A 56520-nucleotide genomic window follows, 5' to 3' on the forward strand; every position below is an offset into this window, starting at 1 on the left:
GACCCCATATGGGCGACGAGGCCGTCGACGACCACCAGCTTGCGGTGATTGCGCAGGTCCGGCCGCTGGTATTCGCCGGAGAACGGGCGCACCGGCAGCATCCAGCTCCACTTCACGCCGATGCGGTCGAGTTCGGCGAACGTCTTGTCACTGTCGACCGCCCGGCGGGAGGCGACGTAGTCGGCGAGGAGGCGCACCGTCACGCCACGCTGCACCGCTCGTTCCATCGCGGCGAAGAACGGCTTGGTGGTCGCATCCCACGACACGATGAAGAACTCGACGTGCACGAACCGGCTCGCGCTCTCGATGTCGGCGGTCATCGCGTCGATCGACGAGCGGTAGTCGCCGATCAGCGTGGCCGCGTTGCCGCCCACCGCGGGAAGGGCGCCGAGCTCGTGGTTCTGCCGAACGAGCGACGCGAACCAGTCTGGCCACGCCCCGGGCCCATCGACGAGCTCGATGCCCTGTGCGCGGTCCGTGATGATCCGGTTCAGCTCGTCCTGCTTCTCCCGTCGCTTCTTCGGCAGGCGCGGATTGCCGATGAGCAGGAACAGCAGGATGCCGACGAACGGGATGAGGAAGATCGCCAACAGCCACGCCATGGCGGCCGTCGGCTTGCGGTCGCGCGGCACGATGATGAGAGCTGCGATGCGGATGGCGAGGTCGGCGAGGATAAGGATGCCGCCGAGCAACGAGAGCTGATCACCGTTCATGCGGCCGCCTTTCTGATCCGCGTCGGCACAGTGGCCGGACGGATGGTCCTCCGAAGTATCGCAGCGGGGGGAGCGGGGCGGGAAGTCAGTAATCGGACGGGTCGAGGATGACGAGTTCGCCGGTCGTGCGGGTCATGGCAACGTAGCGGTCGACCGCCGACTCGATGTCGGCCGCGCGATCGAGCGGGACGCCGCCACGACGTGCACCGGGCTCTGCGAGGAGCCCGAGGTCGAATTCGAGTCCCTCCGCACTGCGAATCGCGCGAGCTATCATGAGCCTGCGGGGGCAGCCCCGGGCGCCCTGAGGCGATCATGACGGAGGACCAGATGGCCTACTTCGAACGACAGACTCCGCTGCCCGATTTCTCGACCGACGCCGTCCATTCCGACAAGGTGCTCGTGCCGGAAAACGTGGTCTCCACCGGCACCCTTCCTGCTGTCGAGCGAGTCCACGAGCTCATCGAAGCCGCCCACGAACGTTACCGCGGCCTGGATGACGGGAAGGTCGCCGACTACATCCCCTCGCTCGGCGAAGCGGACCCGGCCCTCTTCGGCATCAGCGTGTGCAGTGTCGGCGGGCTGACGACCAGTGTGGGCGACTCCGCCCACGCCTTCTCGATCCAATCGATCTCGAAGGTGTTCGTGTTCGCGCTGGTCTGCCACGAACTGGGCCACTCCGAGGTGTCGCGCCGGGTCGGCGTGAACAATACGGGCCTCCCGTTCAACTCGGTCATGGCCCTCGAGTTGAGCGACGGTGACCCACGAAATCCGCTCGTGAATGCCGGCGCGATCACGACGACGAGCCTCGCGCCCGGCTCGACGGCGGCAGAGAAGTGGGACTTCGTACATCGCGGGCTCTCACGCTTCGCCGGGCGACAGCTCGAGATCGACGACGAGGTCTATGCATCGGAGTCGGCCACCAACCAGCGCAATATGGCGATTGCCCGGCTCCTCCAAAGTTATGGACGGATGCAATTCGACCCGATTCAGGCGACCGACGTCTACACGAGACAGTGCTCGCTCCTGGTGACCGCGGAGGATCTTGCCGTCATGGCGGCGACTCTGGCTGATGGAGGTGTCAACCCGATCACCCGCGAGAAGGTGATCGACGCCTCCGTCTGCCGTGACACGCTCGCCGTGATGGCCACGAGCGGACTGTACGAGTTCTCCGGTGACTGGCTGTTCGAGGTGGGCATTCCAGCCAAGAGCGGCGTCTCGGGCGGAATCGTCACGGTCGCACCAGGCAAGGGCGGACTCGGAACCTTCTCCCCGCGGCTCGACCCCGCAGGCAACAGCGTCCGCGGGCAGCGCGCCGCGCGATTCCTCTCCCATTCGCTCGGGCTCGACATCTTCGCGTCGACCCCGGGTGTGTTCTGAACCGTTCATCGCAGCCTGAGATACCGGCTGGCGACGAGCGACCGGAGCCGCGGAGACGGTTCGTGATCTTCCTCGTCTACGTGGTGCTCTCGAGCACGACCCACATGCCACCAGGCTCGGGGCCGTCTGAACTCGTCGCATCCGCCTCGCCGGGAGACCGCGATCTGCCAGTGCGGCTCGCGGGGATGCCTCGCTACATCGTCGCCGACGCGCTCTATTCCGCGGACGTGATCAACCACCACTTCGCCGCCTGATCGCTGCACGTTGTCGGGCGCTTCGACCGGTGACGGGGAGCTCCGCGGGATGCTTCCGTGCCTAGTTGCTACGGGCGACAGCGAGCCTCGACCGTACCTTTACGACCGACGACTGCTCCGGTGTCGGCTGCGGGAGCGCGGCCAACGAGAACTGGTCGACGGCTCCCGGCCGGAACACCAGGCATTCGGTCGACCCGCCGAACTGGAAGTACCCCAGTTCGTCCCCCTTCGCGACGTGCGCGCCGGGGACGATGCCGTCGTCGATCACGCAGGAGGACACCTCCACCATCCCGACCGGGACGACGGCCATGAGGCCGATGGCGGGGTTGTCGGCTTCGATGAGGATGATGGCGCGCGCGGCGACGTGGGCCAGGTACCCCTGGGAGACCTGGGCCTCGACCGCCTCCGCTCCCTCGGAGTCCGCCTCGGAGAAGTAGGTGCCTGGCTGGACGAACGCACGGACGATCGTGCCGGCCACCGGGCTGTGCCAGCGGTGGTAGTTGAGAGCGCTGAGGAAGGCCTGGTAAACGGTGCCGCGGACGAACTCGTCGACCGCTTCGTCGTTCGCGAGCATGTCCTGCAGCGAGTATGGCTGGCTCTTCACCCAGAACTCGCTGCGGCGCTGCACATTCCGGCTGATGCGATACGGGGTGGACTCGCACGCGCTGACGATGACCGCGTCGTCGTCGGGGTCCGCGACCGGGCGGGCGTCGGCTGTCAAGCGGCGGGTGAAGAAGTCGTTCCACGAAGTGAAGCCCCAATGCTCGTCCTCGAGGTCGTGCTGGAAGTCCCCGATTCCGACAGCTTTCTGCGCGGAAGCAGACATCCACCCCTGGGGGGAGTCGTTCAGCACATACAGCGAATCGGAGCTGTCGAGGTAGGCGTGCCAGGCGTCGAGGACCTTCTTCAACATGGCGTTCACCGCGGGGTGCCGGTACGCGGCCATCCCGGAGGTCGTGGCCATCGTCCAATCGAGGATCCCCGCCAACGGGGTGGTGACCATGCCGCCCTCGCTGAACTCGGGCGCGGTCGTGAGGACGTCGTCGATGAGACGCAGCAACTGGTCCACGCTCTCGATGTGCCGTTTGCTGTACTGGCGGCTCTTCGGCACCTCCTCGATCATCCGCGTCATGTACATCCGGACGATCGCGTCCGTCTCGATGAGCTCCTTGAAGTCCTGGATCACGGGGTGGAGCGGCTTGTTCGGATCCCCCAGCCGGTCGAGTCGTCCCTCCAGCCACTCCTCCAGCTCGTCCTGGCCGGCGGGAAGCCAGCCGCCGCGTCGTTTCAGGTCGTTGTTCGTCACGGTGGTCACCATGCGGCAGACGGTACGCGCCGAACACCGCCCTGGCGTGTGCGGAACCCTTCGGAAGCGCACAGGAAGCCGGGTCGTTGCGGGCGCCTCCTTAGCCGGTGGTGGCGTCTTGGAGAGCGGGCGGCCTGCGCTCGTTTAGGGGGCAGAGGGCAGCGGCCCAGCCGACTGGGGTTATGAAATCGTTTGAGGAAGGTCACGTATTGAGCGCACCGCACCGTACCCGTGGTTCTATTCAGGCTCGGCTGGTCGGCATGCTCGCCGTGGCGGCGCCGTTGGTCGTATTCGGTGGGGCGATGCCGGCTTCGGCGGCCACCGCCCCTGTGGTGAGCGCCACCGTGCCCGTCGGCAGCAACCCGCTAGCGGTGTCGGTGAATCCGATCACGAACACCGTGTACGTGACCAACAGCGGCGACAACACGGTGTCGGTGATCGATGGGGCCACCCACGCGGTTACCGCCACGGTGCCCGTCGGCGCCGGCCCGTACGGGGTGGCGGTGAATGCGACCACGAACACCGTGTACGTGACCAGTCAGAGCAGCGACACGGTGTCGGTGATCGATGGGCTCACCAATACGGTGACCGCGACCGTGAACCTCTTCGGCAACCCCTCCGACGTGGCGGTGAATGCGACCACGAACACCGTCTACGTATCGACCCTTGGCACCTCCTCACTGTTCGTGATCGACGGGTCCACCAACACGATCACCGCCACGGTGCAGGTCGACGGCCTCTCGAACGGGGTGGCGGTCAATGCGACAACGAACACCGTGTACGTGACCAACTTTGCAGCCGGCACGCTGGCGGTGATCGATGGGGCCACCAACGTCAGGACCGCCACGGTGACCGTCGGCACCAGCCCGTATGGGGTCGCGGTGAACGAGCTGACGAACACGGTGTACGTGGCCGCACAGTCCGACAACACCGTGTCGATCGTCGATGGGGCCACCAATGCGGTGACCGCCACCGTGCCCGTCGGCAGCGTCCCGTTCGGGGTTGCGGAGAACGCGACCACGGACACGGCGTACGTGGCCGACTACGGCGGCAACACCGTGTCGGTGATCACCTCGGCTACGCCCCCGGGTGCACCGACGGGCGTTTCGGCCACCGCCGGTAACGGGCAGGCGTCCGTTGCGTTCTCTCCTCCGGCCAGTGATGGCGGCTCGGCGATCACCGGATACACGGTCACTGCCACCGACACGACCACGCCAGGCAACGGCGGACAGACCGCGACCGGCGCCGGTTCTCCGCTCGTCGTGACCGGCCTCACCAACGGAGACGCGTACACGTTCACGGTGACCGCGACCAACGCCGTCGGGACCGGCCCCGCGTCCACGACATCCAACGCCGTCACCCCGGTACCGACGCCGGCGAACCCCGTACCGACACCGGCGGACCCGCCGGCTCCATCGGCGACGACGTCGTTGGCCGCGACCGGTTCGGACCTGGCACTGCCGGCCGGACTGGCCGGGCTTCTGCTGATCGCCGGATCGGTCGTATTCGGTGTCGCACGGTTTCTTGGGGTGAGGCCTCCGGGGGCGCGATCGCGGCGGGGATCATCGGCCGGGTGCTAGCGTCGCCCGCATGACTGTCACCTCTCTCCTCGACCTGCACTTCGCGGCCGACCACCTCGAGGACGGGCCGCGCGCGCTGCGCGACATCCTCGCGGACACGCGTGCGTTCGACGGCTGCCTCGGCGTGCAGGTCGTCGCGGACGTCACCGACCCCGCCCACGTGATCGCGGTCGAGCGCTGGGAGTCGCTCCAGCATGACGACGCCTACCGCGCCTGGCGGGCTGGGCCTGGCGCTTCGGGCCTCGGCGCCTACTTGGCCGAGCCGGCGGTGCTGACACGGTTCACGGACGTCGTTTCACTCTGACTCCGATGCCCTCACCCGGCTCGCCCGCACCCAACGCTTCGGCCGTCATCGCCCTTCCGCTGTGAGGGAGGGGATCGAGGCTGCGAGGCCGTCGAGGATCATGGCGAGCCCGAACTCGAATTCGTCGCCGAAGTCGTAACCCGGCTGCAGCACGTGCTCGGCGGCCAGCTCGCGGAGATACGGGTAGTCGCCGTCGCCGAACGATCGGGTGATGGTCGTGACGGCGGGGGCGGCCGTGCTCTGGTTGAACGGCAAGGCCGACTCTTGGAGCGCGAATCCGTAGACGTAGCTGTCCAGCAGCGCATAGGCGTGCGCGGTCATGGCCACCGGGAAGCCGGCCGTGCGCAGAACGCCGACGATCCGGTCGTGGTGTCGAAGGGTGGCCGGGCCCGGAGTGGCTCGGGACTCCAGCAGGGCTATCGCCCACGAATTGCGGGCAAGCACGCGCCGTGCGGAATGCGCCCACTCATGGAGCTCCTCACGCCAGGGACCCGTCGTCGATGGAAGCTCGATCTGACTGAAAACCAGGTCGACCATGCCGTCGAGGAGCTCGTCCTTGTTGGCGACATAGTGATACAGCGACATCGGCTTGACCCCGAGTGCTTGCGCGAGCGAGCGGATGGTCAGCGCTCCGATGCCTGATTCGCCGGCGAGTGCGAAGGCCCCGCTCAGCACTCGATCGCGGCTGAGCGGGAGGCGCGCGGTTGCGCTGGCGCGGGCTGGTTCTGACATCTCGCCCTCACTCTATCGCGCTTTCGTACATTGTACGATACGCTCGTACAAAGTACGACAGCACGGAGGTGCGGTCATGGCGACGAGACAACAGCAAGGCGACGTAGCGCGCGGTTCGGAGACTCCGGAGCGAGCAGACACCATGCGCGCGATCGTGCAGCGGCAGTACGGGGCGGCCGATGCCCTCCACTTGGAGCGGATTCCTCGGCCGAAGCCCGCTGACGACGAGATTCTCGTTCGCGTGCGCGCCGCCAGTCTCAGCCGCGGTACCTGGCATCTGATGAGCGGCAAACCGTATGTGATGCGGCTCGGCCTCGGGTTCCGCGGCCCCAAGACGCCGACCGCCGGGCAGGACCTCGCAGGAACGGTGGTGGCCACGGGCGCCGCCGTCACAGGTTTCGAGGTCGGTGATGACGTGTTCGGAGTCGGCTCCGGGTCGTTCGCCGAATACGCGGTGGCACGGGAGGACAAGCTCGCACGCAAGCCGATGAATGTCTCTTTCGAGCAGGCTGCGTCGGTACCGGTGTCGGCCTCTACCGCTTTACAGGGTCTGCGCGACGTCGGGCGCGTTGCTCCCGGTCAGAAGGTGCTGATCATCGGCGCCTCCGGCGGAGTGGGAACATTCGCTGTGCAACTGGCGAAGGCGTTGGGCGCCTCCGTCACCGGCGTGTGCAGCACCTCCAAGCTCGAACTGGTGCGCTCGCTCGGGGCCGACCGCGTCATCGACTACACCGCGACCGACTTCTCCGCCATGCCGGACCGGTACGACCTGATCCTCGACATCGGCGGCAACGCCACCCTGCGACGGCTTCGCCGGGCGCTCACACCGCACGGCACGCTGGTCATCGTCGGCGGCGAGGACGGTGGCGACTGGGTCGGCATGAGCCGGCAGCTTCGCGCGATCGGCGTCTCGCCCTTCAGCCGTCAACGACTCGCCATGTTCGTCGCAACCCTGAACACCCGCGATCTGGAGCAACTCACCGAGTTCATCGAATCGGGCGCCGTCACGCCTGTCCTCGACCGCACTTTCACGCTCGAACAGCTGCCGGACGCCATGCGCCACCTCCAGTCCGGAGCTGCCCGCGGCAAGATCGCCATCAGCATCTGAGGAGCACATCATGGCCGCCGACATCGACATCACCCCTCCGGTGAGAGTCTCCCCACCGCGTCGCCGGATGCGCCCGACGAGGCGGATCTCCCTGACCGTCGGCATCCTGTACGTGCTGACATTCGTCTCCATCCCCACGCTGGCGCTGTACGCGCCCATCAAAGCCGATGTCGGCACCTTCATCCTGGGAGCCGGAAGCACATCGGCGCTTCAGTGGGGGGTTCTGTCCGAAGTCATCGTCGGTCTGGCCGGGATCAGCACCGCCATCGTGCTGTACCCGCTCACCAAGCGGATCAGCCAGACCGCGGCCCTGGGGTTGGTGGCCGCCCGTCTCCTGGAGACCTGCCTCATCTTCGTCAGCGTCGTCAGCCTCCTCACGATCATGACGCTGCGAATCGACCTCGCGGGCACCGCCGGGACGAGCCCAGCGGCGCTGGCCACGATGGGTCACGGCCTGCTCGCGAACTACACCTGGACGTTCCTGCTCTCCCAGAGCCTGATGCCCGTCGCGTGCGACCTGCTCCTGGGCTACCTGCTGTACCGGTCCGCCCTCGTGCCCCGCATCTGGCCGATCGTCGCCTTCGTCGGCGCCCCGCTGCTCCTCGCCTCCGATGTCGCGATCTTCTTCGGCGCCTATTCCCCGGTGTCCCCGATCGCCGTCCTCGCCGCACTGCCCGTCGCCGTGTTCGAACTGTCCCTCGGCATCTGGTTGATCATCAAGGGTTTCAGGCCAATGGCGCTGACCGCCGACTACGACGCGGTCAGCCGGTCCGCAGCACCATGAGGGTCGGCCCGAGAGCCTCGTCCGTGAATCTCCCCGAATCGGTCATTCCCGCGTTCCTCCGTGCGATCCGCGTGAACCGGCCCTTCCTCACCGCCGAAGGGGCAGCACAGGAGGTCCGGAAGCAGGAACTCCGCCCGGGTTCGTACTCTCCGCAGAAGAGGCTCCGCCCGGACGTCGCCGTCTCGGTGCGACGCCACGGCCGGCGGCCGGTCTACACCGTCACCCCGTCCCGATCGATGCCCTCCGGACAGGTCATCTACGTGCACGGTGGCGGCTGGGTGCACGAGATCAATCCCTATCAGTGGGCCCTGATCGCGCAGATCGCCGCCGAAGCGAACACCACGGTGACCGTCCCGATCTACGAGTTGCTTCCGTACGGTGACGCTGCCTCGACGAACGAGTTCATCGTGAGCCTGTTCGAAGACGTGAAGACCGAGACGGACGACGTGCGCCTGGCCGGTGACTCCGCCGGCGGCCAGATCGCCCTCTCCGCGGCGCTCACCCTGCGCGACCGGGGACACGCGGACATCCGCACCGTCCTGATCTCCCCACCGCTCGATCTCACCCTGTCGAACCCGGACATCGGGCGCGTGCTGCCGAAGGACCCGTGGCTCGGTGTCGAAGGCATCCGCGCCGTCGCGAAGCGCTGGGCCGGCGAGCTCCCGATCACCGACCCGAAGATCAGCCCGCTCTTGGGCGACTTCGACGGCCTCGGACCGATACTGCTCCTCACCGGCACCCGCGAGATCCTGAACCCCGACGCCCATCTGCTGGTATCGAAGGCGCGCGCCGCCCGCGTCGACGTGACACTCCTGGAACGCGACGCCGCTGTCCACGCCTTCCCGCTCCTGCCCACCCGCCCGTCTGCCGCCGCACGCGCCCGCATCGTCGCCGCCCTTCGCGTCTGAGGCACTCGGCGACAGCCGCCGATTCGGTCGCCAGGAGATGTAATTCGGTATTTACTTAATTAAGCATTCGCTGTAACATGGTCGCATGACCGCAGCCCCCACGACCGCCTTCGCCGCCCTGGCCGACCCGACGCGTTCGGAGATCGTCGACCTCCTGGCACGGCGCGGCGAGCTCGCGGCCGGCGACATCTCCGCCGGGTTCGTGAGCAGCGCCTCCGCCATCTCGCAGCACCTCAAAGTGCTGCGGGAGGCGGGGCTCGTCACCGTCGAGAAGCGGGCGCAGCACCGCGTCTACCGACTGGACGCCGGTGCGATCCGGGAGGTCGGGAGCTGGCTCTCCGATCGTGCGGGGTTGTGGAACGCGCGCCTCGACAGCATGGCCGCGTACCTCGAGAAGACCAGAGCAGAGGAGAAGAAATGAGCGACGACGCGACGGAGGTCGTGGTGAACCGCATCCTGAACGCACCGGTCGAGACGGTGTGGAGGCTGTGGACCGACCCCGAGCTGGTCACCGAGTGGTGGGGCCCCGAGGACTACACGTCACCCTCGGCGTCGATCGACCTGCGGGAGGGCGGCACGTACGTCTTCAGCATGCGGGCCCCCGACTATCAGGGCGGCATCGAGAGCTTCACCGGTGGCGTGTACACGAAGATCGTCCCGCTCGAGCGACTCGAGTTCACGCAGAGCATCACCGACGCCGACGGCGAGCCGTTGCCGGCCGACCGGCTCCCGGAGGGCTTCACCCAGGGCATCCGCACGTCCGTCGAGTTCGCTGACCTCAAGGGCCTGACCGAGCTGACGATCATCGAGAAGGGCTGGAGCCGGAGCCTGATGTCCGTCTTCGCCTACGCGGGCATGCACCAGTCGCTCGACAAGCTCACGACGGACGTCCTCCGTCGCCTCACCGCGCTCGCCGGCTGAGGAGGTCGCGCATGGACATGAGACTGGAACTCGTACCGATCCCCGTCTCCGACGTGGACCGCGCCAAGGCGTTCTACGCCGACACGATCGGCTTCGCGCTCGACCATGACGTCGCGCCCGGCAACGGGATGCGGATCGTGCAGCTCACGCCGCCCGGATCGTCCTGCTCCATCGCCTTCGGCACGGGAATGGGGACCGGTGGCCCCGAGGAGGGCGTCGTGAAGGGGCTGCACCTGGTTGTCGACGACATCGACGCCGTGCGCGACGAGCTCCTGGCTCGCGGCGCCGAGGTGGGGGAGATCCGCGACATGGGAGGTGTGCGTTTCGCGTTCTTCAGCGACCCGGATGGGAACACGTGGGAGCTGCAGGACCTGAGCGCGATGCGCCCATCGGGGCTCTGACCCAGCGGCGACGATACGATCGGAACCTCCACCGAACCACTCAGCGTCGTCCCCGACGGAAGAGGTAACGCCCATGTCCGCAGCCCCGATCTCCGTGCAGTTGTGGAGCGTCCGCGAAGAACTCGAGCAGCTCGGCTGGGATGCCGTCATCGACACGCTGGCTGAGACCGGGTTCACGGCCGTCGAGCCTTTCGCGATCGCTGACACCCTGCCTCTCCTCGCTCCGACGCTGGCGCGCACGGGGATCCGGACCCCGACCGTTCACGGCGATCTCACCGGGGCCGAGCTCCGGCGCACGCTGGACGCTGCCGCGGCCGCCGAGGCCACGCTCGTCATGCATCCCTCCTTCGAAGCGACGCGCTGGCACGAACCGGACGGGGTCGCCCGCATCGCGGATGACCTCGCCGCGGCGGAGGCAGCCGCGTCGGAGTACGGGATGCGGGTCGCGTTCCACAATCACGACGACGACCTCCGGGTGCGCTCGAACGGCCTCCCTGCCCTCGTCGACCTCATGGACCGCGTGGGGCCAGGGGCGGGAGTGGAGTTCGACCCGTACTGGGCGACGATCGCCGGGGTCGACGTGATCGCGACGATCCGCGACCTGGGGAGCAAGATCTTCGCCGTCCACCTCAAAGACGGCCCGCTCGACGGCACGAACGAAGACCAGGTCGCGGTGGGCGACGGCGAACTCGACTGGCCGGGGCTGCTCCGAGCCGTTCCCGCCGCGGTGCCGCGTGTGATCGGGCTCGACATGTACGCCGGGCCGACCCTCGACGCGGTCATCCGCAGCTACCGGAGGCTGGTCGAGCTGACCGCGGAGAACGACGGCGTGAGCGAGGCCCGCCGATGACCGAACAGCCCTCCTTCCGCAGGCTGGCGCCGGGCCAGCGGGCGCGCGTCCGCGTCTGGCGCCGCGACGAACGCTCCGTGCGTACCGTCCACGAGTCGACCGATCGCCTCTACGAGGCTCCGAACTGGACTCCCGACGGCCGGCTGCTGGTCAACGGCGACGGACAGCTCTGGACGCTCCCGGCCGACGGCTCGGGAGCGCCGACCGTGGTGGAGGCCGCGGGCCTGCCCGACGTGAACAACGACCACGTGCTCTCGCCGGGCGGCGACGAGGTCTACGCCTCTGCGAACGACTGGCACATCTGGCGGGTCCCGCTGGCGGGCGGCGCCGCCGAGCGGATCACGCCCGACGACGGCGCCATGCACTTCCTGCACGGCGTCCGCCCGGACGGCGCGCGGCTCGCCTACGTGCAGCTGAGGCCCGAGGGGGAGAACTGGTGGGCCTCGGCCACCATCCGCACCATCGCCGTCGATGGGACGGACGATCGCGCCGTGACGACGCATCCCGGGCCGGCCGACGGCTCCGAGTGGACGCCGGACGGCCGCTGGATCCTCTTCAACACCGAGCAGTTCTCGCCCGGGCACGCGCAGCTCGCCCGCATCGGGGAGGACGGGTCCGGGCTCGAGCAGCTCACCTTCGACGAGCGGGTCAACTGGTTCCCGCACCCGGCGCCGACCGGCGAGCTCACGGTCTATCTCAGCTATCCGACGCGGACCACCGGCCACCCGGCGGACCTCCCGGTCGAGCTGCGGCTGGTGACGGACGACGACTGGGCGGCACCGGAGACGATCGTGGAGCTGTTCGGCGGCCAGGGCACCATCAACGTCCCGAGCTGGTCGCCGGACGGCTCGGCCTTCGCCTTCGTGGACTACCCGGTGGTCGACTGAGCCTTCAGCGCTTGAGCTTTCAGCGCTCCGCCGCGGCGCCTCCGGCCCGCGCGGCGAAGCCGTCCCGGACGGCGGCGACGAGGTGGCGCACCGCGGAGGACGGGCGGCGGCTCCCGTCCTCCGCGGCCGTCGCCACGAGGATCGAGCGCACGAACGACGGGTCCTGGATCGGCCGCAGGACGATGCCCGGGTGCGCGGCGGTCGTGGCGAGGCTCGGGATGATGCCGACCACCATCCGTGCGGCGGTCATTCCGAGGAGGACCTGGAAGTCGTCGGTCCGGATCGCGACGTCGAGGACGTGCCCGTAGGCCGCGAACGCGTCGGCGACGATGCGGTCCATCGCGTCGTCCGCCGAGGTCGCGAAGACCCAGCGCTCGTCGCGGAGCGAGAGCACGGCCGCGAGATCGATCGACGTGCGCGACGCCAGCGGGTGGCCGACGGGCAGCGCCAGCATCAGGGGATCGCGGTACACCTCCATGGTCTCCACGTTCGGGCGGAACGGCAGCTCGTACCCGGGCACGGTGTAGACGAGGGCGGCGTCGAACGCGCCGCGGTTGATCCCGTCGACGAGCGCGGGGACCTCCTCGAAGGTCGTGTCGATCTCGATCCCGAGGTCGCCGACGCGGGCCGCGACGAAGGGCAGGATGCTGGCGGCGGCCGTCGCGAAGGTCCCGAACCGCAGCCGCACCCGCCCCAGCTGGCTGAACTCGCGCGCGTCGCCGATCGCGCGCTCGCTGAGCGTGAGGATCTCCTGCGCCCGCTCCAGGAGGAGCATCCCGACGGGCGTCAGCCTGCTGCCTCGCGGTGAGCGCACGAGCACGGGGGAGCCCACCAGCCGTTCGAGGTTCTTGAGGTGGTAGTCGACGGTCGGCTGGCCCCACCCCAGGCGCCGTGCGGCCGCCGTGACCGAGCCCTCGGCGTGCACCGCTCTGAGCGCCTCGAACTGTCGCAGATCCGCCATCGGATCCCCTGTCTGGATGCGGGTGGGTCACCCGATCGGGTAACGAGTGACATACAGTCTATGTGGGCTGAGCGAACTTCGGGGGATTCTGGCGGCGGGACGCCACCCCCACGATGGAGGCATGGCCCCCACCCGCCCCTCCGCTATCGACCGGTCGCGTCCGCTGTCGCCCGCCGCCGACCTCCGCCACGGCCCCGACCTTCGCCACGGCCCTGACCTCCGCCATTGGGAGACGCCGTACGCGGACGCGCTGGAACGCCACGCGGCGCGCGGTCCCCTCCCGCTGATGGTTCCGGGGCACGGCGGCGACGAGCTCGGGCTCTCTGCGCGGCTCGCCGACTTCCTCGGGTCGCGGGCGCTCGAACTGGATGTCCCGATGCTGCTCGACGACATCGACCTGGGCCAGGATTCGCCGCTGAGCCGCTCGCTCGACCTCGCAGCGGACGCGTGGGGCGCGCGTCGCACCTGGTTCCTGACGGGAGGCGCGTCGCAGGCCAACCGGATCGCCGCACTGGCCGTGCGGGGGCTCGGCGAGAACATCCTTTCGCAGCGGAGCGCCCACTCGAGCTTCAGCGACGGCGTGCTCTCGGCGGGCCTGGCACCCTCGTTCGTGCTGCCCTCCCTCGACAGCGCGAACGGCGTCGCGCACGGCGTCTCTCCCGCCTCCCTCGATCAGGCGCTGACCGCCGCGGAGCGCGCCGGCCGCCCGGCGGACTCCGTCTACCTCGTCTCGCCCAGCTACTTCGGCTCGGTCTCCGACGTCGCGGGCCTCGCCCGGGTCGCGCACGCGCACGGCGCTCCGCTCATCGTCGACGGCGCCTGGGGGCCGCACTTCGGCTTCCACCCGGACCTCCCGGAGTCGCCCGCCCGCCTCGGCGCTGATCTCGTGGTCTCGAGCACCCACAAGCTGGGCGGCTCCCTCACCCAGTCCGCCATGCTCCACCTCGGCCACGGTCCGTTCGCCGATGCTCTCGAACCGCTCGTCGAGCGGGCCGTCTCGATCACGGCGTCGACCTCCACGTCGGCGCTGCTGCAGGCCTCGCTCGACATCGCGCGGCATTCGCTCGCCACCGGGGCGGAGCTGATCGGCCGGTCGATCGCGATCGCCGACGCGTTCCGCGAAGCGCTGCGGGACGACCCGCGCTTCGGCGTGCTCAGCGACGGCTTCGGGGCGTTCGACGACATCGTCGCCGTCGACCCGCTACGCGTGGCGATCGACGTGTCGGGCACGGGGGTCAGCGGGCACTGGCTGCGTCAGCGCCTCATCGACGCCGACGGGATCTTCTTCGAGATGTCGACCGCGACCACCCTGGTCGCGCTCATCGGCGCAGGCAAGACGCCGGATCTCGACAGGGCGCATCGCGCGCTCGCCGCCGCGGCCGACTCGGCGGAGGCCCGCGCCGAGCGATCGAGCGGCGGCGCGGACGAGTTCCCCGCGCTGCCCGAGTCCGGCCCGCTGCGCACGCTGCCACGCGACGCGTTCTTCGCCGACACCGAGCTCGTCCCCGCGGCGGAGGCCGTCGGGCGCGTCTCGGCCGACACCCTCGCCGCGTATCCGCCCGGTATCCCGAACCTCATCCCGGGCGAGGAGATCACGGCGCAGACGGTGGCCTTCCTCCAGGCGGTCGCCGGCTCCCCGTCCGGGTACGTGCGCGGCGCCGTCGACCCGAAGGTCGAGCGGTTCCGGGTGACCAGCCGCAACTGAACCGCACGAGAACCACGACGGATTTCGCATAACCCCCACCAATCAAAGGAGACTGGTACATGCCCACAATCGCTCAGCAGCTGCTGCGCAGAAAGCCCACGACGCCTCCGGGCGCCGGAGAGGCGCACCTCAAACGCAGCATCGGCCTCTTCTCCCTGACCATGATCGGCGTCGGCGGGACGCTCGGCACCGGAATCTTCTTCATCCTGTCCCAGGCGGTTCCCGTCGCCGGACCCGCGGTGATTTGGTCGTTCGTCATCGGCGGCGTCGTCGCCGGGCTCACCGCGCTCTGCTACGCAGAGATGGCGGGCGCCGTTCCGGCCTCCGGGTCGACCTATTCGTACGCGTACGCGACGCTCGGCGAAGGCACGGCGATGGCGGTCGGGGCCTGTCTGCTGCTGGAGTACGGCGTCTCCACCGCCGCTGTCGCCGTCGGGTGGTCCCAGTACGTCAACCAGCTGCTGCAGAACCTCTTCGGCTGGCAGCTCCCCGTGCAGCTCTCCCAGGCGCCCGAGCAGGGCGGCATCGTCAACATCCCCGCGGTGATCGTCATCGTGCTGTGCTCGCTGCTGCTCCTCCGCGGGGCGCGCGAGTCCACGACGGTCAACAGCATCATGGTGGTCATCAAGATCGCCGTCGTCCTGTTCTTCTGCGCCGTCGCGTTCACGGGGTGGAACGCCGACCACTTCCACAACTTCGCGCCGGCCGGATTCGCGGGCATCGTCGGAGGCGCCGGGATCATCTTCTTCTCGTTCGTCGGTCTCGACGCGGTGTCGACCGCCGGTGAGGAGGCCAAGAACCCGAAGCGGAACCTGCCGCTGGCGATCATCTTCGCGCTGGTGATCATCGTCCTGCTGTACGTCGCCACGTGCATCGCCGCTCTCGGCGCTCAGGCTCCGGACAAGTTCGCGAACCAGGACGCCGGCCTCGCCGCGATCCTGCAGAACATCATCGGCTCCAGCTGGCCGGGGACCATCGTCGCGATCGGCGCGATCATCTCGATCTTCTCGGTGACCCTCGTCGTGCTCTACGGCCAGACGCGCATCCTGTTCGCCATGTCGCGCGACGGGATGATCCCTCCGGTCTTCGCGAAGGTCAACCCGCGGTCGATGACGCCGGTGCGCAACACCGTCATCGTCATGATCGCCACGAGCATCCTCGCCGCGGTCGTCCCGATCGACTTCCTCGCCGAGATGACGAGCATCGGCACCCTCGTCGCCTTCCTGGTGGTGTCGCTCGGCGTCATCATCCTGCGCGTGCGGGAGCCGGAGCTGGAGCGCGGCTTCCGCCTCCCGCTGGGCTGGACGATCCCGATCCTGTCGATCGCGGGCTGCATCGCGATCATCACGCAGCTGCGGCTGATCACAATCATCGTGTTCCTGATCTGGACCGCGGCCTTCCTCGTCTTCTACTGGTTCTACGGCCGTAAGCACTCCACGCTGCAGACCGGAGCCGCGGCCGCCGACCCGGAGATCCCGTACACGAGCAACTTCGCCCAGCCGAGCAAGAGCGAGATCCGCGAGGCCGCCGAGCGCAGGAAGGCGAACCGCAAATGAGCATCGTCGTCGGGGTCGATCCCGCACACCGCTCCGCCTCCGCGCTTCACCTGGCTGCGATGTTCGCACGATCGACCGGCACCGACCTCCTCGTCGCCGCGATCGTCCCTCCCGCCTGGCCGACGACGGCGGGAGGCGCGGACGCGGAATGGCGCGGCTACACCCGCGAGAACGCGGACAGTGCCCTCGATCACGCCGCGGCCGTGCTCGGCGGCTCGGTCTCGGCCGAGTTCCTCCTGCACGAGGCGCCGTCGGCCCGCCGCGGCCTCGTGGAGCTCGCCGAGCAGCGCGAGGCGTCGCTGATCGTCGTCGGGTCGGCCGGGGACGGCCAGCAGGGGAGGATCGCGCTCGGGTCGGCGAGCGACACCCTGCTGCATGCGTCGCCGGTCCCGGTGGCGATCGCGCCCCGCGGCTACCGCGCCGAGGCCGACACGCGCGTCAGCCGGGTGACCGCCGCCTACCGGGGCACCGGCGCGTCCGCCGATCTCGTGTTCGGCGCGGCAGGACTGGCCGCGTCGGTCGACGCGGACCTGCGGGTCGCCTCCTTCGCCGTCGTTCCCCGCGACTCCGGCACGTCGGGCGCCGGGCTCGACGCCGAAGCGGCCATCGCCGACACCTGGGCGGCCGACGTCGAGAAGCACGCGGCCTCGCTCGTCCGCCAGGTGGCCGAGCTGGAGGACGCTCCGGAGGTCTCCGAGGTCGCCGTGGGCAGGGGCGAGACCTGGGAGTCGGCCCTGGCCGACATCGGCTGGGAGCCCGGCGAGGTGCTGGTCGTCGGTTCGAGCACGCTCGGCCCGATCGCCCGCGTCTTCCTCGGCTCCCACGCGGCCAAGATCCTCCGCCACTCGCCCGTGCCGGTCGTCGTCGTCCCGCACGGACTCGTCGGCCGCGAACGGGACTGAGCCCACGCGGCACCATCCATCAGAACCAGACGAAAGACTCAGCGATGCCCCATCCCCTCCTCGACCTCTTCCCGACCGGAGCAGCCGTCGACCCCGACGGCACCCTCGTGGTCGGCGGCTGCCGGGTGGACGACCTCGCGCGCGAGTTCGGGACTCCGGCGATCGTCGTCGACGAGGCCTCGCTGCGTGCAAGGGCACGCGAGTACCGCACCGCCCTCACGTCGCGACGGCCGAATGCGCGTGTCGTGTTCGCGTCGAAGGCCTTCCCGGCGACCGCGGTTCAGCGGGTCATGGTGGAGGAGGGGCTCGGCCTGGATGTCGCGGGCGGCGGTGAGATCCTGAGCGCCCTGCGCGCGGGAGTCGACCCGGCGCTCATCGTGATGCACGGCAACGCGAAGACAACGGAGGAGCTGCGGATCGCGGTGGAGGCCGGCATCGGTCTGGTCGTCGTGGACAACGAGGACGACGTCGACCGCCTCGAGCAGCTGGTGGAGCCCGGGAGCGCGCAGGGCGTCCTCGTCCGGGTCGTCCCCGACGTCGTGTCGTCCACGCACCCCGCCGTGCAGACGGGCCAGGTGGGATCCAAGTTCGGGTTGACCGCCGCGGCAGCGCGCCTCCTCATCGCCCGCATCGAGGCGAGCCCGCTGCTGGAGCTGCGCGGGGTGCACGCCCACGTCGGTTCGCAGATCATGGATGCGGCGGAGCTCGCCGCGGCGGTCGCACCGCTCGCCGCCCTCGGCACCTTCCCGGTCTACGACCTGGGCGGCGGCCTCGGCGCCCGCTACACGACCGACGACCGGCCCGCGTCCGTCGACGAGTACGTCGAAGCGCTGCTCGCGGCGGCCGACGAGCACCTGCCCGCGGACGCCGAGATCATCATCGAGCCCGGCCGCAGCATGGTGAACGCCTCGGCCTTCACCCTCTACACCGTGACCACCGTCAAGCGCGACGCCCGCACGTTCGTCGCCGTCGACGGCGGCATGGGCGACAACCTGGAGGTCGCCCTCTTCCAGCAGCGCTTCGAGGCGGTCCTCGCCGACCGTCTGCACGATGAGGATGCGGAGGAGGTCGTGGTGGTCGGCCGCCATTGCGAGTCGGGTGACGTGCTCATCGACCCGCTGCGGCTGCCCGCGGCACGGGTGGGCGACCTCCTCGCGGTGGCCGCCACGGGCGCGTACACGCACACGATGGCGAACAACTACAACGGCTACCGGCGGCCGCCGGTGGTGTTCGTGCGCGATGGCGAAGCGCGGGCGGTCATCCGACGGGAGACGTGGGACGACCTCTTCGATCGGGATCTGTGAGGGCCGGCTCGGCGCGCTAGCCGGCCGCCTTCCGCCAGACGGTTCTCATCAGGCCCGACGCGCTCCACGTGGTCGCGGTGCCGTGGGCGATGCTCAAGGCCGTCGCCTGCGGGAAGAAGGTGGCGCGGAGCTCGTCGGCGCGTGAGTTGAGCCGGGCGAGCGAGTGGATGACCCGCTCGTCGGTCTCGGCGCGGGCCTGCCCGCGCGTCGCTGCCAAGGCCTCGAGGAGGCGGTCGCGCTCCGCGTCGATGGCCGCGGCCGCGGTCGCGAAGTCGCCGGCATCGGTCGTCTGCGCGCGGGGCGCCCGGGTCACCGGGGTCATCGGGGTCGTCGGCGTCACGCTCTGGCCTCCTGCACGTCGCGGGCCTTGGGGTACCGGTACGTCGTGACGGGATGCGTGCCGAGCACCACCTTGCCTCGCGCGTGCAGCTTGTTCAGGTCGGCGTACGCGTCGGCGACCGCTTCGAGGGGATAGAAGCCCGAGATGAGGAGCGTGAAAGCATGGTCCGCTGCATACTGCGCGAGCCGCTGGAGCTGCCGTGTGCCGTGCGCGACCGCTTCGGCGTCGTCGCTCAACAGGCGCAGCTCGGTGTCGCGGCGATCCTCGCTCGAGCGGTAGCGCTCGGGCGGCACCCCAAGCCGATTCGCGAGGTCCCGGCCGTCCTGCCCGAAGTTGTCGATGAAGCTGGTGACGGGAGCGCCCGCGGCCTCCTGGATGCGTTCGTGGATGCCGTCGCCGTAGCGGACCGGCTTGATGCCGAGCTGCCGCAGGTAGTCGAAGTTCCTGTCGCCGCAGGTTCCGATCACCGTCGCTCCTGCGTGCTTGGCGAGTTGGGCCTCCACGCTTCCGACGCCGCCGGCCGCGGCCGAGATGACGACGACGTCACCCGCTCCGACGCGGAGGTCGTCGAGGGTGTCCAAGGCGGTGGCGCCGCACAGGTACAAGCCGCCGGCGACCTCCCAGCCGACGTTCTTCGGCTTCGGGACCAGCGCCTCAGTCGGGACCGCGACGTAGGTCGCCTGAGCGCCCGAGCGGACGTGCCCGATCACCTCGGAGCCCGGCGTGAAGCCGGACACGCCAGGCCCGACCTCCACCACGATCCCGGCGAAATCGCTGCCGGATCGTCGCGGGAACGGCTCGTGCCAGTCGGTCTCTCGCCCGCTCCGGATGAAGCCGTCGATGTGGCTGATGCCGCAGGCGATGACCTCGACCACGATTTCTCCGGCAGCCGCCGGCGGGCGCGGTCTGCGCCGCACCTCCAGCACATCCGTATCGCCGGTGCGGTCGTATTCGACGATCAACGCTTCTTCGTGCTTACTGGACATAATGCCTCACTAGCTCGGCTTGTATCTAACCTAGCTAGCTAAATCACCAAAGTCGAGAGAAACGTCGAAACTGTCAGCTCGGCGACTCAGGCGCCGTGCCAACTGCGCCGGAGGGCGACCCAATCGAGAAGGCGGAGCGCGAACACGCTCTGCAGGTCGGTCAACCCGGCCAGCCGTGACGGCCGGGAGCTCTGCAAGAGCAGCATGCCGCCTTGCGCGCTCAGCACCGCGTCGACATCCTCCGGCGCAGCTGCGGCCAGGGCGGTACCGGGGCGGGAGGCCCATTCGTCGAGTGCTGCAAGCGGACGGGTCGCCGCCAGTCCCGTGAGGTAGCTCAGCTCGTCGAACCACGGTGCTGCGCGACCCACCCACGGCCAATCGACGAGCCAGACCGTGCCCGATGCCTCCAGGATGGCGTTGTCCGGGCGGAGATCGAGGTGGGCCAGCCGCGAGCCCTCAGCGGCTCGTCCGGCTTGGGATGCGAGTTCGGCGAACTCGTCGCCGTGCCCGCGAAGGCGGTCGGGCAGAAGAGACCTCCCTTCCGCGAGCAGCTCGGGCCAGGCGGACGACCAGCTCGCGGCTCTGCTCGCGGCCGATCGGTCTGCAGACCTGCTCGGCGCGGGAGGCAGGACGAGCTGGTCGGAGATCTCGGGCAGATCGGCGAGGGCGCCGAACACGGCGGCGATGTCCGCATCGTCGCCGCCCGGCTCGCGTCCCTCCACATCGTCGAAAGCGAGGGTGATCCAGTCGCCATGCTCGGCGCACCCGCGAAATCGAGGTGCAGGCAAAGACAACCTGGTCAGCGCATTCCACACGTCCGCCTCCGAACGGAAGAGCTCGAACGACCGCCGGTTCAGCCCGCGCGACACCGACTTGGCGAAGATGCGGCTGCCGCTGGCACCGGTCAGCCGATCCGCGGCGCCGGGTGAGAAGCCGCCTGCCTGGGAGACGGCGCCGACGATCGGTTCGCCGAGGAGCTCCGCCACCCAGGTCTGTACCGGCGCGGGCACCTGCTCCCAGGGCACTCGGGTGTTCGATTTCGGGACCTCGGCCACAGGCTCATTCTTCAACACAGGAGGCTCCGAACCGTCACGCTCCGCGGGCGAGGTCTTTCACGGAATCGCGCTGGACCACCGGCATCGGGATGAGGTGACGCGCCGGCGTCCTGTCGCCGGCGAGCGCGAGCTCCATCGCCTTGCGTCCCATCTGCTCGTAGGGGATGCGGGCCGTCGAGAGCGACGGCCGCAGGATCGACGCGAGGACGTCGTCGTCGAACGACACGACCGAGACGTCGTCGGGGATGCGGACGCCGGCCTCCTGGAACGCCTGGTAGACGCCGAAGGCCACGTTGTCGTTGAGGCAGATCAGGCCGGTGATGTCGGCGCCGCTGTCGAGCAGCTCGCGGGCCATGCGGTAGCCGGCCGCCGGCTCCCAGTGCCGCTCATGGAGGTCGGCGACGAGCTCGATCCCGTTCTCAGCGAGCACGGCGTCGATCCCGGCGAAGCGGTCGAGGATCGTCACCGACTCCTCCGGCGGGAGGATCTCGGGAGCGATGCGACCGAACAGGGCGATCCTGCGGTGGCCCGCGTCGATCAGGACCTGCGCCATCGCGGCTCCGGCGGCCCGTTCGTCGGGGAGCACGACCGGGTAGTCGACGGAGGTCGTCGCGTTGAGCATCACGACGGGGACATCGTCGGGGAGCGGAGGCAGAGCGACCTGCCGCGCGGCCATCGACCCGAAGACGAGGCCGGCTGCGCGGCGGTCGACCATGGCGTCCAGCACGCCGCCGAGTCGTTCCGGGTGGTGGCCGGTCTCGGCGATCAGCACCGTGTGGGAGTGGTCCTCCGCCACGTCGAGGAGCCCCCGGATCATCGCGGACGCGTAACGGGTGAGCGTGACGTCGTCGGACACGAAACCGATGATCGGCGACTTGCCGAAGCGGAGGGTGCGGGCGGCGGGGTTCGGGCGGTAGTTGAGCTCTTCCGCGATCCGGCGGACGCGCTCGGCGGTCTCGGGGGAGAGCCGGGTGCCGGGGCGGTCGTTCAGGATCAGGCTCACCGCCGCCTTGGACAGGCCTGCCTTCGCGGCGACGTCGGCGATGGTCACCCTGTCCGACATGCCGGCCTCCTTCGATCTGCGGACCCATTCAAGCAGGAGATTTTCGCCACCTGCTTGCGCGCGGTCCATCCTATTGCTATTTTCTACCTTGCTAAACGCATTTAGCAACAAGCTAAACGCATTCAGCATCCACCCCACACCGGGCGGGTCGACGATTACATATCCAATGGAGGATCACCATCGTGAGGAAGACAACCAGCCGGGCGCTCATCGCCGCGGCCGTCGTCGCGGCCACCGCGGCGCTCTCTCTGACCGGCTGCGCCAAGGGCGGCGGCAGCGCGGGCACATCCGGCGGCCAGCTCGTGATGTGGACGCACAACGCCGGCAACAAGGCGGAGCTCTCGGCCATCGAGGCCATCGTGGCCGACTTCAACAAGTCCCAGTCGAAGTACACGGTGAAGGTCCAGGCCTTCCCGCAGGACTCCTACAACCAGTCCGTCACCGCGGCCGCGGCCTCCAAGAAGCTGCCGTGCATCCTCGACATCGACGGCCCGAACGTGCCGAACTGGGCCTGGGCCGGCTACCTGGCTCCGCTGACGGGGCTGGACTCGACGCTCTCGAAGTTCCTCCCGTCGACGGTGGGGAAGTACGACGGCAAGACCTACTCGTACGGCTTCTACGACGTCGCGCTCGCGATGATGTCGCGCAAGTCGACGCTGGAGGCCGCGGGGATCCGCATCCCGACCGTCGACTCGCCGTGGACCAAGGCCGAGTTCCAGGACGCCCTCGACAAGCTGAAGGCGACGGGCAAGTTCCAGTACCCCGCCGACTTCTCCACCGGCCTGACCGGCGAGTGGTGGCCGTACGCGTACTCGCCGTTCCTGCAGAGCGCGGGCGGCGACCTGATCGATCGCAACGGCTACAAGACCGCCGACGGCGTCCTCAACGGGTCGGAGGCCGTCGACTGGGCCAAGTGGTTCCGCGGCCTCGTCACGAGCAACGACATCGCGGCCAAGTCCGGCTCCGACCCCGTGGCGGACTTCGTCAACGGCAAGACCGGCATCCTCTACGACGGAGGCTGGGCGGCCGAGCAGGTTCGGGCGCAGTTCAAGGACGACGCCGTCTTCCTCCCGTCGGTGGACCTCGGCAAGGGGCCGAAGATCGGCGGCGCCTCGTGGCAGTGGGGCGTCTCGAAGACGTGCGGTGACACCGCCGGCGCCATGGCGTACATGAAGTTCGCCGCGGCCGACAAGTACGTCGCCGAGGTCGCGAAGGCGACCGGCACGATCCCGGCCACCGACGCGGCCGCCGCGATGGTCCCCGGCTATCAGGCCGGCGGCGACAACGCGATCTTCCGCGAGTTCTCCAAGAAGTTCGCCGAGGTGCGTCCGGTGACCCCGGGCTACCCGTTCATCGCCACCACCTTCACGAAGGCCGCCCAGGACATCGTCAACGGCGCGGACCCGAAGTCGACCCTCGACCAGGCGGTCAAGGACATCGACGCCAACCAGAAGTCCAACAACTACTTCAAGTAGCAGCCGGGCCGGTCCGGGGGTCGACCGCTCGCCTCCCGGACCGGCCAGGTCGACAGACAAGGACGTCACTCATGAGCACCATCGCCAAACCGGCGCCGCAGCGAAGCGACGCCGCCCCAGCACCGAGCAAGCAGGTGAGAACCCGCCTCGTCGGCGGCCGCAAGGAGGCCGCCGTCGGCTGGGTCATGCTCCTGCCCGCGGCCGTCCTCATCCTCACCTTCCTGCTGGTGCCGATCGGCCTGACCTTCGGACTCGCGTTCACGAACGCCCGCCTGGTCTCGCCGGAGCCCGCCCAGTTCGTGGGCATGGACAACTTCGTCGCCCTGTTCACCGACGACACCTTCTGGGCGTCGCTGCGCAACACGATCATCTTCACCGTGGTGATCGTGCCCCTGCAGTCGGGGCTCGCGCTCATCCTCGCGCTGCTGGTCAACACCCGCACCCGCGGCACGACCTTCTTCCGCACGGTGTTCTTCCTGCCCGTCGTCACGTCGATCGTGGTCGTCTCGATGCTCTGGCTGTTCATGTACCAGAAGGACGGCCTGATCAACGTGCTGCTGTCCAAGGTCGGCATCCAGGGCCCGGACTGGCTCGGCGACCCGCACTGGGCGCTCCTGGCCATCATCCTCATGTCGGCCTGGCAGGCGATGGGATTCCACATGATCATCTGGCTCGCCGGCCTCCAGACCGTGCCGGCGGAGCTCTACGAGGCGGCGTCGCTGGACGGCGCCACCCGGTGGCAGCAGTTCGCGCACGTCACCTGGCCCGGCCTGCGCGCCACGCGCACGTTCATCCTGATCACCATCACGATCGCTGCGTTCGGGCTCTTCACCCAGGTGCAGATCATGACCCAGGGCGGCCCGCTCAACGCCACGACCACGCTGGTCTTCCAGGCCGTGCGCAGCGGATTCCAGCAGCAGCAGACCGGCTACGCGTCGGCCATCTCGCTGGTCTTCTTCGTGCTCGTGCTGGTGGTCACACTCATCCAGAGATTCCTCACCCGTGACAAGGAGGCCCGGCGATGACCGACACCATCCGCGACGTCGCGGACATCGACACCCCGCACGCGCTCGAACCCGACCGTCGTCGCCGGTCCCTCTGGCGCCCCGCTCTGACGCTCGTCCTGAAGATCGTCCTGGCGCTCGTCTTCGGCCTCCCGCTGGTCTTCATGATCGTGTCCAGCTTCAAGCCGGACGCCCAGATCTTCCACGACCTCGACGGCATCCAGGCGTTCCTGCCGGTCGGCGACCTCGGCTTCCAGAACTATCTCGGGGTGTTCGACCGGGTGCCGTTCGCGCAGTTCCTGTTCAACTCGATCCTGATCTCGATGCTGACCGTGGGGCTCGGACTGATCGTGAACTCGCTCGCCGCCTTCTCGCTCTCCCGCATGCGCATCCCGGGCGGGAGAATCGCGCTCGGCGTCATCCTGGCGACGCTGATCGTGCCGTTCGAGGTCATGGCGCTGCCGCTGCTGTGGGAGGTCAACCAGCTTCCGTACTTCGACGGCACCCAGATCGTCCAGGGCTGGCTCGACACCTACACCGTGCAGATCGTGCCGTTCATCGCCAACGCGTTCTCGATCTTCCTCTTCTACCAGTACTTCGACTCCATCCCGAAGGAGCTGGACGAGGCGGCGCGCGTGGACGGCGCGGGCTGGTTCCGCATCTACCGCAGCATCATCATGCCGCTGGCCGGCCCCGCGGTGGCGACCGTCGCGATCCTGACGTTCCTGCCCGCGTGGAACCAGTACCTGTGGCCGCTCATGGTCACCCAGAGCGAAGCCGTGCGTCCGGCGATGGTCGGCATCGACTACTTCAAGCAGCTCAACACGTCGTGGGGTCAGATCATGGCCTACGCGACCATCATCACCGTCCCCGTGCTGGCGCTCTTCGTCGCTTTCCAGCGCTCGTTCGTCAACTCCATCGCCTCACAAGGGCTGAAAGGCTGACCTCATGTACTCACTCCCCGACAGCTGGGTCTGGGATTTCTGGCTCGCCGACGACGGGGACCGGTACCACCTGTTCTTCCTCTACGCGTCGAAGGCGCTGAAGGACCCGGACGCGCGGCACTACCGCGCCTCCATCGGCCACGCCGTCTCGGACGACCTGGTGAACTGGACCCGCGTCGTCGACGCCCTGGTGCGCAGCGACGCCCCCGCCTTCGACGAGCTCGCCACCTGGACCGGCAGCGTCGTGCGCGGCGACGACGGGGTCTGGCGGATGTTCTACACCGGCACGCGGCTCGCGGACGGCAGCAATGTCCAGAGCGTCGGAGTGGCGACCTCGCGCGACCTCTACGACTGGACCAAGAGCGACCGGAACCCCATCCTCACCGCCGACTCCCGCTGGTACGAGCGGCTCGCCGACGGCCACTGGCACGACGAGGCGTTCCGCGATCCGTGGGTGTACCGCGACGAGCGCGCCGGCGTGTGGCGGATGCTCGTCACGGCGCGCGCCAACCACGGGCGTCCCGACGATCGGGGCGTCATCGCGACCGCGGTCTCCCACGACCTCGAGAACTGGGAGCTGCAGCCGCCGCTGAGCGAGCCGGGCAGCGGCTTCGGCCAGCTGGAGGTGCTCAACACCGCCGAGATCGACGGCGAGAGCGTGCTCTTCTTCTCCTGCCTCGCCCCCGACCTGGCCGAGGAGAGACGGCGCACAGGGACCTCCGGGGGCACCTGGGCGGTCGTGGCCGACACCGACGGCCGATGGGACCCGCGGGACGCCCGCCAGCTGACCGCCGACGACCTGTACGTCGGTCGCGTCATCCGCGACCGGCGCGCGGGCCGGCCGGTGTTCCTGGCGTTCGAGAACACGGCACCGGACGGCTCGTTCGTCGGGGGCATCACCGACCCGCGCGCGATCTCCGTGCGCGACGGCGTCGTCGTGCTCGGAGACGCGGTGGACCCTTCGGCGTGGACCGTCCCGGTCGGCGCCGCGGGCGGGTGCTGAGCGTGAACTCGCGCCGCGGCGCCCCGCCGCTGGGGACGCCGAGCGACGGATTCCTCGTGATCGGCGAGGCGCTCGTCGACATCTTCGACGGCGCGGCCGGACCCGAGGAGGCGTTCGGCGGCGGCCCGACCAACACCGCGCTGGCGCTCGGCCGACTCGATCGCCGCGTGCGGCTCGCGACGGCGCTAGGCGACGATGAGCGGGGCAACGCCCTGCGCGACTGGCTGACCGCATCCGGGGTGGAGGTGGAGACCACGCCGATCGCGCGCACGGCGACCGCCCGGGCGACGCTCGCCGCGGACGGCTCCGCGACCTACGACTTCGACCTCGCCTGGGAGGCCGCCCTCGACGGAGTGCGTCCGGCCGCGGTCGTGCACACGGGTTCGATCGCCGCCGCGCTCGAACCGGGAGCCACGGCGGTGGAGGGCTACCTGCGCGCCGCTCGCGCGACCTCTATCGTCAGCGTGGACCCCAACATCCGCGCTTCCGTCTCGGGGGAGAGCTCGCGCGCCCGCATCGAGCGCATCCTCGCCCTGGCGGATGTCATCAAACTCAGCGAGGAGGATCTCGCCTGGCTCGCGCCGGGGATGTCGCCGCGGCTGGCGGCCTCCCGCTGGCTGAGCGAGGGAGCCGGGCTGGTCGTCTTCACCCGGGGAGCGCGCGGCTCGCTCGCGTTCGCGAGCGGCGGCAGCGTCGCGTGCGACGCGGTGCGCGCCGACGTGGTCGACACGGTCGCCGCGGGCGACACCTTCTCGGCGGCGCTCCTCGACGGGCTCGTGGCCGAGGGATTGAGCGGCGTCGGCGGGCGGGACGCCCTCCGCGCCGTCGACGTGGACACGCTGTCGCGTCTGCTGGAGCGGGCCTCGCGCGCCGCGGCGATCACCGTCGGCCGCCGCGGAGCCGACCCGCCGACACGGCGGGAGCTCACAGAGGCGATGCAGCGGTCGTGCGGATCCGCACCTCGCGCTCCATCCGCTTCTCGTGGCGCTCCCGGCCCTTGAGCGCCTCCAGCTCGCGGCTCTTCGGCGGCGCGTTCGTGACGAGCTGATCGAGCATCCGCCTGGTCGCCTCGGCGATCTCGTCGATCGCCTGCTCGAACGCGGCGGCGTTCGCCCGGGAGGGGCGCGTCGATCCGCTGACCTTGCGGACGAACTGGAGGGCCGCCTCACGCACCTCGTCGTCGGTCGTCGGCGGTTCGAAGTTGTGGAGGCAGCGGATGTTCCGGCACATGCCGCGACGATACCTCCATCGCGCTCCGCTTGCTCTGGGAGTTCTCAGGAAGGATGGCGCAGGATGTCTTGTCACCCGCAGCACGATAAGGAACCACCCGCAATGAGCTCGCTTCGCGACCACATCGAGCGCACCCTCCGCGACACCGACCTCGGTATCGCGACCGATGCCGTCCCTCTGAACACCGACTCGATCACGCTTCCGCAGAGCCAGTAGTCCCGAGGCTCGCTGCAACCGGCACCCGGCTCCGGCAGGACCTTGACACCCACACCCCCTCGGCTTTAGACAGAGCGGGGACGGAGTTCATCCTCGCGTGGCGGCTGCCGTGCGCTGCAGGGTCCTCCTGTCGTCTTCGTCGCTGGAAGGACACGGCCATGAGTTCCGCGTTCGCCCCGCTGGGGGTCCGTGTCTTCCGGCTGCTCTGGATCGCGGGCCTGGTCAGCAACATCGGCAGCTGGATGCAGACCGTCGGGGCGCAGTGGCTGCTGGTCGAACAGGGGAGCCCCGCGTCGGTGGTCGCGCTCGTGCAGACGGCTGCAGCGGCTCCTGTGCTGCTGCTCGCCCTCCCGGCCGGGGTCCTCGGGGAGTTCTTCAACCGGCGGACCCTGCTGATCGTCGTGCAGGCCGTGCAGTTCCTCATCGTGCTGGGACTGGCCTGGCTCACCTGGGCCGGTGCGATGACCCCTGCGCTGCTGCTCGCGGTGACGTTCCTGCTCGGCGCCGGCTCGGCCCTCCAGCTGCCCGCGTATCAGGCCGTCGTTCCGGATGTGGTGCCGGCGCCGATGATCGCGGACGCGGCCGTGCTGTCCTCCATCGGCGTCAACGTCGCGCGCGCGATCGGCCCGGCGCTGGCGGGGCTCGTGGTCGCGCAGCTCGGGGTGACAGCGGTCTTCGTCGCGAACGCGCTGTCGTTCCTGGTGTTCCTCGTCGCGCTGGTGGCATGGCGTGGCTATGTGCCCCGACGAGGCCGGCCCGAGCGCTTCCTCGATGCGACCCGCGCCGGCGTGCGCTACGTGCGCAACGCCGGCGCGATCCGCGGGCTGTACCTGCGGCTCGCGCTGTTCCTCCTCCCGGCGAACGGTCTCTGGGCGCTCCTCCCCGTGCTCGCGAGCTCCGAGCTGCATCTGAACGCGGGAGGCTACGGCCTGCTGCTCGCCTCCCTCGGTGTCGGCTCGGTCGGAGGGGCGTTCCTGCTCCCTCCGTTGCGGGCGCGCTGGAGCACCGGGGCGATCGTCGCCGCCGCCTCCGCCGTGTTCGGGCTCTGCACCCTCGCCGTCGCCGTCACGCCCGTGCTGTGGCTCGTCGTCATCGTGCTGGTGGTCGCCGGGTTCGCCTGGATCGGCGTGATCGCGACGATCAACGGCACGGTGCAATCGTTCCTGCCGGTGTGGGTGCGCACGCGCGGGCTCTCGATCTACCAGCTCGTGCTCTTCGGCTCGACCGCTGTCGGCGCGGCCGTCACCGGTGCGCTGGCGGGCTGGGCCGGTGTCGTGGTCGTGCTCGTCGTCTGCGGCGCGCTGCTCGTCGTGATCGGGATCGTCGGCGCGCTGCGGCCGGCGATCGATACGCGCGACAAGGGGCGCGCGATCGTCCCGATCCCGCTGACCGACGTGCCGATGGTGCAGGGAGAGCCGCTGGACGACAGCGACTCCACACCGGTGCTGGTGCTGATCCGCTACGCCGTCCCGCCCGAGCGTCGCGACGAGTTCGCGTCGAGGATGGACGCCGTCGGCCGCTCGCGACGCCGGACGGGCGCGCGCGACTGGCGTCTGTACACGGACCGCGAAGACCCGGCGGTCCTGGTGGAGGCGTTCCAGGTCGGATCGTGGAGCGAGCACCTCAGCCAGCACGAGGAGCGGATGACCGAGTACGACCGTCAGCTGCTCGACAGCGCGCTAGCGCTCGCCGTAGGCGAACCTGTCGTCGAGCACCTCCTGGAGACGGAGGCCGCGCGGTCACGGTGACGGAGTCTCGCCGTTTCCGTTCTCACTCCCGTTCTCGCCCCGCAACGCCCGCACCATGCTCTGCAGGCTCCGCAAGGCGTCCGCCTGCTCGGTGTCGGTCATGCCGGCCAGCATCCTGAGCTCGACGCCGCGGACGGCCGCGGTCGCCTTCTGGAGGCTGCGCCGGCCGCGCGGGGTGAGTCGGGTGGGGAGCGCCTTGCCGACGGGGGCCTCCGTCGCCCGGGTCACGAAGCCGTCGCGCTCCAGCGCCTGCAGCAGCACGTTCATCGTCTGCCTGGTGACGAAGGCGCCGCGCGCGAGCTCGGAGTTCGACAGGCCGGGGCGCTGGGCCAGCAGCTCGAGGCAGGAGTAGTGGGTGACGCTCATCCCGAGCGGTCGGAGGACCTCCTCCATGGCCGTGCGGAGGGCGCTCGACGCCTCTTTCAGCAGGTAGCCCAGCGACGTCTCGAGGTCGATGCCGACGGTGTCCCGACTCATGTCAGTAGTCTGACATAGACTCCAGGTGTCAGAAAACTGACACGAAACGAAGGAGCAATCATGCCCGCAACCGGCCCCGACTTCATTTCCCTGCAGGTCCGCGACCTCGGCGCCTCCCAGGCGTTCTACGAGAAGTACCTCGGCCTCGTCCGCTCGCCCGCCGGGCCTCCACACGCCGTCGTCTTCGAGACGACGCCGATCGCGTTCGCGCTCCGCGACCTCCTCCCCGGCACCGACCTCGACTCCGCCGCCCAGCCCGGGGTCGGCGTCGCGCTCTGGCTCCACGCCACCGAGGTGCAGGCGATCCACGACGCCCTCGTCGCCGACGGCCACGCCATTGCGGCAGCGCCGATCGACGGGCCGTTCGGGCGGACCTTCACGTTCGTGGACCCGGACGGCTACCAGATCACGCTGCATGACAGGGCGTGACGGGCGCCATCCCGCAGGGGAGTAGGACGCCTCGAAAGGGTAGCAGAAACAAATACAAAATGTTTTGAACGAATCCGGGAGGCGTCACGATCGCCGCCAAGTGGGCCACGGACTTGCTCTCCGCGGCGGTCGGGGAGCCGCAGCTGGTGGCCAACCCACCGGGTCAGGAGGTCCCAAATGACTCACTACGGTTTTGAATGGGTAAGCAGGTGAGCCCGCGGGCGCGGCGTATCCGCGCCCGCGAGGAATGCGATCGCATCTTGACCACGGAGCTGAGGCTCCGGGTGGCGCCCGGAATCGCAGTGCCGGGCGCGATCACACAGACGACGCCAGTCGCCTTTGCTGTAGGGCTGTTGTCATCCCCGTCCCGGTCCGCCGCGCGTGCCGCAGGGATTATGGAGACGCTTCTTGCGACCCAAAGACCCCCCGTTTTGGGACCTCATCTCTGTACGAATCTTCATGAATCTTTTGTTTCTTGCAGCTTTGCAAATCGATAGTTCAAGCTCAGCGCTCGACCGTCGGGGGAGAGCCGGTCTCGCTCTCTGGGGTTTTTGTGCGTCGTTTGCTGCGCTCGGTCGCGTCTGCTGGTGTTCCTCTCGTTGTTTCCGCGGCATTGGTGGCGGGCGTTCTGGTTCCTACACAGGCGGCAGCTGCTGATCAGCCGCCGGCGGTCTCGCCGACGAGTCTTCCTGCGTTGCTGTCGACGGCTGCCCCGGTCACGCCGGGCGCAGCGGACTCGGTGGGGACGCAGACGCCCGAGGCGACTCCGACGAAGCTGAAGGCGGATACGTCAGATCAGGCCGCGCCCACGACCGGTGAGGTGCCCGCGGATCTGTCGGGTGCGACGGTGGAGTCGCGGGATGAGTTCACGACGACGTACACGAAGCCGGATGGCAGTCACGTGACCGAGGTATCGCCGACACCGATCAACATGGTGCAGGACGGCGAGTGGGCGGAGTCGAAGACAACGCTGCTGCCGGATGACGCCACCGGTGGGATGAGCGTGGATCAGAATGCGCTGCACCCGAAGCTAGCTAATGACGCGTCGGATCCCGGTGTGCTGTCGGTGGAGAAGGACGGCTACACGATCGATTACACCCTGCAGGGTGCGGCCGACTCGACCCTGGATCGGCCGTTGCCGTATGCGGTGCGCAACGGGGTGGACGCGAACCAGGCGAGCTATCCGGACGTGTTCAACAACGTTGACCTGCAGTACGAGGTGCAGCCGAGCGCGGTGAAGGAGACGCTGAAGCTGGACAAGGCGCCCGACGCGTCCGTGACCTCGTTCGTCTGGAAGGTCCACGCACCGGGCCTGACGCTTGCGGTCAACGCTGACGGTGGCGTGGACTTCAAGGACTCGAACGGGACGGCACGGTTCAGGATCCCGACTCCGTTGATGTGGGATTCCTCCGGTGTGGACGGGGAGTCTAGCGACGCGACGACAAATGTCCCGGTGACGGTGACGAAGTCCGGCTCGGATTGGAAGATCACCCTGTCGCCGTCGCGGTCGTGGCTGACCGACTCGGACCGGGTCTACCCGGTGTTCGTGGACCCGACGACCTGGGGTGCGGCAGCGCAGGATATCCACTCGTACAAAGCGGATGGGACGCTTCGCACGGACACGATTCTGGTGGGCAACGCCCGCGACCCTGGCGATGACTGGTGGCGCTCGATCGTGCACTTCCCCTATGAGCAGCTATTCGGCAAGCAGGTGCTCGACGCGCAGATCTCGGTCGCGATGAACGGCATCGTCGGCACTTCGACCACCTACCCAGGGGCAGTCGACTACGCGACCGCTTTCAGCTATTACGGCGTCGGCACGAACCTGGCATCGCTGACTGTGGGCAGCTCGGGCGCCTCGAGCGGTGCCGGGTTGGCACAACAGATCTCAACTTGGGTCAACGCTCGTTCGTCGGGGAACTACCTGATGCTCGCCGGTGGAGAGATCGCAGGCGCCTACACGTTGAAGAGCCTGGACGCCGCACTGTATGTGGCCTGGGCGGACTACCCGTCTGCTCCGGTCGCGGTTGCGCCGTCGCCAGCGAACGGGTCGCGGGCGAGTCTGACCCCGACGTTCAAGATCTCATCCAGTGACCCGACCGGGACGGGTCTGGGGTATTACTACCGGGTCGCCACCGGTGCGGACGCGGAGACCGGAGTGGTGTACAACTCGGGGTGGGTGACAAACAACCCGTTGACGATCCCGGACACGGTTCTGAAGCCGAATACCAAGTACTACTACCACCTGTTCGTCAAGGACGGGTACTGCTTCAACACACCCTCAAACTCCTGCTCCCAGATGGTCACCCCTGTGTTCTCCTTCACCACGAACACGCCAGGCGTGGTCGCGCAGGGGACAACTGCGCCCACTGATGGAACCGTGCTGGTCACGCCGACTCCGACACTGACCGGGACGGCGGGAACGGATGCCAACGGCGACCCGTTGAAGTACCAGATCCGGGTGACCACCGGCTCGGATGGCAAGAGCGGCATCGTCGCAGTATCTCCAGTGTTCACGACCGCCCCGTACTCGTGGCAGATCCCAGACGGGGTGCTGCAGGACGGCGTCACCTACTCGTGGGTGATCGTGGTCGATGACGGATACGACAAGTCCCCGGGGTCATGGATCAACCACTTCCGGTACACGGCCCGGCTGGGGACCGGTGGGCCATCGCCGACCGACGCCGCCGGCGGGGTCAGTGTGAATCTGGCCAACGGCAACGCGAACCTGTCCTTCGCGTCGCCGACCGTGTCGACGCTGGGCGGCCCGATGGGGCTCTCGTTCAGCTACAACTCACAGGCACCCTCCACGAAGGGACTGACCGGCACCTATTACGACCTCTCCGGCGATGGGGCCAACCCGAACTTCTCGTTCACCCGGTCCGACTTGGCCAGCAAGGTCGCGCTGGTGCGCACGGACTCACTGTTGCGCTTCGACTGGGGCACCGAGCAGCCGGCACCGTCGGTGCCGAACAACAACATGATGGCTCAGTGGACCGGGTTCATCACACCGCCGGCGAACGGTTCGTACACGTTCGGATTCATCCGCGATAACGGCGCAAAGCTGATCCTGAACGGCACCACGGCGATCGACCAATTCACGAACACCTTTACTACCGCGGTCTCCTGGGGCAGCGCACCTGAGCTCACCACTGGGGCGGCGGGGACCTATAAGCCCACCCCGATCGCGGTGCAGTACTTCAACCAGAGCGGGCCGGCCACCTTTGAACTGTGGGTGAAAGGCACCTACACCGACACCGACGGGTCACAGAAGACCATCAACGACGTCGTGCCCGCCTCCTGGTTCAGTCGCAGCGTGGACACCCTGCCGCCCGGGTGGGGGGCCTCCACCGCTCTCAACGGCAACGACGCCATCTACGTCCGCGCTGAGGTGAAAGAGGGGTCGGTCGCGCTGATCGATACCACCGGCGCCACCCACACCTACACCAAGACCACGACCGGCGGTTACACGCCGCCGCCGGGGGAGCAGGGTGTGCTCGCCCAAGACAGCAAGGGCGTCTATACCCTCACCGACGAGGCCGGGACGGTGTACCAGTTCAACACCGCGGGCAAGATCACCCAGATCACCCAGATCATGGATGCTAAGAAGCGGGCAACCCCGGTGTTGGGCTACCGTGCCGGCACCAACCAGCTAGACAGCATCTCCGACCCGCTCTCCCTGGTGTCTGGTAGCTATACCCGACAGGTGAAGTTCGCCTACGCCGGCGACTCGGACAGCTCCGGACCGCTGTGCCCGAGCCGGGACGACTTCGTTCCGGCACCTACCGGGATGATCTGCGGCATCATCTACCCCGGCCACGTTCCCGGTTCCTTCGACGACATGACCCAACTCCTCTACACCCAGCTGAAGGACTCGACCGATCCGAACCAGCCGGCAAAGCTCGACGTGTCCGCCGGTGGTGTTCAGCTGGGCCGGATCATCGACCCCGGCGGCGAGACCACCGACTTCGGCTACCAGAACGGGCTGCTCTCCACGATCCGGTCCGCGACCGTCAACGACTGGCTCGCGGCACACCCGGACAAGGACCCCGCCGGACCAGTCACCACGGACATCGCGTATCTGAACAACCAGGTCGCCCAGATCACTCTGCCTGCCCCGGACGGGGTCACCAACAGCCAGCGACCCCAGAAGACCTATACCTACAACACGAACAGTGACGGGTCCGGCTCCACCTTCGTCGACGCGGCCGGGCTCACTCCCTCCACCACCGCCCCGGCGAACGGGCACGCCGCCACTGCGAACTACGACGCCGCCTGGCGGCGCACCACCGCCCTGTCCGCGACCGGGCTCGCCACCTCCACCACCTGGAACGTGAAGGACCAACCGACGAGCACGGTCGATCCTGCTGGGCGCGAGTCCACCACGCTCTACAACCAGCAGGACCGCCCGACCGACACTTATGGGCCCGCACCCTCATCCTGTTTCGGTACCGATTTGCACCCGACAGCATCGTGCGCGATCACGCCCGCACACACCTCGACCAGCTACGACCAGGGCATGCCCGGCCTGGTCGCGGCCTACTACAACAACACCACCCTCAGCGGCATCCCCGCCGCGTACGGACCCGTCTTCACCGGTGCCGACGCCCAACAGATCTGGCCCGGCGGCGCACCCGTCACAGGTGTGAACGCCACCAACTGGTCGGCGCAGATCACCGGTACCGTCACCTTCCCCGCCGCCGGGAAATACAGCTTCAGCGTGTACACCGACAACACCGTGCAGGTCTACTTCAACGACGTCCTCGTCATCAACCAGACCAGTACCGGCACCGGCACCGCATCCATCACGACAACCGCCGGTCAACAAGTGCGGATCAGGCTGGCTTACACGCACGCCACTTCCAGCACCGAGATGACCCGGATGGCATGGATCCCCCCGGGCTCAGGCAGCGTCTACGTCCCCAGCGGAGATCTCTCACCCAACTACGGGCTGGCCACCAGCACTCAAACCGACGACTCAGCACCGGCCGGCGTCGCCGGCGTCTCCAACGGCCAGGTCCCAGCGATGAAGACCAGCACCGCCTACGCCACCCCGTGGCTCGGCATCGCCACCTCCACCAGCGTGGACCCATCCGGCCTGAACTTGACCACCACGAGCACCTACGAGACCTACACGGACACCACCAAGTACTCGAGGTTGCTCACCCAGACCCTTCCCGCAGGCAACACCACCGTCTCCAACACCTACTACACCGAGACCGGCGGGTATGCGGCCCAGGTCAACGGCGGCACGGCGGCGTGTGGTGTCTTGGCATCGACACCGCAGTTCGGCCAGTTGATGACGTCAACCGGCGCTACCAACTCCTCCGGCGCCGCGATCGTCACCTCCTACGTGTACGACCTCCTCGGCCGGGTCGTGGCCACCAAACGCACCGGCGACACGGCGTGGTCGTGCACCACGTACGACCTGCGCGGCCGGGTGACGCAGCAGACCTACGCGGCGACCGGTTCGTCACCGTCGCGGACGGCGACATTCGGATTCACCGATGCAACCGGTGACCCGCTCACCAGCTGGGCGCGGGACGACGCCGTGCCCGGGTCGCCGACGAACGGTCGGATCACCACCGTGTCCGACCTCCTGGGCCGCACCGTGTCCTACACCGACGTATGGGGCACGGCCACCACCAACAGCTACAACATCCTCAACCAGTTCGTCACCCAATCGAGCACCCCCGCCGGGCAGGCAGCGCAGGGTGAGCAGTTCACCTACGACGACGACGGCAGGGTCACCGCGGTCAAGGACCTCGCCGGCAACGTACTCGCACAACCCAGCTACACCGCTGGCGAACTCACCAGCGTCGCCTACCCGTCCGGGGCCGGGAACGCCGGAAACGGTGTGACCGGGACCTGGGCGCGGACTCTGACGGGGGCGGTGCAGTCGGTGGCGTGGGCGTTCCCGAACGGACAAGCTGGGATCTCGGACGCGGTCGTGCGCTCCCAGTCCGGGCGGGTGCTGACCGATACGCTCACCGACGGCACCACCGCATACGCGTCCTCCTACAGCTACGACGGTGCCGGACGGTTGGCGGCGGCGACAATCCCGCACCACCAGCTCAACTACGGGTTCGGAACTGCCGCCTGCGGCCGCACCACCGCGGGAGCGAACGGGAACCGGACCTCGTTCTCCGACAGCCTCGACGGCGGCGCCGCCTCCGTCACCAGCTACTGCTATGACGACGCCGACCGGCTCACCAGCACCACCCCGCCGGCGGGAAGCACCGGGTCACCGGTCGCCTCGACCGCGCTCAGCATCACCAGCGGCACCCTCGCTTACGACAACCGCGGCAACACCACCACGTTGGCCGATCAGACGATCGGCTACGACCAATCCGACCGACACGTGACCACGATCGTCGCCGGCGGCCCGACCATCGGATACGTCCGCGACGTGACCGGACGCATCGTCGCCCGAACCAGCACACCTGCCACGGGACCGGCGTCCGCGGTGCGGTACGGGTTCTCCGGCGATGGCGACAGTCCCGACTGGACCCTCACCACCAGCGGAGCGGTCACCGAGCGCACCCTGGCCCTTCCCGGGGGAGTGGTCGTCTCGCTCCAGGCTGCCGCGGCAGCGTGGTCATTCGCGAACCTCCACGGCGACGTTGTCGTCACTACCGACGGGTCAGGTACACGGCAAGGTCAGGTGGCGCAGTACGATCCGTTCGGGAACCCGATCGACCCCGCCACCGGGATCATCGGCACCACAACCGCCGACCAATCTGTCCCGACTAACACCTCACAAACAGCCACCTACGGGTGGGAAGGGTCAAACCAAAAACTCTACGAACACGAAGGCTCCATCGGAACCATCGAAATGGGCGCACGTCAGTTCGTCGCTATCCTCGGCAGGTTCCTATCCACCGACCCCGTCGCCGGCGGAAACACGAACGCATACAACTATCCCAACGACCCTATAAACGGCTCGGACCTCACTGGCAAAGCCTTCTGGGACGACGTCGCGAACTTTGGAAAAGCGGCGTTGGATAACGACATTGTGCGTGGCCTTGCGATTGGTCTAGTACTCGCAGTGGCCTGTACAAATCCGATCACTTGTATTGCCGCTGGAGTAATCGCTGGAGGGGCGCTCGGGGCAGCGAACTGGGCAGTAAACCATTCGAAGCAAGACTGGGTCCCGTATGTTGCGGGCGGAGCTGTCCAGGGCGCCAGCCTCGCCGTGGGCGGACTCGTTCTAGGCAAGGCGGCATCGCTACTCAAATTCCCACGTGTTAGCTATAGATTGCCGTCCATATCGAAACCCCTTCCCATCAGGATCGGCCCGCTGCACAGTGCAAAGTCTGTTATTTTTGCGTCACATGGCAACTTCATACTCCGGGCCGCGGCAGCGGTGTACAGAGCATGGCGAGGTCTCTTTTGATTGTTATGAACACCACTCTTAAGCGAATCATCGGAATCGTTCTCTTGTCGCCTGCGGCAATCATTGGCCTGCTGGTGGGGTACTTAGGTCCGAGTCGCGTCTTGGGCACAAATCCAATCGTTTGGACAATATCTGTCCTATATCTGGCGCTAGTAGGCGGCTACTTCATCTGGGACTACCGCAGATCCCACCCTTCCCCACGCGAAACGGAAACGAACACCCGCATGACCAAGGCTGACTCGAAGGGGTCCGACTCGACGCATCGAGTTGCCAGACACAAGTCAGCTTCTCGCGCGCGCTGGCGATCGCCGAGCCTTCCAATCGAACTGCTCCTGTTGCTCGTCGCGATCGTCGCAGTCGCGGTGGCAGTACTAAACCGCTAGAACCAGTCAGCACTGGATACTCAGCGTGCCCGAGCGCAGCGCCCGGCCCCGGCGGAGCGCAGGGGAGCGGGTGGCTTCTACTGGGGCCGTGTTATCCCACTAATTTAACCGAAGTACACACGGTTCACTTTACTGGAGCAACTAATCACTGACATAACGTTGATTATCAGCCAGAATGGTGTACACCGCAGTGTCGATAGTAGGGGTTGCGCAGCGCCGATCGACGGACCTTTCTGGTGCACCTTCACGTCGCCGACCCGGGCGGGTACGAGGTCACGCTGCATGACAGGGGATGACGGACGGAACGAATCTGGACGAATCCGACCGCTATGCTGATCGCGTGTTCGAGGTGGCGAGCCGGAGCCCCCGGCAGTGGGCGGCGGCTGTCGTCCTCGGTTTCGCTGAGACGACGAACCTCTCGATCGCCGGCCGCCGATTCGACCTCCACGGCTCCGGGCCGAACGCGGCCGCGCTGGAGGCCCTGCTGACCGCGATCGGCGCACGCAGGGTCGCCGCCGGCGAGGCGCCCGACTACCTCTTCTTGAGCGGCGAGGGCGAGACGCCGCTCGGTGCGGCGGAGGCCGCCGCGCTCGCCGCGGATCGCGACCGCCCGCTGCTGCTCGTCGACGCCGCGCCGAGCGTCCCCGAAGGTGCCGAATCCTCCGGCCTCACCGACGTCCTCCCGTCGAAGCACCCGCTGCGCGCGGGCGTCCGGGCGACCTCCGTGCCGCGACTCATCGTCGTCCGGCTGGACGGCACACGCCACGGGCCGCACGACACCCCGGCCGCCGACCGGATCGCGTGGGCCCGGCGCTTCATGCCCACCTCGGGCCGGCTCGCCGAACGGCTGGCGGAGGACCGGACCGTCCGCGGCACCCGGATCGGCGTGAGCATGGTGCTCGAGCCGAAGACGGCCGTGCTCGCGTTGCGGCTGCAGGAGGCCGGCGCGGAGGTGTCCGTGTTCGCGCACCCCGACGAGACCGACGACAAGGTGGCCGCGGCGCTCCGCGAAGCCGGAATCCGCGTCTTCGCCCGCTCCGCCGCAGGGCCGGCCGAGCATCGGGACCTCGCCCTCGCCTTCCTGGAGGAGCGACCCGCCGTGCTCGTCGACGACGGCTCCCACGTCATCCGGTTGGCCCACGAGTCGGCTCCGCAGCTCCTCGACGGCATGATCGGCGCGGCCGAGGAGACGACGAGCGGCCTCCGTCCACTGCGCGCGATGGCTGCGGAGGGCCGCCTCCGCATCCCCGTCGTCGCGGTCAATGACGCACGCAGCAAGACGCTCTTCGACAACCGGTACGGCACCGGCCAGTCCTGCCTCTTCACGATCCTCGGACTGACCGGTCTCGACCTCCATGGAGCGACGGTCGTCGTCGCGGGCTACGGACCGGTCGGCGAAGGCGTCGCCCGGCACGCCCGCGCGTTCGGCGCGTCCGTGGTCGTCGCCGAGCTCGACCCGGTGCGCGCACTGGCCGCGACCTACGACGGGTTCCGGGTGTCGCGTCTCATCGATGCGGTCGCCTCGGCCGACCTGGTCGTGTCGGCGACCGGCGTGCGCGACACCATCACCGTGGAGGTTCTCCAGGCCTGCGCCCCATCGGCCGTGGTCGCCGTCGCGGGCGGTGTGCCGCAGGAGGTCGCGGTGGAGGCCGCGCTCGCGGCGGGTGCGACGCGTGAGACCGTCGGGTGGAAGCGCGAGCAGCTCTCCTTCCCCGGCGGCACGAGCGTCGAACTCCTCGACGACGGCGGCTGCATCAACGTGACGGCGGGGGAGGGCAACCCCATCGAGATCATGGACCTCTCCTTCGCCGTGCAGCTCTCGGCCATCCGGCACCTCGTCGAGTCGGCCGGAACCCTCGCTCTGGGAGTGCACCCGCTGCCCGCGGACGCGGATGACGCGGTGGCGGCGCAGGCGCTCGCGGCGGCCGGCCTCCGAGTCGATGAGGCGGCAACAGCCGCACCGGCCTCGGCCGCGACGTTCCCGCCGCGCTTCGGGGGTGCCGCATGAGAGGCGACGTGACGGTCTTCTCGGCCGGGCTGGTGGTGCCGATGACGGCGCCGCCCATCCTGCGCGGGGCGGTCGCCGTGGCGGACGGCCGGATCCTGCACGTGGGCGAGCGGCGCTGGGTCATCGACTCGCTCGAGCAGCAGGACGTCCCGTACATCGAGCACTACTGGGACGGCGCGCTGCTCCCCGGGCTGGTGAACGCGCACTCGCACCTGCAGTACACCGGCATGGCCGAGGTCGGCGCAGGGCGGTACTCCGGTTTCGACGACTGGGCCGACGCGTTCACCGTCGTCTACGAGAGGCCGCACGACTGGAGGGCCGACGCGCTGCTCGGCGCCGAGGAGCTCATCCGCCGCGGCGTCACGGCAGTCGCCGACATCGTCACCGACCGGGAGGCCTCCGACGTCCTCCACGTCGCCGGGATGCGCGGCATCGCCTTCTGGGAGGTGATGAACTGGGAGACCGCCGACTGGAACGAACGCGGTAGAGAGCAGGTCATCGCCGACCTCGAACGCATCCCGTCGACGCCGGGCGCCGGGCTGTCACCGCACGCGCCGTACTCCCTCGATACGGTCCCACTCCTCGACATGCCCGACATCGTGCGGCAGCGCGGCCAGCGGCTGCACATCCACCTCGGCGAGTCCGCCTTCGAGGAGGAGCGGCTCGACGCCGAGGGCGGCGACACCCACCGGGCGTGGCACTTCGTCGGCGTGCAGAGCTTCCGCGCCCTGCGCTCGCTCGGCTTCGGGACGGGCGCGACCGAGTTCGTCGACCGGCTCGGAGTGCTCGGCCCCGACTGCCACGTCGCGCACGGCGTCTACATGACGGCGAAGGACCGCGCGCTGTTGCGCGCCCGCGGCACGTCGGTGGCGCTCTGCCCGCGCTCCAACGAGGTCATCGGGCTCGCTCCGCCTCCGGTCGCGGCCTACCTGAAGGAGGGCAGCGCGATCGCGGTCGGCACGGACTCCCTGTCGTCGAGCCCGTCGCTCGACCTGATGAGCGACGTGACCGCCCTCTACCGGATCGCCCGCGAGCAGGGCTACACGCGTCGCGACCTCCACGCCCGCCTGCTGTCGGCGGCCACGCTCGGCGGCGCCCATGCGCTCGGCCTCGACATCGGACCGGACCGCATCGGCCACCTGGCCGTCGGCGCACTGGCCGACCTGGCGTTCTTCGACGTGCCGGTCGGCCGGGTGAGCGACACCCTCGCCGAGCTGGTGGAGGCCGGCGCCGGACGCGTCGCCGCCACGGTCATCGGCGGCGACACCCGCTGGTCGGGTTCCTCGTGGACCGGCCCGCGGGTGACCGCGGGGGTGAGCTCATGAGCGAGCCGGTCGCGCGGCGCACGGTCGACGGGGAGGTCATCGAGTGGGTGGTGCCGCCGGCCCGCGCGCTCGCGCTGGGGCTCGAGCCGCATCCCGAGGGAGGCTGGTATCGCCGGACCTGGGCGGCGGGCGCCGTGGTCGCGACCGAGCGCGGCGACCGTCCGGCCGCGACCCTGATCTACTTCCTGCTGCCTCCCGGGGAGGCGTCCGCCTGGCACGTCGTCACCTCGGACGAGCTCTGGCTCTGGCACGGTCCCGACGCGCTCGCCCTGCAGCTGGGAGGCGACGGGGACGCTCCCGCGGACGGTGAGATCGTGACGCTCGGGGCCGACGAGGCAGCGGGCCAGCGCGCTCAGGCGCTCGTGCCGGCGGGAGTCTGGCAGCGCACGCTGCCCTCCACCGGGGAGACGCTGGTCAGCTGCGTCGTCTCGCCGGGCTTCAGCTTCGACGACTTCACGCTCCACGACGTACACAATCCGTAACCGTCGGGCGGCCGGCGGCCGTTTCCCTCTACCATCGAATGATTTTGGTCGCCCGAGACCGTCTGAAAGGTGCCTCCGTGTCCGCTGCCTCCTCCCGCTTCACCCGTGCCCTCGCCGCCGTCGGCGCCGCTGTCGTCGTCGCCGCCCTGGCGGCCTGCAGTGCGACCTCGTCCGGCTCCGCCACGTCGAGCAACGGCCTGCAGACGCAGACCGCCGGCAAGCTCACCATCGCGACCGGCCAGCCGGCGTACTCGCCGTGGGTGATCGACGACAAGCCGCAGAGCGGACAGGGCTTCGAGGCGGCCGTCGCGTACGCCGTCGCCGAGAAGCTCGGCTTCGCCAAGAAGGACGTCGTCTGGACCCGCACCACCTTCGACAGCGCGATCGCGCCCGGGCCCAAGACATTCGACCTGAACATCCAGCAGTTCACCATCTCGGCCGACCGCAAGAAGGCCGTCGACTTCTCGTCCCCGTACTACACGACGAGCCAGGCGCTGGTGACAACGAAGTCGTCGCCTGCGGCCTCGGTGACGACGGTGTCGGGTCTCAAGAAGATCAAGATCGGCGTCGCGACCGCGACCACCACCCTGACGCTCCTCAAGAAGGAGGTCGGCGGCAACGACATCTCGGTGTTCAACTCCAACGACGACGCGGTGCTCGCCCTCAAGACCGGTCAGGTCGACGCCGTCGCGACCGACCTCCCGACCGCCTTCTACCTCGCCGACTCGCAGGTCGACAACGGCGTCGTGAGCGGACAGTTCGCCGACACCGCCGGCGGCGACCAGTTCGGCATCGTGCTCCCCAAGGACTCGCCCAACACCAAGAAGGTCAGCGAAGCCGTCGACTCCCTCCGCTCCAGCGGCGAGCTCGACGCGATCACCAAGAAGTGGCTGTCGGCGACGGTGAACGTCCCGGTCTTCAAGTGATCGCACGTCTTCCCGCCGTGATCGCCGGGAGCTGCGCGTGAGCCCGCGGGCGGCCACGACGCAGACCCGGCTCGACGGCACGCCGGTCAGCGGGATCGAGCTCGACCGCCGCGCCTTCCGCGCCAAGCAGTCGGGCCGGTCGGTGCTGATCAGTCTCGCGAGCACGATCGTGCTGGCGGCGCTGGTCTGGCTGACCGTCGTCAACACGCCCGGCTGGGCGCTCGTGCAGCAGTCGTTCTTCAACGTGAAGATCGGCTGGGAGTACCTCGGCTCGATCCTGGTCGGCCTGTGGCTGAACATCCAGATCCTGTTCTACTCCGCGATCGGCGTCGCGATCTTCGCGACGCTGATCGCGATCGTGCGCACCCTCCGCGGGCCGGTCTTCTTCCCGCTGCGCGTCATCGCGACCGTCTACACCGACCTGTTCCGCGGGATGCCGCTGATCATCGTGCTCTACCTGGTCGGCTTCGGCATCCCGGCGCTCGGGGTGTTCCCCCGCATGCCGCCTGAGTTCTGGGGCACGACCGCGCTCATCCTCACCTACTCCGCGTACGTGGCCGAGGTGCTGCGGGCGGGCATGGAGGCCGTGCACCCCTCCCAGCGGCTCGCGGCGCGCTCGCTCGGCCTCTCGCACGCGCAGATGCTCCGGCTGGTGGTCATGCCGCAGGGCGTCCGCAAGGTGACGCCGGCGCTCGTGAACGACTTCGTCTCGATGCAGAAGGACGTCGGCCTCGTGTCGGTGCTCGGCGCCGTCGACGCCGTCCGCGCGGCTCAGATCGCGTCGGCGGACGCTTACAACTTCACCCCCTACATCGTGGCCGGGCTGCTGTTCGTCGCGATCAGCTGGCCGCTCATCCGCCTCACCGACTGGCTGTCCGCCCGGGCGCAGAAGCGCGAACAGATCGGAGGCACGGTGTGACCGCGTCGACACCAGAGCCGCCGGCCGCCGAGGCCGTCCTCCCCGAGGCCGTTCTCCGCGTCGAGGGTCTCTACAAGAGCTTCGGCGACACCCCGGTGCTGCGGGGGATCGACCTGGAGGTCGACCAGCACCAGGTCGTCGTCGCGATCGGCGCCAGCGGCTCCGGCAAGTCGACGCTGCTCAAGACGATCAACCTCCTCGAGCAGATCGACGACGGCCGCATCTTCCTCAAGGGCGAGGACATCAGCGACCCGCGCATCGACGTGGACCGCACGCGCGCCCGCATCGGTGTGGTGTTCCAGCAGTTCAACCTGTTCCCGCACCTGAGCGTTCTCGACAACGTGACGCTCGCCAGCCGCAAGGTGCACGGCATCCCGCGCGACGAGGCGGAGGCGACGGCGGTGCAGTGGCTGGAGCGCATCGGCCTGGGCGCCAAGGTCAAGGACTTCCCCGACCGGCTATCGGGAGGCCAGCAGCAGCGCGTCGCCATCATCCGGGCGATCGTGACCAACCCGGAGCTGCTGCTGCTCGACGAGATCACCAGCGCCCTCGACCCGCTGCTCGTGGGCGAGGTGCTCGACCTGGTGACGGAGCTGAAGGCCGCGGGCTCCACCATCCTGATGACGACCCACGAGATGCAGTTCGCCCGCACGGTCGCCGACCACATCATCTTCCTGAACAACGGGGTGCTCCTGGAGCAGGGGCCGCCGGAGCAGGTCTTCGGCAACCCGCGCGAGGAGGCCACCCGGCAGTACCTGGCGCGAGTGCACAGCGGCTGAGGGGGTCCGAGGCCGGCGCGCCTGCGTTCGACGCCTTCCTGCCTAGCGCGCGACGGGTGACGATCTGGCCCGGCAGCACGCAGAGTCCTACGATGAGGGCGTCCGCGCTGCCGGGGGAGGACGCCGCTGAACTGGTTCTACGACACGCCCGAATACATCACGCTGCCCGTCTTCGTGGTGCTGTTCGTGGCGGCGTCGTGCGGCATCGTCCTCCTGCTCCGGCCGTTCGTCCGCCGCAACGCGGTGGAAGGCGCGCAGTGGGACCGCGTGCTCGGCTACATCGTCGGCACCTTCGGGGTGTTCTTCGGCATCCTCCTCGGCCTCGTGGCGGTCTCGGTCTACAACGACTACACCGACGCCCACTCCGCGGCGCTCGAGGAGACGTCGCGGCTGAGCAGCCTCTATCGCTCGGCGGCCGGCCTGCCCGAACCCTTGAGCACTGAACTCCAGGACGAGCTGAAGTCCTACACGCGCACGGTGATCGACGGCGACTGGCCGCAACAGGAGCAGGACCAGCTCCCCACCGCAAGCCTGCCGGCCGTCGATCGCATTCAGCGCACCATCGACTCGTTCGACCCGCACACCCTGAAGGAGCAGGCGCAGTACGCGCAGATCCTCAGCACCTTCGACTCCTTCGTGGAGGCCCGGCGCGCACGCACCGACGCCACCACCGTCGAACTGCCGGGCCTGTTCTGGCTGGTGATCTGGGCCGGCGCGATCATCAACGCGGTGCTGATCGGCTTCATCGAGGTGAAGAACGTGCGGCAGCACCTGCTGATGGCGGGCCTCCTCGCCCTGTTCATCTCCCTGGTCATGTTCGTGACCGCCGACATGGACCACCCGTACGCCGGCTCGATCTCGGTCGACCCTGGCGACTTCGTGCGGCTGCTGCAGCAGTGGGAGCGGAGCGGCTGACGCGCGAGATCGTCGTCAACTCGTCTCCGGACCGAAATCGCTCGGAAACCCCTGGCTCGTAGATTCGCAGAATGACGGCGCCTTTCATCCTCATGTCGTGCGCGTACTGCGGGCAGGACCGGCCGGTCGCGGTCGGCGGCAGGCTGCCCATCCACTTCCTCGGCAACGGCGAACCGTGTGCCGGATCCGACCTCGATTCCGTCGACTTCGACGCCGACCCGGTGCGCTCTGCCGCGATCGCGTACGTGATGCGTGCCGCGGCGCGCAGGCTCACTCCGTTCCGCGGGACCGGGGCCGCGAAGGGCACGTAAACGCCCTCACCGGGCGATTTTAGCGGCCACTGCGTGCCCCTCGGCTGGTCACGGGGTGAGGACGATTCGGCCGAAGACGGTGCCGCTGTCCATCCGGCGGTGTGCGTCGGCGGCCTGCTCCAGGTCGAGGACGTCGTCGACGACGGCGCTGAGCTCGCCGCCCGCCCCAGCGTCGAGCAACTGCGCGCGAGCCGCGTTCCGTTCGGCGACCGGGACGGTCGCCAGGCTGAAGGTGCCGAAGCTCCGCGATTTCTGGAAGCTCCGGATGAGCGACATGCCGAAGTCGGCGGGAGGGAAGCCCGCCACCGCGCCGACCTGGACCATACGTCCGTTCGGCGCGAGCCGGTCTAGGAAGGCGGGCAGTTCCGCGCCTCCGACGATGTCGACGATCACGTCGTAGTCGCTCGGCGCGCTCGAGCCGCCGCGGCCCGACCTGTCGAGGACGTGTGTCGCTCCCAGCTCGCGCAGCAGTCGTCCTCGCTCGACCGACGATGTCGTCACGGCGATCGAGGTGGCGCCGGCGCGGGCGGCGAGCTCGATGGCGGCGATCCCGATGCTGCCGGCGGCGCCGCGGACGAGCACGGACTCGCCGGCACGGAAGCGGGCGTGTCTGAGGGCGAAGTGCGCCACCGTCGCGGCGCTTCCGAGCGCGACGGCATCGATCGCGGACAGGCTCTCGGGCAGCGGGGTGATGTCGTCCAGCTGGGCCACGGCGTGCTCGGCGTACCCGCCGCCGGTGCTGGTGAACGCCCACACCCGCCGGCCGATCCACGTCGGGTCGACTCCCAGGCCGACCGAGGTGACGATTCCGGCGACCTCGCTGCCGGGCACGAGACCGGCAGCCCATCCGGAACCCAGCGTCCCGCGGCGGATCACGGCATCCACCCCGCCGACGCCGATCGCTTCGGTCCGCACCGCCACCTGTCCCGCCGTCGGCGCGGGAACGGGGAGGTCGGTGAGCTCCATCCCGTCGGGGTCGCCGAAGCTCCGGATCGTCACTGCACGCATGGGGCCTCCTTCGTGGGCGGGTAGCCTCGACGTTAGTGGACGCCTACGTCCGTTTAGAGAAAGTGAGACGCATGCACACGCAGCTGCCTCGGCTACGGGCCGATGCTCGCGACAACCGAGAACGGATCATCGTCGCGGCCCGCGCTCTCTTCGCCCAGCGAGGAGTCGATGTCGGGATGCGCGAAATCGCCCGCCGCGCCGGTGTGGGGCCCGCCACCCTCTATCGCCGGTTTCCTACGCGGCAAGCGGTCATCGACGAGGTGTTCGCCACCGAACTCGACGCCTGCGGGCAGATCGTGCTCGACGCGTGCGCCGACCCGGACCCCTGGCGAGGCTTCACCTCCGCCCTGCACAGCCTGACATCCCTCAACGTGCGCAATCGATCGTTCGTCGACGCCCTCACCGCTGCGAGCAGCGTGGAGGGCTCGCTGGTCGCACACCGGAGGGAGCTGCTGGGCATGCTGGCACAGCTCGCCCGCCGCGCTCAGAAGACGGGAGCGCTGCGGTGCGACTTCGCGATCGGCGACCTGGTTCTCGCGCTGCGCGCAGGCCGGGGCCTCGCGTCCGGCGACGAAGCGACACGCGATGCGGCGGCGCGGCGTTTCTCCGCCCTACTGGTCGACGCCTTCCGCGCCTCCGGCCACTGATACGAACGACTCGATCGCAGCGGCGTGTTCGTGCGCCCAGGCGGCAAGATCGTCGTGACGATCTGAACGCCGTCTTGACCTCAAGCGCTTGAGGTCTGTTCTGATGGGGACATGACAAGGTTCACCATCCAGGACGTGTCCCGGCAGAGCGGGCTCAGCGAGCCGACGCTGCGGTATTACGAGGAGGTCGGCCTCCTCGGCCCGATCGCCCGCGACGAAAGCAGCGGCCACCGGCGGTACAGCGACGGCGACCTCGACGCGGCCCAGGTGCTCGCCTGCCTGCGGGCGATGGGCGTCGGCATCGAGGACATGCGCACCTACCAGGCAAACCGGCGGCGCGGTCAGGAGGCCGCGGCCGAGCAGCGGGACATCCTGCTGCGCCACGCCGACCGGGTGGAGGAGCAGATCGTGACGCTGCGCACCCACCTCGACTACCTCCGGGCGAAGGCGGCGCTGTGGGATGCGCGCGACCGAGCGGACGCGACGGACGAGGCCGAGGCGCAGGTCGAACTGCACGCCATCCTGCCGCGACTCGAGGCGACGTTCCGATGAGCGGCCAGATGAGCGGCGCACCGAAGGTCCTCGTCACCGGAGGCACCGGCTACCTCGCCACGCGGCTGATCGCCGACCTCCTCACCTCGGGCGTGGACGTGCGCACGACGGTCAGGAGCCTCGACCGTGCCGACGAGGTGCGGGAGGCCGTGCGGCGCGGTGGCGCCGACGATGCCGGGCTGTCGTTCGCGGCGGCCTCGCTCACGGACGATGACGGCTGGTCGCCTGCGCTCGCCGGCATCGAGGAGGTGTACCACGTCGCGTCGCCGATGATCCAGACGACCGACCCCGAGGAGGTCGTCGTCCCGGCCCGTGACGGAGCGCTGCGCGCGCTGCGGGCGGCCCGTGACGCCGGTGCGCGCCGGGTCGTGCTGACGTCGTCCTTTGCCGCCGTCGGGTACTCGCCGAAACCCGTGCGCGACTATGACGAGTCCGACTGGACCGACCCGTCGACGCCGGGTCTGCCCGCGTACCCGTTGTCGAAAGCGGTCGCCGAGCGCGCCGCATGGGACTTCGTCGAGCGGGAAGGCGGCGACACGGAGCTCGTGGTCGTCAACCCGACCTGGATCGCGGGGCCGACCCTGACCGGCTCCGCACGGTCGTCGCTGCAGTTCTTCACGGCGATGCTCGACGGCGTGATGACGGCGGTCCCGCGGCAGCGTTTCGGAATCGCGGACGTGCGGGATGTCGCCACGGCGCACATCGCGGCGATGACGACGCCCGGCGCTGCGGGCAAGCGCTACCTGCTACTCGCCGACGGCCCGACGATGACGTTCCTCGACGTCGCGAACGTGCTGCGCGCGGAGCTGGGCGACCTTGCGCGGCGCGTGCCGACCGTGGAGGTGCCGGGAGAGGAGCCCACGCCGCTCGTCATCCACAACGAGCGCGCTAAGGCCGAGCTAGGATTCCGGCCGCGGCCGGCGGTCGAGACGATCGTCGAGACGGCGATCAGCCTCCGCGATCTCGGGATGCTCGCCGCCCATGGTGTTTAATGAGGTATTCTCAGAATTAGAAAGGGCGAGTCACGCCTGGCGCCAACGGCCGGTGACTCGCCTTCACCATGTCCGGGCGGCGGCGCGTCGAGACGCGCTCACCCGAGCCGCCCCAGCTGCAACAGGATCGCGAAGCGGTCCGGCACGCCCCAGTGCTCGACGATCCTGCCGTCCGCAACGCGCGCGATGTCGATGACCGTGAAGTGCACGCTCTTGCCCGTCGGCGGCCCCATGAACGGGCCGGTGTTGGTGCCCTCACCCGTCGCGCGCACCCAGACGATGTCGTCCGCGACGGCCCAGTCCTCCACGGTGAAGCGGAGGTCGGGCATTGCCCGGTGCACGTCGAGCATGGCCCCTTTGACCTTCTCGATCGCCGCCGCTCCGGTGCCGCTCAGGCCGAGCTGGTGCTCGACGATGTCGGTGGAGCAGAGCTCGTCGACGATGTCGATGTCACCGCCGGCGAACCCTTCGGCGAGCATCCGCTCGATGATGCGCACCTCGTCGGGTGCGGTTCGTGTTCCACTCATGATCGAACCTCCTTGCATTAGTAGTGCATTCGATGCAGTGACACTGCATTCAACACAGTATTAGTGTGATCCTCGTGACCGAAACAGTCAAGAGGCCGGTGTCGACGTATCGACAGCAGCAGGCCGACGCCACCAAGCTCCGCATCGCGGAGGGCGCTCAGCGGCTGTTCGCGCGCGCAGGCTACGGGGCGACAAGCATGGCGGCGATCGCGGCGGAGGCCGGGGTGGGCGACCGCACGGTCTTCGCCGTGTTCGGAAGCAAGCGCGACATCCTCAACGTCATCTGCGAGCGGTGGCTTGAACGCGCCGGAGCGCGCGAGCTCGCGAAGGCGACGTTGGCGCTCGCCGACCCGGGGGAGCGCCTCGCCGGCGCGGCGCACTGGCTGACCACGCTGTACTCCACCGACTTCGATGTCGTCCGCATCCTCGACGCGGCGAGCGACGAGGACGCGGACACGCGGTCGCTGATCGCCGGCAAGCTGCGCGGACGGAACCGGATCATGGATCAGCTCATCGCCTCCCTCGAGCCTGAGCTGACGGTGCCGCTCGCGGATGCGCAGAGCATCTTCCGCGCGTACGCGGCGACCGGCGTCTACGGGGCGCTCGTGGTCGACGGCGGCTGGCCGCTCGCGCGGTTCGAGTCGTGGTTGCAGGAGGCGCTGGAGCGGCAGCTCATCGGCTGAGGCCGAACACCCATCGAGACGGCGACCAGCCTCCGCGACCTCGGGATGCTCACCGCCGATGGTGCTCAACGGCCGGCGACCCGCCCTCGCATGTTTCCCCACGGGCGGTAGAGGGGTCGCAACACGCCGCTGTCCCGCCGGGATAGCGGCGTGTTGCGACCCCTGTGACGGCCCGCTTACCCCCGCACCGCGCGCAGCGCCAGCCACGCCGCCGCGCGGTCGTCCGCGTCGGCGAACGACAACCCCAGCATCCCCTCGATCCGTTGCATGCGCGTCGCCAGCGTCTGCCGGTGGATGCCGAGCCGGTCGGCGGCGGCGCCCCAGGCGCCGTTCTCTGCGAGGAAGACGCGCAGCGTCTCGAGCAGGTCGCCGTGCGCGCCTGCCGGGTCGCGCAGCGGGTCGAGAAGGCGGGCGAGGCGGCGGTTGTCGGCCTCCGGGAGGCGGTCGAGCACGAACGCGATCGTCGGGATGGAGCGGTAGTGCACGACGCGTCGGCCCTCGGCGCGGGCGGCCTCCAGTGCTTGCGCCGCTTCGCTCGCGCTCGCCGCGAGGGCGTCGGTCGGCGCCGAGACGCCGATGCCCAGGAAGAGCGCGGACGCGTAGGCCTCCACGCGCGCCCCGATCTCGTCCACGTGGTCGTCGCGGAGGAACCCGGTCACCACGCCCTGGGCCTGCGTGAGGATGTGCGCGGCGCCGAGCTCGTTGAGCCACAGCGAGACGAGGCGCTCCACGTCGACCGACGCCGAGCGCGCGGTGAGCGCGAACGCGGTCAGCGTCGTCTCGTGCACGCCCCACCGGCGTAGCAGGGAGGTCGCGGGCTCGCCTCCCGCGAGGAGCACCTCCAGCAGCACTCCACGGCCGAGGCGCTCGGTGCGGGTGGGATCGTCGGTGCGCAGCACGAGGTCGAGCAGGGCGGCGGTCTGCGAGCCGAGCTCGCGCGCGCGGCTCGACGACTCGGTGCGCGGGCTGACGATGAGCTGCGCGGAGAGGTCCTCGCCCGGACCGACGGCGTGCACTTGGAGGGCGCGGTGGCGCACGCGGACCGGGCGGCCCAGCGCGACCGCGACCGCGTCCTGCACGTGGAGGCCTCCCGCGCCCGCGGTCGTGATCACCTGGCCGTGACGGTCGAGCAGCACGGCCCAGCCGTCGATGCGGTGGGCAAGTTCGGCGACCACGCCCGAAACGCCTCCGCGCCGGGCCGCCAGCGTCAGCACCTTCATCGCGCTGGTGACCGCGCGGTCCTCGGCGGCCTGGTCGACCGCGAGCAGGGCGGTGAGCTGGGGGAGGAGCACCTCCTCGGGCTCAGAAGCGCCGACGACGGCCGTGACGCCGGCCTCCTCGAGTGCGTGCACGACAGCGGCGTCGTCGCTGCGCGTCACCACGACCGCGCTGCGCAGGGCGTCCGCGCGCGAGTCGTCGCCTGCGAACACCGCCGCGATCTCCGGAGCGGAGGCCACGACGAGCGTCGCGAACGACGCCCGCCCGACCAGTGAGAACTCGCTGAGCCGCACCACGCCGTCGACGGGCGTGCCGGAGTCGACCCCGCCCACGAGCAGCCGGCCGCCGACCGAACGGGCGATGGAGGCGATATCGCGGGACACACGACGATTGTACGGGATGTCGAATCTCCGGCCAAACTTCACACTTTCGGTGAATGACACTCCGGGAGGCCGCCTCCTAGCATCGAGCGAGTACCGCACACGAAGGAGTACCGATGCAGGCCGTCATCTTCACCGAACCGTCCGCTCCCATCGAGGTCGCCGAGGTCGACCTCGCGGAGCCCGGGGCCGGCGAGGTGCGCGTCCGCATCGCGGCGGCGGGCGTCTGCCACTCCGACCTCCACGTCAAGCGCGGCGAATGGGACGCACCGGCTCCGCTGGTCATGGGCCACGAAGGTTCCGGCGTCGTGACCGCGCTCGGCGAGGGCGTCAGCTCGCTCGCGATCGGCGACCATGTCGTGCTCAGCTGGGTGCCGCCGTGCGGCGAGTGCCGCTACTGCCGCTCGGGGCACGAGGCCCGCTGCCAGAAGGTCGCGACCGTCGTCGCGCCGAAGGGCGTGCTCTTCGACGGCACCTCCCGGCTCTCGCGCGACGGCGAGACCGTGCACCACTACCTCGGGGTGTCCTCCTTCGCCGAGGAGGTCGTCGTCCCGGCCTCCGGCGCCGTCAAGGTGCGCGACGACGCACCCCTCGACGTCATCGCGGTCGTCGGCTGCGCGGTCGCGACGGGAGTCGGCGCCGTGCTCAACACCGCCGCGGTAGAGCCGGGCTCGACCGTCGCGGTGATCGGCTGCGGCGGCGTCGGCCTCAACGTCGTGCAGGGCGCCCGCCTCGCCGGAGCCGAGCGCATCGTCGCGATCGACGTGCTCGCCGACAAGACCCAGATGGCGCTGCAGTTCGGCGCCACCGACCGCATCGACGCGTCGCAAGCCGACGCCGTCGAGCAGCTCTTCGACCTCATCCCGGACGGCGTCGACTACGCGTTCGACGCTATCGGCCGCACCTCCACCACCGAGCAGGCCATCCGGATGCTCGGCCTCGGCGGCGCCGCCGTCATCGTCGGCCTTCCGCCGACGGGCGCCAAGGCCTCCTTCGAGCCGCTCGTGCTCGCGGAGGCCGACCAGCGCATCCTGGGCTCCAACTACGGCTCGGTGCGCCCCTCCATCGACATCCCCGCCCTGGTCGACCGCTACATGGACGGCCAGCTCAAGCTCGACCCGCTGATCTCGGGCCGGCGACCCCTGGCGGAAGCGGCCCAGGCCTTCGACGACCTCGAGTCGGGCTCGGTGCTGCGCACCCTGCTCATCCCGTAACGCCCGTCACAACGCCCCACCCGAACGCCCCCACCAGAACGCTCCACCCGAACAGACTCACAGGAGAGCCATGTCAACCACCCAGAGCAAGGCGGCGACCCCGGCCGCCGACGCCGGCCTCCGGCACGGCGTCATGAGCGGCCCCGAGCTGGCCGCCCAGGCGATCGCCAACATCGCCCCCAGCGCCGTCATCGCCTTCACCGCCGCCGCGATCTTCGTCGGCGCGGGCAACGGCACCATCTACTCCTTCCTGCTGGCGACCATCGTCATCCTGTGCGTGGGCTACTGCGTCGTGGTCTTCGCCCGCAAGCACGCGTCGGCCGGCTCGCTCTACACGTACGTCGCCAAGGGCCTCGGCCCGACCGGCGCCTACCTGGCCGGCGTCACACTCGTCATCGGGTGCTGGGGCATCGCCGCCGGCTCGCTGGGCGGCGCGGTGTCGTACTTCAACCAGTTCCTCGTGCTGCTCGGGGTGCCGGCGGGAGGCGCCGGCTGGTACATCGGGCTGGCGATCGTGCTCGGCGGCCTGGCGACGCTCTTCACCATCCGCGGCATCCGGCTCTCGGCGCGCGTGTCGCTGGTGCTGGAGCTGGTCTCGGTCACGATCATCACCATCCTGCTGATCGCCGCGCTGGTCTGGGCCGGGCCGAGCGCCTGGGACCCCGCCCAGGTGATCGCGCAGGGCTCGTCGTTCCAGGGCGTCGCCGCCGGCATGGTGCTCGGCATCCTCGGCTTCGTCGGCTTCTCGTCGGCCGACGCGCTCGGCCGCGAGGCCAAGAACCCGTACACCGCCATCCCGCGCGCCATCATGTGGAGCGCCGTCGTCGTCGGCGTGCTCTACGTGTTCGCCGCGTACACGCAGATCGCCGTGCTGCACGAGCACCTCGCGACCAGCGCCAGCCCGCTGGAGGACATCGCCAAGCTGATCGGGATGCCGTCGTGGTTCGCGCCCATCCTGACCTTCGGCGTCGGCGCCTCCTTCTTCGCCGTCGTGGTCGCCCCGCTCAACGTCGTCGGCCGGGTCATGTACGTGATGGGCAAGGAGGGCGTCCTCCCCGAGCGATTCGGCCGCACCCACGAGCGCCACCTCACGCCGCACCGCGTCCTGCTGGTCGCCGGGCCCGCAGCTATTCTGCTCGACGTGATCCTGCTGGCCGTCGGCTCCGACCCGATGGACATCACGGTCTGGGTGGACACGTACGGCACCTACGGCTACATGGTCGCCTACGCGCTCGTCGCGATCGCGTGCATCGCCTACACGCGCCGCGCCGGCATGCCGAACAAGCTCGTCTGGGTGTGCGCGGTCGTCGCTGTCGCCGCGATGGCCTACGTGTTCTTCGCGAACGTCTGGCCGGTGCCGGCCTTCCCGCTCAACGTCATCCCGTATCTGTTCGTGCTGACCCTGGCCGCGGCCGTGCTCTGGTTCGTGTACCTGAAGCGCCGCCGTCCGGAGGTCATCCAGAACATCGGCAACACCGAGACGGACGCGCTGGAGGGAGTCGGGTAATCCCGCCGGCGAACGACTCCCGTGCCGGCCGCACCCCCTCGGCCGTCGCGGGTCCTACTGAAGCGGGCCGCCTCTCTCGAGAGACGGCCCGCTTCGGCAGTCGGAGGGCAAGACCAGGCCGGGCCTCACAGGGGTCACGACTCGCCACTAACCTGCCAGCGCAACGGCGTGTTGCGTCCCCTATGACGGCCCATCCCGCGATTACTCACGTCTCGGCGTCAGGCGCGGGGAAGGAGGGGCATCAGCATCTCGACGATCAGTTGCGCGGACGTGCTGAACCGGTCGGTGGGGTCGTGCTCCAGCTCACTGATCTGGAGGCCGACCACCCGCTCCCGGGCGAGGGTCCGGGCGGTCTCGACGACCGTGTCGATCGTCAGGCCGTCGGCGACCTGGAAGTCGGTGGGGACGATGCCCGGTCGCAGCACGTCGGCCGAGAAGTGCACGAACACCTCGCGGCCCGCGATGGTTGCGGCGAGCTCCTCCTGCATCCGCGGGCCGGCGGCGATGTTGCGGATGGGGGAGTTGGCGATCACGTGCTTCTCGGCCCTGTCGAGGTCGCGGGCGCCGAGCAGCACGACGTTCGCCAAAGCGAGGTCGCCCCCGTGGCCGGACGCCCAGAGGCCGCTCGCCCCGGCGAGAGCCATCCCGCTCAGGTCGCCCGTGCGGGTGGTGCCCGGCGTGTGCAGGCAGGGGTGGGCTCCCATCCAGACCACCGCAGCGTTCGGGAACGCCCGCGCGACGGCGGGAAGGGTGGCGATGGCAGCCGCGTTGCGTGTCACGCAGAACGAGCTGAACCGGCTGGTCTGAAGCGACCGCGCGGCCCGCTCGCTCAGGGCGTCCAGCTCGGGACGCGACTGCTGGAGGGCGGAACGCCAGCCGAGGCTGCGAGCCTCCGAGGCGGATCCCTCGCCCACCACCGCGGTCGGTGAGTCCAGGCGCCGGCCGAGCTCGCGGGCGAGCGCGAGCGTCGCCTGCCGGGCGCGGTCGTTGTGGCCCGAGACGCCGTCCACGAACGCGGTGACCGTGGCGGGGGAGAGGCGTGAGGCGTGGGAGGCGCTGACCGTCCCCTGGGCACCGACGGCGCGCGGGCGCGCGGCGGCCTGTGTCGGGGAGAGGTCGACGACGGAGTTCATTTCAACCGGCGCCTTTCGGGTCAGCGCATGGGAACGATGAGCCCAGAATAGTCGGAGCCGCGCAGACGGAGGTCCACCCAGAACTGGTGTCGCCCGGCCGGGGCACGTGACCGCGGCAGTGCCGCCGCGGTGCCCACGCGGTCTGCCTTGTGGCGGCCGGCGCAGGCTCCTATCGTGGCGTGTGTTACGGCACGGTGGTCTGAGGCGACCTGCCTCTCTCGTGTCGGCGGGAGGTGGGTGCGCGTGATGGATGAGACCAGTCAGATGATGTCCATGATGAGCGAGTCGGCCCAGGGGCCGATGGCGGGCATGGACATGGCGATGGTGCAGCGATGTATCGAAGCGTGCTCGGCCTGCGAGCAGGCGTGCACGATGTGCGCGGGCTCGATGATGTCGATGGAGGGCATGTCCGGTTCCGCGATGTGCATGAGCTGCGCCGAGATGTGCAACACCATGATGCGGATGATGCTGCGCCCGATGCCGATGCCGATGAACGACATGGACATGGCCGCCATGATGGCCATGCTGCAGGCCACGTCGGCGATGTGCCGGGCGTGCGCGGCCGACTGCGGTTCGATGGAGGGCAGCGCGACGGCGTCGATGTGCGCTCAGGTCTGCACGAACTGCGCCGACGCCTGCGACGCGATGATGGCGTCGATGAAGCCGATGATGACGGCCTGAGATTCGGAGGT

At 69.2% G+C, this 56520-nt stretch carries 55 protein-coding genes (1 of these 55 cut by a window edge); 39 read left to right on the plus strand and 16 right to left on the minus strand.

Annotation, left to right across the window (positions count from 1 at the left end; genetic code table 11):
* Together cls and ASF88_RS09210 are read right to left on the minus strand one after the other, a co-directional pair.
* Positions 1 to 713, minus strand: the start of a protein-coding gene (gene cls / locus ASF88_RS09205; RefSeq protein WP_055917084.1) for a cardiolipin synthase. The gene continues 760 nt to the left of window position 1, outside the view; the window shows 713 of its 1473 coding nt (coding positions 1-713); its start codon is at positions 711 to 713; the stop codon falls past the left edge of the window.
* An 85-nt stretch (positions 714 to 798) separates the two neighbouring features.
* On the minus strand, positions 799 to 987 hold the full coding sequence (locus ASF88_RS09210) for a hypothetical protein (protein ID WP_055917087.1): 189 nt from the start codon (positions 985 to 987) through the stop codon (positions 799 to 801).
* 38 nt (positions 988 to 1025) lie between these two features.
* On the opposite strand from ASF88_RS09210, the gene glsA reads away from it, so the two are divergent.
* A complete protein-coding gene (glsA, locus tag ASF88_RS09215; RefSeq protein WP_235493375.1) occupies positions 1026 to 2090 on the plus strand; it encodes a glutaminase A in 1065 nt (354 codons plus the stop codon).
* A 62-nt stretch (positions 2091 to 2152) separates the two neighbouring features.
* The gene (locus ASF88_RS09220; protein ID WP_055917090.1) at positions 2153 to 2344 is read left to right on the plus strand and encodes a hypothetical protein; all 192 of its coding nucleotides are present in this window, start codon (positions 2153 to 2155) and stop codon (positions 2342 to 2344) included.
* Positions 2345 to 2405: 61 nt separating this feature from the next.
* Here ASF88_RS09220 and ASF88_RS09225 read toward each other — a convergent pair whose 3' ends face one another.
* Entirely contained in the window at positions 2406 to 3662 is a 1257-nt protein-coding gene (locus ASF88_RS09225; RefSeq protein ID WP_055917093.1) for a phosphatidylserine decarboxylase family protein, read from the minus strand.
* Positions 3663 to 3910: 248 nt separating this feature from the next.
* Between ASF88_RS09225 and ASF88_RS09230 the strand changes: the two genes are divergently transcribed.
* Together ASF88_RS09230 and ASF88_RS09235 are read left to right on the plus strand one after the other, a co-directional pair.
* Positions 3911 to 5230, plus strand: coding sequence for a fibronectin type III domain-containing protein (locus ASF88_RS09230; RefSeq protein WP_055917096.1), 1320 nt, complete (start codon positions 3911 to 3913; stop codon positions 5228 to 5230).
* Between the two features lie 10 nt (positions 5231 to 5240).
* Entirely contained in the window at positions 5241 to 5534 is a 294-nt protein-coding gene (locus ASF88_RS09235; RefSeq protein ID WP_055917099.1) for a putative quinol monooxygenase, read from the plus strand.
* 45 nt (positions 5535 to 5579) lie between these two features.
* Here the strand turns inward: ASF88_RS09235 and ASF88_RS09240 are convergent, their stop codons facing one another.
* Positions 5580 to 6266, minus strand: a complete 687-nt coding sequence (locus ASF88_RS09240) for a TetR/AcrR family transcriptional regulator C-terminal domain-containing protein (RefSeq protein WP_055917102.1) — start codon at positions 6264 to 6266, stop codon at positions 5580 to 5582.
* Between the two features lie 142 nt (positions 6267 to 6408).
* Here ASF88_RS09240 and ASF88_RS09245 point away from each other — a divergent pair, with 142 nt between their 5' ends.
* The 8 genes from ASF88_RS09245 to ASF88_RS09280 all read left to right on the plus strand — a co-directional run bounded on the left by ASF88_RS09245 (position 6409) and on the right by ASF88_RS09280 (position 12125).
* Positions 6409 to 7374, plus strand: coding sequence for an NAD(P)-dependent alcohol dehydrogenase (locus ASF88_RS09245; protein WP_055917105.1), 966 nt, complete (start codon positions 6409 to 6411; stop codon positions 7372 to 7374).
* 10 nt (positions 7375 to 7384) lie between these two features.
* Positions 7385 to 8158 carry a DUF4386 domain-containing protein gene (locus ASF88_RS09250; RefSeq protein ID WP_082518874.1) on the plus strand — a complete coding sequence of 258 codons (774 nt, stop codon included), beginning with the start codon at positions 7385 to 7387 and terminating at the stop codon, positions 8156 to 8158.
* Between the two features lie 23 nt (positions 8159 to 8181).
* On the plus strand, positions 8182 to 9066 hold the full coding sequence (locus ASF88_RS09255; protein WP_235493376.1) for an alpha/beta hydrolase fold domain-containing protein: 885 nt from the start codon (positions 8182 to 8184) through the stop codon (positions 9064 to 9066).
* Between the two features lie 85 nt (positions 9067 to 9151).
* Positions 9152 to 9487 (plus strand): ArsR/SmtB family transcription factor, encoded by a 336-nt coding sequence (locus tag ASF88_RS09260; protein ID WP_055917111.1) that lies wholly within the window; start codon positions 9152 to 9154, stop codon positions 9485 to 9487.
* A complete protein-coding gene (locus tag ASF88_RS09265; protein ID WP_055917114.1) occupies positions 9484 to 9987 on the plus strand; it encodes an SRPBCC family protein in 504 nt (167 codons plus the stop codon). The genes ASF88_RS09260 and ASF88_RS09265 overlap by 4 nt, the downstream gene beginning before the upstream one ends.
* Positions 9988 to 9998: 11 nt before the next feature.
* On the plus strand, positions 9999 to 10388 hold the full coding sequence (locus ASF88_RS09270; protein WP_055917117.1) for a VOC family protein: 390 nt from the start codon (positions 9999 to 10001) through the stop codon (positions 10386 to 10388).
* 73 nt (positions 10389 to 10461) lie between these two features.
* Positions 10462 to 11238 (plus strand): sugar phosphate isomerase/epimerase family protein, encoded by a 777-nt coding sequence (locus ASF88_RS09275; protein ID WP_055917120.1) that lies wholly within the window; start codon positions 10462 to 10464, stop codon positions 11236 to 11238.
* Entirely contained in the window at positions 11235 to 12125 is an 891-nt protein-coding gene (locus ASF88_RS09280; RefSeq protein ID WP_055917127.1) for a TolB family protein, read from the plus strand. Before ASF88_RS09275 ends, ASF88_RS09280 begins: the two co-directional genes overlap by 4 nt.
* A 19-nt stretch (positions 12126 to 12144) precedes the next feature.
* On the opposite strand, the gene ASF88_RS09285 is transcribed toward ASF88_RS09280, so the two are convergent.
* On the minus strand, positions 12145 to 13086 hold the full coding sequence (locus tag ASF88_RS09285; RefSeq protein WP_055917130.1) for a LysR family transcriptional regulator: 942 nt from the start codon (positions 13084 to 13086) through the stop codon (positions 12145 to 12147).
* 121 nt (positions 13087 to 13207) lie between these two features.
* On the opposite strand from ASF88_RS09285, the gene ASF88_RS09290 reads away from it, so the two are divergent.
* Genes ASF88_RS09290 through lysA form a run of 4 tightly spaced genes read left to right on the plus strand, consistent with a single transcriptional unit; the run spans position 13208 to position 18553 of the window.
* Complete coding sequence (locus tag ASF88_RS09290) at positions 13208 to 14791, plus strand: aminotransferase class I/II-fold pyridoxal phosphate-dependent enzyme (RefSeq protein WP_082518875.1); 1584 nt, start codon at positions 13208 to 13210, stop codon at positions 14789 to 14791.
* 59 nt (positions 14792 to 14850) lie between these two features.
* The gene (locus ASF88_RS09295) at positions 14851 to 16347 is read left to right on the plus strand and encodes an amino acid permease (RefSeq protein ID WP_055917133.1); all 1497 of its coding nucleotides are present in this window, start codon (positions 14851 to 14853) and stop codon (positions 16345 to 16347) included.
* On the plus strand, positions 16344 to 17249 hold the full coding sequence (locus ASF88_RS09300) for a universal stress protein (RefSeq protein ID WP_055917136.1): 906 nt from the start codon (positions 16344 to 16346) through the stop codon (positions 17247 to 17249). Before ASF88_RS09295 ends, ASF88_RS09300 begins: the two co-directional genes overlap by 4 nt.
* Before the next feature lie 44 nt (positions 17250 to 17293).
* Positions 17294 to 18553, plus strand: a complete 1260-nt coding sequence (gene lysA, locus ASF88_RS09305; protein ID WP_055917140.1) for a diaminopimelate decarboxylase — start codon at positions 17294 to 17296, stop codon at positions 18551 to 18553.
* Positions 18554 to 18569: 16 nt separating this feature from the next.
* On the opposite strand, the gene ASF88_RS09310 is transcribed toward lysA, so the two are convergent.
* From ASF88_RS09310 to ASF88_RS09325, 4 genes are all read right to left on the minus strand, one after another.
* On the minus strand, positions 18570 to 18893 hold the full coding sequence (locus ASF88_RS09310; protein ID WP_055917143.1) for a hypothetical protein: 324 nt from the start codon (positions 18891 to 18893) through the stop codon (positions 18570 to 18572).
* Complete coding sequence (locus ASF88_RS09315) at positions 18890 to 19879, minus strand: NADP-dependent oxidoreductase (RefSeq protein ID WP_055917148.1); 990 nt, start codon at positions 19877 to 19879, stop codon at positions 18890 to 18892. The genes ASF88_RS09310 and ASF88_RS09315 overlap by 4 nt, the downstream gene beginning before the upstream one ends.
* Before the next feature lie 86 nt (positions 19880 to 19965).
* On the minus strand, positions 19966 to 20934 hold the full coding sequence (locus ASF88_RS09320) for a phosphotransferase (RefSeq protein WP_055917150.1): 969 nt from the start codon (positions 20932 to 20934) through the stop codon (positions 19966 to 19968).
* A gap of 34 nt (positions 20935 to 20968) precedes the next feature.
* A complete protein-coding gene (locus ASF88_RS09325; RefSeq protein WP_055917153.1) occupies positions 20969 to 21997 on the minus strand; it encodes a LacI family DNA-binding transcriptional regulator in 1029 nt (342 codons plus the stop codon).
* 182 nt (positions 21998 to 22179) lie between these two features.
* Here ASF88_RS09325 and ASF88_RS09330 point away from each other — a divergent pair, with 182 nt between their 5' ends.
* The 5 genes from ASF88_RS09330 (at position 22180) to ASF88_RS09350 (ending at position 27424) form a co-directional block, all read left to right on the plus strand.
* The gene (locus tag ASF88_RS09330) at positions 22180 to 23472 is read left to right on the plus strand and encodes an ABC transporter substrate-binding protein (protein ID WP_082518877.1); all 1293 of its coding nucleotides are present in this window, start codon (positions 22180 to 22182) and stop codon (positions 23470 to 23472) included.
* A gap of 71 nt (positions 23473 to 23543) precedes the next feature.
* Positions 23544 to 24497, plus strand: a complete 954-nt coding sequence (locus ASF88_RS09335; RefSeq protein ID WP_055917159.1) for a carbohydrate ABC transporter permease — start codon at positions 23544 to 23546, stop codon at positions 24495 to 24497.
* Positions 24494 to 25420: a carbohydrate ABC transporter permease gene (locus ASF88_RS09340; protein WP_082518878.1), complete on the plus strand. Its 927-nt coding sequence runs from the start codon at positions 24494 to 24496 to the stop codon at positions 25418 to 25420. Before ASF88_RS09335 ends, ASF88_RS09340 begins: the two co-directional genes overlap by 4 nt.
* Positions 25421 to 25424: 4 nt before the next feature.
* A complete protein-coding gene (locus ASF88_RS09345) occupies positions 25425 to 26423 on the plus strand; it encodes a glycosyl hydrolase family 32 (protein WP_055917162.1) in 999 nt (332 codons plus the stop codon).
* 2 nt (positions 26424 to 26425) lie between these two features.
* Entirely contained in the window at positions 26426 to 27424 is a 999-nt protein-coding gene (locus tag ASF88_RS09350; protein ID WP_235493377.1) for a PfkB family carbohydrate kinase, read from the plus strand.
* On the opposite strand, the gene ASF88_RS09355 is transcribed toward ASF88_RS09350, so the two are convergent.
* Complete coding sequence (locus tag ASF88_RS09355; protein ID WP_055917168.1) at positions 27348 to 27653, minus strand: DUF2277 domain-containing protein; 306 nt, start codon at positions 27651 to 27653, stop codon at positions 27348 to 27350. The two genes, ASF88_RS09350 and ASF88_RS09355, sit on opposite strands and share 77 nt — an antisense overlap.
* Positions 27654 to 28027: 374 nt before the next feature.
* Here ASF88_RS09355 and ASF88_RS09360 point away from each other — a divergent pair, with 374 nt between their 5' ends.
* Positions 28028 to 29617, plus strand: a complete 1590-nt coding sequence (locus ASF88_RS09360; RefSeq protein ID WP_055917171.1) for an MFS transporter — start codon at positions 28028 to 28030, stop codon at positions 29615 to 29617.
* On the opposite strand, the gene ASF88_RS09365 is transcribed toward ASF88_RS09360, so the two are convergent.
* Complete coding sequence (locus ASF88_RS09365) at positions 29609 to 30094, minus strand: MarR family winged helix-turn-helix transcriptional regulator (protein ID WP_055917174.1); 486 nt, start codon at positions 30092 to 30094, stop codon at positions 29609 to 29611. The two genes, ASF88_RS09360 and ASF88_RS09365, sit on opposite strands and share 9 nt — an antisense overlap.
* A 60-nt stretch (positions 30095 to 30154) precedes the next feature.
* Here ASF88_RS09365 and ASF88_RS09370 point away from each other — a divergent pair, with 60 nt between their 5' ends.
* The 10 genes from ASF88_RS09370 to ASF88_RS09415 all read left to right on the plus strand — a co-directional run bounded on the left by ASF88_RS09370 (position 30155) and on the right by ASF88_RS09415 (position 45967).
* Positions 30155 to 30523, plus strand: a complete 369-nt coding sequence (locus tag ASF88_RS09370) for a VOC family protein (protein WP_055917177.1) — start codon at positions 30155 to 30157, stop codon at positions 30521 to 30523.
* Positions 30524 to 31076: 553 nt separating this feature from the next.
* A complete protein-coding gene (locus ASF88_RS09375) occupies positions 31077 to 37919 on the plus strand; it encodes a PA14 domain-containing protein (RefSeq protein WP_157498296.1) in 6843 nt (2280 codons plus the stop codon).
* 723 nt (positions 37920 to 38642) lie between these two features.
* Complete coding sequence (locus ASF88_RS09380) at positions 38643 to 40310, plus strand: adenosylhomocysteinase (protein ID WP_162242568.1); 1668 nt, start codon at positions 38643 to 38645, stop codon at positions 40308 to 40310.
* A complete protein-coding gene (locus tag ASF88_RS09385; RefSeq protein WP_055917186.1) occupies positions 40307 to 41635 on the plus strand; it encodes an amidohydrolase family protein in 1329 nt (442 codons plus the stop codon). Before ASF88_RS09380 ends, ASF88_RS09385 begins: the two co-directional genes overlap by 4 nt.
* Positions 41632 to 42117, plus strand: a complete 486-nt coding sequence (locus tag ASF88_RS09390) for a cupin domain-containing protein (RefSeq protein WP_055917189.1) — start codon at positions 41632 to 41634, stop codon at positions 42115 to 42117. The genes ASF88_RS09385 and ASF88_RS09390 overlap by 4 nt, the downstream gene beginning before the upstream one ends.
* Positions 42118 to 42194: 77 nt before the next feature.
* Positions 42195 to 43043 (plus strand): ABC transporter substrate-binding protein, encoded by an 849-nt coding sequence (locus ASF88_RS09395; protein WP_235493378.1) that lies wholly within the window; start codon positions 42195 to 42197, stop codon positions 43041 to 43043.
* A 37-nt stretch (positions 43044 to 43080) separates the two neighbouring features.
* A complete protein-coding gene (locus ASF88_RS09400) occupies positions 43081 to 43962 on the plus strand; it encodes an amino acid ABC transporter permease (RefSeq protein WP_055917195.1) in 882 nt (293 codons plus the stop codon).
* Positions 43959 to 44741, plus strand: a complete 783-nt coding sequence (locus ASF88_RS09405; RefSeq protein ID WP_055917198.1) for an amino acid ABC transporter ATP-binding protein — start codon at positions 43959 to 43961, stop codon at positions 44739 to 44741. The genes ASF88_RS09400 and ASF88_RS09405 overlap by 4 nt, the downstream gene beginning before the upstream one ends.
* Before the next feature lie 174 nt (positions 44742 to 44915).
* Entirely contained in the window at positions 44916 to 45656 is a 741-nt protein-coding gene (locus tag ASF88_RS09410) for a bestrophin-like domain (protein WP_055917201.1), read from the plus strand.
* Between the two features lie 71 nt (positions 45657 to 45727).
* On the plus strand, positions 45728 to 45967 hold the full coding sequence (locus ASF88_RS09415; RefSeq protein WP_055917204.1) for a hypothetical protein: 240 nt from the start codon (positions 45728 to 45730) through the stop codon (positions 45965 to 45967).
* Between the two features lie 48 nt (positions 45968 to 46015).
* Here ASF88_RS09415 and ASF88_RS09420 read toward each other — a convergent pair whose 3' ends face one another.
* Entirely contained in the window at positions 46016 to 46975 is a 960-nt protein-coding gene (locus ASF88_RS09420; RefSeq protein WP_055917206.1) for a zinc-dependent alcohol dehydrogenase family protein, read from the minus strand.
* A 35-nt stretch (positions 46976 to 47010) separates the two neighbouring features.
* On the opposite strand from ASF88_RS09420, the gene ASF88_RS09425 reads away from it, so the two are divergent.
* The 3 genes from ASF88_RS09425 to ASF88_RS09435 all read left to right on the plus strand — a co-directional run bounded on the left by ASF88_RS09425 (position 47011) and on the right by ASF88_RS09435 (position 49166).
* The gene (locus tag ASF88_RS09425) at positions 47011 to 47622 is read left to right on the plus strand and encodes a TetR/AcrR family transcriptional regulator (protein WP_235493379.1); all 612 of its coding nucleotides are present in this window, start codon (positions 47011 to 47013) and stop codon (positions 47620 to 47622) included.
* Between the two features lie 111 nt (positions 47623 to 47733).
* Positions 47734 to 48174, plus strand: coding sequence for a MerR family transcriptional regulator (locus ASF88_RS09430; protein ID WP_055917211.1), 441 nt, complete (start codon positions 47734 to 47736; stop codon positions 48172 to 48174).
* 8 nt (positions 48175 to 48182) lie between these two features.
* Complete coding sequence (locus ASF88_RS09435) at positions 48183 to 49166, plus strand: NAD-dependent epimerase/dehydratase family protein (protein WP_055920205.1); 984 nt, start codon at positions 48183 to 48185, stop codon at positions 49164 to 49166.
* 98 nt (positions 49167 to 49264) lie between these two features.
* Here the strand turns inward: ASF88_RS09435 and ASF88_RS09440 are convergent, their stop codons facing one another.
* Complete coding sequence (locus tag ASF88_RS09440) at positions 49265 to 49693, minus strand: ester cyclase (protein ID WP_055917214.1); 429 nt, start codon at positions 49691 to 49693, stop codon at positions 49265 to 49267.
* Between the two features lie 74 nt (positions 49694 to 49767).
* On the opposite strand from ASF88_RS09440, the gene ASF88_RS09445 reads away from it, so the two are divergent.
* A complete protein-coding gene (locus tag ASF88_RS09445; protein ID WP_055920208.1) occupies positions 49768 to 50376 on the plus strand; it encodes a TetR/AcrR family transcriptional regulator in 609 nt (202 codons plus the stop codon).
* A gap of 176 nt (positions 50377 to 50552) precedes the next feature.
* On the opposite strand, the gene ASF88_RS09450 is transcribed toward ASF88_RS09445, so the two are convergent.
* Positions 50553 to 51977 carry a helix-turn-helix domain-containing protein gene (locus ASF88_RS09450; RefSeq protein ID WP_055917217.1) on the minus strand — a complete coding sequence of 475 codons (1425 nt, stop codon included), beginning with the start codon at positions 51975 to 51977 and terminating at the stop codon, positions 50553 to 50555.
* A 113-nt stretch (positions 51978 to 52090) separates the two neighbouring features.
* Between ASF88_RS09450 and ASF88_RS09455 the strand changes: the two genes are divergently transcribed.
* Positions 52091 to 53188: an alcohol dehydrogenase catalytic domain-containing protein gene (locus tag ASF88_RS09455; protein WP_055917220.1), complete on the plus strand. Its 1098-nt coding sequence runs from the start codon at positions 52091 to 52093 to the stop codon at positions 53186 to 53188.
* A 70-nt stretch (positions 53189 to 53258) separates the two neighbouring features.
* The gene (locus ASF88_RS09460; RefSeq protein WP_055917223.1) at positions 53259 to 54695 is read left to right on the plus strand and encodes an APC family permease; all 1437 of its coding nucleotides are present in this window, start codon (positions 53259 to 53261) and stop codon (positions 54693 to 54695) included.
* Between the two features lie 218 nt (positions 54696 to 54913).
* Here ASF88_RS09460 and ASF88_RS09465 read toward each other — a convergent pair whose 3' ends face one another.
* Both ASF88_RS09465 and ASF88_RS20930 read right to left on the minus strand, forming a co-directional pair.
* Positions 54914 to 55828, minus strand: coding sequence for an arginase family protein (locus tag ASF88_RS09465; RefSeq protein ID WP_055917226.1), 915 nt, complete (start codon positions 55826 to 55828; stop codon positions 54914 to 54916).
* A 260-nt stretch (positions 55829 to 56088) separates the two neighbouring features.
* Positions 56089 to 56334, minus strand: a complete 246-nt coding sequence (locus ASF88_RS20930; RefSeq protein ID WP_235493380.1) for a hypothetical protein — start codon at positions 56332 to 56334, stop codon at positions 56089 to 56091.
* On the opposite strand from ASF88_RS20930, the gene ASF88_RS20935 reads away from it, so the two are divergent.
* The gene (locus ASF88_RS20935) at positions 56318 to 56509 is read left to right on the plus strand and encodes a hypothetical protein (protein ID WP_235493382.1); all 192 of its coding nucleotides are present in this window, start codon (positions 56318 to 56320) and stop codon (positions 56507 to 56509) included. The genes ASF88_RS20930 and ASF88_RS20935 overlap by 17 nt on opposite strands.
* The last annotated feature ends 11 nt before the right edge of the window (positions 56510 to 56520 follow it).

The organism is Leifsonia sp. Leaf336 (assembly GCF_001423695.1).
Classification (GTDB): domain Bacteria; phylum Actinomycetota; class Actinomycetes; order Actinomycetales; family Microbacteriaceae; genus Leifsonia.

Coding starts and splice junctions, on each gene's coding strand:
- ASF88_RS09210 (WP_055917087.1), bottom strand. CDS start 987: ATGATAGCTCGCGCGATTCGCAGTGCGGAGGGACTCGAATTCGACCTC.
- glsA (WP_235493375.1), top strand. CDS start 1,026: ATGACGGAGGACCAGATGGCCTACTTCGAACGACAGACTCCGCTGCCC.
- ASF88_RS09225 (WP_055917093.1), bottom strand. CDS start 3,662: ATGGTGACCACCGTGACGAACAACGACCTGAAACGACGCGGCGGCTGG.
- ASF88_RS09230 (WP_055917096.1), top strand. CDS start 3,911: ATGCTCGCCGTGGCGGCGCCGTTGGTCGTATTCGGTGGGGCGATGCCG.
- ASF88_RS09235 (WP_055917099.1), top strand. CDS start 5,241: ATGACTGTCACCTCTCTCCTCGACCTGCACTTCGCGGCCGACCACCTC.
- ASF88_RS09240 (WP_055917102.1), bottom strand. CDS start 6,266: ATGTCAGAACCAGCCCGCGCCAGCGCAACCGCGCGCCTCCCGCTCAGC.
- ASF88_RS09245 (WP_055917105.1), top strand. CDS start 6,409: ATGCGCGCGATCGTGCAGCGGCAGTACGGGGCGGCCGATGCCCTCCAC.
- ASF88_RS09250 (WP_082518874.1), top strand. CDS start 7,385: ATGGCCGCCGACATCGACATCACCCCTCCGGTGAGAGTCTCCCCACCG.
- ASF88_RS09260 (WP_055917111.1), top strand. CDS start 9,152: ATGACCGCAGCCCCCACGACCGCCTTCGCCGCCCTGGCCGACCCGACG.
- ASF88_RS09265 (WP_055917114.1), top strand. CDS start 9,484: ATGAGCGACGACGCGACGGAGGTCGTGGTGAACCGCATCCTGAACGCA.
- ASF88_RS09270 (WP_055917117.1), top strand. CDS start 9,999: ATGGACATGAGACTGGAACTCGTACCGATCCCCGTCTCCGACGTGGAC.
- ASF88_RS09275 (WP_055917120.1), top strand. CDS start 10,462: ATGTCCGCAGCCCCGATCTCCGTGCAGTTGTGGAGCGTCCGCGAAGAA.
- ASF88_RS09280 (WP_055917127.1), top strand. CDS start 11,235: ATGACCGAACAGCCCTCCTTCCGCAGGCTGGCGCCGGGCCAGCGGGCG.
- ASF88_RS09285 (WP_055917130.1), bottom strand. CDS start 13,086: ATGGCGGATCTGCGACAGTTCGAGGCGCTCAGAGCGGTGCACGCCGAG.
- ASF88_RS09290 (WP_082518875.1), top strand. CDS start 13,208: ATGGCCCCCACCCGCCCCTCCGCTATCGACCGGTCGCGTCCGCTGTCG.
- ASF88_RS09295 (WP_055917133.1), top strand. CDS start 14,851: ATGCCCACAATCGCTCAGCAGCTGCTGCGCAGAAAGCCCACGACGCCT.
- ASF88_RS09300 (WP_055917136.1), top strand. CDS start 16,344: ATGAGCATCGTCGTCGGGGTCGATCCCGCACACCGCTCCGCCTCCGCG.
- lysA (WP_055917140.1), top strand. CDS start 17,294: ATGCCCCATCCCCTCCTCGACCTCTTCCCGACCGGAGCAGCCGTCGAC.
- ASF88_RS09315 (WP_055917148.1), bottom strand. CDS start 19,879: ATGTCCAGTAAGCACGAAGAAGCGTTGATCGTCGAATACGACCGCACC.
- ASF88_RS09325 (WP_055917153.1), bottom strand. CDS start 21,997: ATGTCGGACAGGGTGACCATCGCCGACGTCGCCGCGAAGGCAGGCCTG.
- ASF88_RS09335 (WP_055917159.1), top strand. CDS start 23,544: ATGAGCACCATCGCCAAACCGGCGCCGCAGCGAAGCGACGCCGCCCCA.
- ASF88_RS09340 (WP_082518878.1), top strand. CDS start 24,494: ATGACCGACACCATCCGCGACGTCGCGGACATCGACACCCCGCACGCG.
- ASF88_RS09345 (WP_055917162.1), top strand. CDS start 25,425: ATGTACTCACTCCCCGACAGCTGGGTCTGGGATTTCTGGCTCGCCGAC.
- ASF88_RS09355 (WP_055917168.1), bottom strand. CDS start 27,653: ATGTGCCGGAACATCCGCTGCCTCCACAACTTCGAACCGCCGACGACC.
- ASF88_RS09360 (WP_055917171.1), top strand. CDS start 28,028: ATGAGTTCCGCGTTCGCCCCGCTGGGGGTCCGTGTCTTCCGGCTGCTC.
- ASF88_RS09365 (WP_055917174.1), bottom strand. CDS start 30,094: ATGAGTCGGGACACCGTCGGCATCGACCTCGAGACGTCGCTGGGCTAC.
- ASF88_RS09370 (WP_055917177.1), top strand. CDS start 30,155: ATGCCCGCAACCGGCCCCGACTTCATTTCCCTGCAGGTCCGCGACCTC.
- ASF88_RS09385 (WP_055917186.1), top strand. CDS start 40,307: ATGAGAGGCGACGTGACGGTCTTCTCGGCCGGGCTGGTGGTGCCGATG.
- ASF88_RS09390 (WP_055917189.1), top strand. CDS start 41,632: ATGAGCGAGCCGGTCGCGCGGCGCACGGTCGACGGGGAGGTCATCGAG.
- ASF88_RS09415 (WP_055917204.1), top strand. CDS start 45,728: ATGACGGCGCCTTTCATCCTCATGTCGTGCGCGTACTGCGGGCAGGAC.
- ASF88_RS09420 (WP_055917206.1), bottom strand. CDS start 46,975: ATGCGTGCAGTGACGATCCGGAGCTTCGGCGACCCCGACGGGATGGAG.
- ASF88_RS09430 (WP_055917211.1), top strand. CDS start 47,734: ATGACAAGGTTCACCATCCAGGACGTGTCCCGGCAGAGCGGGCTCAGC.
- ASF88_RS09435 (WP_055920205.1), top strand. CDS start 48,183: ATGAGCGGCGCACCGAAGGTCCTCGTCACCGGAGGCACCGGCTACCTC.
- ASF88_RS09440 (WP_055917214.1), bottom strand. CDS start 49,693: ATGAGTGGAACACGAACCGCACCCGACGAGGTGCGCATCATCGAGCGG.
- ASF88_RS09455 (WP_055917220.1), top strand. CDS start 52,091: ATGCAGGCCGTCATCTTCACCGAACCGTCCGCTCCCATCGAGGTCGCC.
- ASF88_RS09460 (WP_055917223.1), top strand. CDS start 53,259: ATGTCAACCACCCAGAGCAAGGCGGCGACCCCGGCCGCCGACGCCGGC.
- ASF88_RS09465 (WP_055917226.1), bottom strand. CDS start 55,828: ATGAACTCCGTCGTCGACCTCTCCCCGACACAGGCCGCCGCGCGCCCG.
- ASF88_RS20935 (WP_235493382.1), top strand. CDS start 56,318: ATGAACGACATGGACATGGCCGCCATGATGGCCATGCTGCAGGCCACG.
- ASF88_RS20930 (WP_235493380.1), bottom strand. CDS start 56,334: ATGTCCATGTCGTTCATCGGCATCGGCATCGGGCGCAGCATCATCCGC.